This is a genomic window from Streptomyces sp. NPDC059875, assembly GCF_042731085.1.
GTDB lineage: Bacteria > Actinomycetota > Actinomycetes > Streptomycetales > Streptomycetaceae > Streptomyces.
Genome location: NZ_JBHWJZ010000017.1, coordinates 1 through 55727, shown reverse-complemented (window position 1 = coordinate 55727; position 55727 = coordinate 1). Strand labels below are relative to the sequence as shown.

Below are 55727 nucleotides of genomic sequence, written 5' to 3'. Positions count from 1 at the left end.
CGCAGCTCTTCCTCACCTGCGCCGATTCCCGCCTGGTGACCAGCATGATCACCTCGAGCGGGCCCGGTGACCTGTTCACCGTACGGAACGTGGGCAATCTGGTTCCGCTGCCCGGCGAGGAGAGCGGGGACGACTCGGTGGCCGCCGCGATCGAGTACGCGGTGGAGGTCCTGCGGGTGCAGTCGATCACCGTCTGCGGGCACTCGGGCTGCGGTGCGATGCAGGCGCTGCTCGGCAGCACCCCGGACGATCCGCCGACCCCGCTGCGGCGCTGGCTGCGGCACGGACTGCCCAGCCTGGAGCGGATGGCGAGCCGCAGACACGCCTGGGCCCGGATCTCCGGGAGGCTGCCGGCCGACGCGGTCGAGCAGCTCTGCCTGACCAACGTGGTCCAGCAGTTGGAGCATCTGCGGGCGCACGACGCGGTGGCGCGGCGGCTCGCCGACGGGACGCTGACGCTGCACGGGATGTACTTCCACGTGGGCGAGGCCCAGGCGTATCTGCTGGCCGGGCCGGACGAGCAGCACCGCTACGACGACGTCTTCGACAGCGTCCCACCGACCGAGGACCGCGTCCCGGCGGCCCAGGACCTCGTTCCCTCGACCGTGATCGACCGTCGGACCGCTGCCCGCGCGTCCTGAACCTTCCCTTTCCGACGTCCGTGAGACTGTGTGGCCCCTTCTTCCCACCGCTCGGGAGGGAGGGGCCACCGCACGCCCGCCACCTCATAGGTCTAAACCAATTTCCTGGAGACTCTTGTCACCCGGGCATCTGACTGATGAGCTATGACGCGGGACACATAGGCACATAGGACGCCCTGGGAAAGGGAGATGTCGTGAGCAACGAAAGCCTGGCCAACCTGCTCAAGGAAGAGCGGCGGTTCGCGCCGCCGACCGAGCTGGCCGCGCACGCCAACGTGACGGCGGAGGCGTACGAGCAGGCCGCGGCGGACAGGCTTGGCTTCTGGGCCGAGCAGGCGAAGCGGCTCACCTGGGCCACCGAGCCGACCGAGACCCTCGACTGGTCGAACCCGCCGTTCGCCAAGTGGTTCGCCGACGGCGAGCTCAACGTGGCGTACAACTGCGTCGACCGGCACGTCGAGGCCGGAAACGGCGACCGCGTCGCCATCCACTTCGAGGGCGAGCCGGGCGACAGCCGCGCCATCACCTACGCCGAACTCAAGGACGAGGTCTCCAAGGCCGCCAACGCCCTGACCGAGCTGGGCGTCACCAAGGGCGACCGGGTGGCGATCTACCTCCCGATGATCCCCGAGGCCGTCGTCTCGATGCTGGCCTGCGCCCGCATCGGCGCCGCGCACTCCGTGGTCTTCGGCGGCTTCTCCGCCGACGCGATCGCCACGCGCATCGAGGACGCCGACGCCAAGCTGGTCATCACCGCCGACGGCGGCTACCGCCGCGGCAAGCCGAGCGCCCTCAAGCCCGCCGTCGACGAGGCCCTCGGCCGCGTGGACCGCGTGAGCAACGTCCTCGTCGTCCGCCGTACGGGCCAGGACGTGGCGTGGACCGAGGGCCGGGACGTGTGGTGGGACGACATCGTCGCCCGCCAGTCCGCCGAGCACACGCCCGAGGCGTTCGGCGCCGAGCACCCGCTCTTCATCCTGTACACCTCCGGTACGACGGGTAAGCCGAAGGGCATCCTGCACACCTCCGGCGGCTACCTCACCCAGGCCGCGTACACCCACCACGCCGTCTTCGACCTCAAGCCGGAGACCGACGTCTACTGGTGCACGGCCGACATCGGCTGGGTGACCGGCCACTCGTACATCACGTACGGGCCGCTGGCCAACGGCGCGACGCAGGTCATGTACGAGGGCACCCCGGACACCCCGCACCAGGGCCGGTTCTGGGAGATCGTCCAGAAGTACGGCGTCACGATCCTCTACACCGCTCCCACCGCGATCCGTACGTTCATGAAGTGGGGCGACGACATCCCCGCGAAGTTCGACCTGTCGAGCCTGCGCGTGCTGGGCTCGGTCGGCGAGCCGATCAACCCCGAGGCGTGGGTCTGGTACCGCGAGCACATCGGCGCCGGCAAGACCCCGATCGTGGACACCTGGTGGCAGACCGAGACCGGCGCGATGATGATCTCGCCGCTGCCGGGCGTCACCGAGACCAAGCCGGGCTCGGCCCAGCGCCCGCTCCCCGGCATCTCCGCCACCGTCGTCGACGACGAGGCGAACGAGGTCCCGAACGGAGGCGGCGGCTACCTGGTCCTCACCGAGCCGTGGCCGTCGATGCTCCGCACCATCTGGGGCGACGACCAGCGGTTCCTCGACACGTACTGGTCGCGCTTCGAGGGCAAGTACTTCGCCGGCGACGGCGCGAAGAAGGACGAGGACGGCGACATCTGGCTGCTGGGCCGGGTCGACGACGTCATGCTCGTCTCCGGGCACAACATCTCCACCACCGAGGTCGAGTCCGCGCTCGTCTCGCACCCGTCCGTCGCCGAGGCGGCGGTGGTCGGCGCGGCCGACGAGACGACCGGTCAGGCGATCGTCGCCTTCGTCATCCTGCGGGGTACGGCCAGCGAGGACGACGGTCTCGTCGCGGAGCTGCGCAACCACGTCGGCACGACGCTCGGGCCGATCGCGAAGCCGAAGCGGGTGCTGCCGGTGGCGGAGCTGCCGAAGACGCGTTCCGGCAAGATCATGCGGCGGCTCCTCCGGGACGTCGCGGAGAACCGGGAGCTGGGTGACGTGACGACGCTGACGGACTCGTCGGTCATGGACCTCATCCAGACCAAGTTGCCGAGCGCGTCCGCGGAGGACTGAGCCTCGGGCTCTTGTGGGCGCCCACTCCAGGTCACCTGGGGTGGGCGCCCTTTTATCCGCAACAGGCAGGTCTGTCCACAACGGGCCGGAGCGCGGTTCTGTCCTTAAAGTGAAGATCACCGGACACAACCCTCGCTCGTTAGGTAAAGTAAAGATCGCGTCAGAGACGCGACAGAAATACCTAGGTGCGCCGGGAAGTCTGGTCGGCATGTGCTTCGTGCTGCCCAACCGACCGGAGGTCGCCCACCGTGCCCGCGCCCACGCCCGCACCCAGCCGTCCCACCGACCGTAAGTTCCTCGGCCGTCTGTCGCTGCCCGAGCGACGCTTCGTCGCCGACGCGCTGCGCGCCGAGACCGTCGGTGGCGTGCTCCTGCTCGTGGCCGCCGTCGCCGCTCTCGTCTGGGCCAACACGCCCCTCAACGACAGCTACGAGACGGTACAGAACTTCCACATAGGCCCCGCCGCCTTGGGCCTGGACCTCTCCATCCAGCACTGGGCGGCCGACGGCCTCCTCGCGATCTTCTTCTTCGTCGCCGGCATCGAGCTCAAGCGTGAGCTCGTCGCGGGCGAGCTGCGCGACCCCAAGGCCGCCGCGCTGCCCGTCATCGCCGCCATCTGCGGCATGGCCGCACCGGCCCTCGTCTACGCCCTGACCAACATCATCGGCGGCGGCTCCATGGACGGCTGGGCCGTGCCCACCGCCACCGACATCGCCTTCGCGCTCGCGGTCCTCGCTGTCATCGGCACCTCACTGCCGTCCGCGCTCCGCGCGTTCCTGCTCACGCTCGCCGTCGTCGACGACCTCTTCGCGATCCTGATCATCGCGGTCTTCTTCACCAACGACATCAACTTCGCCGCGCTCGGCGGCGCCTTCGCCGGCCTGGCGGTCTTCTGGCTGCTCCTGCGCAAGAACGTCCGCGGCTGGTACATCTACGTTCCGCTCGCCCTGGTGATCTGGGGCCTGATGTACAACAGCGGCGTCCACGCCACCATCGCGGGCGTCGCGATGGGCCTGATGCTGCGCTGCACCAGGAACGAGGGCGAGGAGCACTCCCCCGGCGAGCACATCGAGCACCTGGTCCGCCCGGTCTCGGCCGGTCTGGCCGTGCCGCTGTTCGCCCTGTTCTCGGCCGGTGTCAGCGTCACGGGGAAGACCATCGCCGACATCTCCACCAACCCGGTCACCCTCGGTGTGATCCTCGGTCTCGTCGTCGGCAAGACCATCGGCATCTTCGGCGGCACATGGCTGGCGGCCCGCTTCACCCGGGCGGAGCTCAACAGCGACCTGGCCTGGCCGGACGTCTTCGCCGTCGCCTCCCTCGCCGGAATCGGCTTCACCGTCTCCCTCCTCATCGGCGAGCTCGCCTTCGAGGGCGACGCCGCGCTGACCGAGGAGGTCAAGGCGGCCGTCCTGATCGGCTCGCTCACCGCCGCGGTGCTCGCGACGATCCTGCTCAAGCTGCGGGTCCGCAAGTACGAGGCACTGCTGGCGGACGAGGAGCGCGACGAGGACGAGGACGGCATCCCCGACATGTACGAGGAGGACAATCCGGAGTACCACCTCCGGATGGCCGCGATCTACGAGAGGAAGGCCGCCGAGCACCGCGAGCGCGCCCAACTGGCGGGGGCATCGCGCGACGACGGCGACAGTCCGGCATGATCTGAGGTCGGACCTGAGAAGAGAAGAGGGAGCAGCGATGAGCGACCCGGTCAACGGAACCGAGCGCAGCCTCGGTCAGCTGGTCGCCTCGGCGACCGCCGAGATGTCCGCGCTGGTGCACGACGAGATCGCCCTGGCCAAGGCCGAGATCCGACAGGACGTCAAGCGCGGCGTGATCGGCGGAGCGGCCGGCGTGGCGGCAGCCACGGTGCTCCTCTTCTCGCTGCCGATGCTGAGCTTCGCGCTCGCGTACGGCATCAACGGCTGGACCGGCGGCCACAACGGCGAGGGCGGCTGGAACCTGGCCTGGTGCTTCCTGCTCTCCTTCACGGCGAACGTGCTCCTCGCGGGGCTGCTGGGGCTGCTCGCCTACGCCAAGTTCAAGAAGGTCAAGCCGCCGGAGAAGTCCATCGCCTCGGCCAAGCAGACCGCCGCGGTCCTGCAGAACGCCAAGCCGCACCCCCGCCCCGAACGGGCGGCGCTGCCCGGCGCGGTCCAGGAGAAGGCCGCTGTTGTGGGACGCTCGTCTGCATGACCGTCCCTGAGAGCAGCAACGGCAGCGGCAGCCCCGTACGGATCGACGGCCCCTGGACCCACCGCGACGTGGCCGCCAATGGTGCGCGCTTCCACATCGCCGAGATGGGCGACGGGCCGCTCGTGCTGCTGCTGCACGGCTTCCCGCAGTTCTGGTGGACCTGGCGCCACCAGCTGCCTGCTCTCGCCGAGGCGGGCTTCCGGGCCGTGGCCATGGACCTGAGGGGCGTGGGCGGCAGCGACCGTACGCCCCGGGGTTACGACCCCGCCAACCTGGCGCTCGACATCACCGGTGTCGTCCGCTCCCTCGGCGAGCCGGACGCGGCGCTGGTCGGCCACGACCTGGGCGGCTATCTCGCCTGGACCGCGGCCGTCATGCGGCCCAAGCTGGTCCGCCGGCTCGCGGTCTCCTCGATGCCGCACCCGCGCCGCTGGCGCTCGGCGATGCTGTCCGACTTCTCGCAGTCGCGCGCCGGTTCGTACGTCTGGGGCTTCCAGCGCCCGTGGCTGCCGGAGCGTCAGCTCGTCGCGGACGAGGCGGCGCTGGTGGGCAGGCTGATCGAGGACTGGTCGGGCCCCGGGCTGCCGGACGAGGAGGCGATCGCGGTCTACCGGCGGGCGATGTGCATCCCGTCGACCGCGCACTGCTCGATCGAGCCGTACCGGTGGATGGTGCGGTCCATGGCACGGCCGGACGGAATCCAGTTCAACCGGCGTATGAAGCGCCCGGTGCGGGTACCCACCCTGCACCTGCACGGCTCGATGGACCCGGCGATGCGCACGCGCAGCGCGGCGGGCTCGGGCGAGTACGTGGAGGCGCCGTACCGCTGGCGGCTCTTCGACGGCCTGGGGCACTTCCCGCACGAGGAGGACCCGGTGGCCTTCTCCACGGAGCTCATCAACTGGCTGAAGGATCCCGAGCCCGACCGCTGATCCGTCTCACCGGAGTCAGCGGACTCACCCGGACCCACCCGGACTCCCGTTCTACGAACGGCCATGTGCCCGGCGCATACTCCAATTGGCGGGCCCCTGGGCGGTTACCGACCTTGGGCCACGGGCAGACGTCGGGGTATGGGCTGGACGCACGACTACGGTGACACAGCACGCAACCGCCGCTCGACCGCTGGGCCGGGCTCGCACGAGAGGAGTGGCCCGCAGGAGCAGGGCCGCTCGCATCCCGTGCAGGAGATCGGGATCCCGCGCATCCTGCGCCGCCGGGCCCGCTGGGTATCGGCCAGGCTCAGGCACTCTCGCGACTGAGCGAACCTCTCTCGTCCGTACGCCCGCTCACAGCGCGCACCCCTGACTGTCGACCTGCTGGTTGGCCGCGCGGCCCTGGATGATGTCGTCGCGGATCTCGTCGACGGTCAGCGCGTAGCCGGTGTTCTTGTCGTCGAGCGAGCGGGCGAAGATGACGCCGGACACCTTGCCGTCCGCGGTGAGGAGCGGGCCGCCGGAGTTGCCCTGACGGACCGTCGCGTACAGGGAGTACACATCCCTGCGCACCTCGCCGCGGTGGTAGATGTCCGGGCCGTTGGCGTTGATACGGCCCCGGACGCGCGCCGAGCGGACGTCGTACGAGCCGTTCTCGGGGAAGCCCGCGACGATCGCGCTGTCGCCGCTGCGGGCGTCCTCTTCGGTGAACTTCAGCGGCTCGACGTTCAGGTTCGGCACGTCCAGGACGGCGATGTCGCGCTGCCAGTCGTAGAGGACGACCTTGGCGTCGTACAGCTTGCCCTCACCGCCGATCTGGACGGTCGGCTCGTCGACGCCGCCGACGACATGGGCGTTGGTCATGACCCGGCGGTCGTCGAAGACGAAGCCGGTGCCCTCGAGGACCTTGCCGCAGCTCGGCGCCGTGCCGACGACCTTCACGATGGCGCGCTTGGCCTCGGCGGCGACCGGGCTGCCGGCGAGCGCCGGGTCCGGGGGACGGACCTCCGTGATGGGCTCGTTGGCGAACGGGCTGAAGACCTGGGGGAAGCCGTTCTGGGCGAGGGACGAGGTGAAGTTCGTGAACCAGGTGGACGCCTGATCGGGCATCACCCGCTCGACGCCCAGGAGCACCTTGGAGCTGCGCACCTCCTTGCCCAGCGTGGGCAGGGACGTTCCGGCGAGGGCGGAGCCGAGCAGCCAGGCGACGAGCAGCATCGCGACGACGTTGACCAGCGCGCCGCCGGTGGCGTCCAGGGCGCGCGCCGGTGACCAGGTGATGTGCCGGCGCAGCTTGTTCCCGAGGTGGGTGGTGAAGGCCTGTCCGACCGAGGCGCAGACGATCACCACGATCACGAAGACGACCGTCGCCGTGGTGGAGACCTGCGAGTTGTTCGTCAGCCAGTCCCAGACGACCGGGAGCAGAAGAATGGCGACGAGGCCGCCGCCGAGGAAGCCGATGACCGACAGGATGCCGACCACGAATCCCTGGCGGTAACCGATGATCGCGAACCACACGGCGGCGAGCAGCAACAGGATGTCCAGCACGTTCACCGTCAATAGCCTCGCAGATTCGTCTTCGGTCGCCCGGGCCCGGAGGTCAGCCTGTCATGAGCGCCAGTCCAGCGGGACCTGCTTGGCCCGGTCCCAGGGTCTCTCCCAGCCCGCGTAGTGGAGCAGCCGGTCGATCACTCCGGCCGTAAAACCCCAGACCAGAGCGGATGCGACGAGGAATGCGGGGCCCTGGTGGCCGCTGGGGTGGGCGGCCGTCGCGCGGTTCGCCGGGTCCGTGAGATCCGCCACGGGGACCGTGAAGACGCGGGCGGTCTCGGCGGGGTCGACCACTCCGACCGGGGTGGGGGTGCGCCACCAGCCGAGGACGGGGGTGACGACGAAGCCGCTGACCGGGATGTAGAGCTGGGGGAGCACGCCGAAGAGCTGGACGCCGGAGGGGTCGAGGCCGGTCTCCTCCTCGGCCTCGCGCAGCGCGGCCCGCAGCAGGCCGCCGTCGGCCGGGTCGCCGTCCTCGGGGTCGAGGGCGCCGCCGGGGAAGGAGGGCTGCCCGGCGTGCGAGCGCAGGGAGCCGGAGCGCTCCATGAGCAGCAGCTCGGGTCCGCGCTCGCCCTCGCCGAAGAGGATGAGGACGGCGGACTGGCGGCCGGCGCCGCTCGCGGGCGGCAGGAAGCGGCTGAGCTGCTCGGGCGCGACGCTGCGGGCGGCCCGGTCGACGGGGGCGAGCCAGTCCGGCAGGCCGTCCCGGCTCAGCAGGCCGCCGGTCCCGACGCCGTGGGTCGTGTCCTCGGTGTGTGCTTCGGTCTCTTCAGTGCGCGTCATAGGCACCCCCGTGGTTCACAACGCGATGGGTGTGTGGGTTCGTTCCCTCATGCGGCTCATTCGGCTCCGGGGGCGACGCCGGGGGCGGGTGGGGCCGGGCGGCCCGGGTAGTTCGGCGGCGGATTGAGGCGCTGGCCGGGAAAGCCGCCCTTCTCGTACTTCAGGAGCTTCGCCGCCTTCTCCGGGTCGGTCTCGCCCTCCCCGTACGCCGGGCAGAGCGGGGCGATCGGACAGGCGCCGCAGGCGGGCTTGCGGGCGTGGCAGATCCGGCGGCCGTGGAAGATCACCCGGTGCGAGAGCATCGTCCACTCGCTCTTGGGGAAGATCTCGGCGACCTCTGCCTCGATCTTGACCGGGTCGTCGCTCTCGGTCCACTTCCAGCGGCGGGCCAGGCGCATGAAGTGGGTGTCGACGGTGATGCCCGGCACGCCGAATGCGTTGCCGAGGACGACGAAGGCGGTCTTGCGGCCCACTCCGGGCAGTTTCACCAGGTCGTCGAGGCGGCCGGGGACCTCGCCCCCGAAGTCGTCGCGGAGGGCCGCGGCGAGGCCCATGATCGACTTGGTCTTGGCGCGGAAGAAGCCGGTGGGCCGGATCACCTCCTCGACCTCCTCGGGGACGGCGGCGGCCAGGTCCTCGGGGGTCGGGTACTTCGCGAAGAGCGCGGGGGTGGTCTGGTTGACCCGCAGGTCGGTGGTCTGGGCGGAGAGGACCGTGGCGACGAGCAGCTCGAAGGGGTTCCGGAAGTCCAGTTCGGGGTGGGCGTACGGATAGACGTCGGCCAGCTCCCGGTTGATCTTCCGGGCCCTGCGGACCATCGCGAGCCGGGATTCCGGTTTCGCGGGTTTCGGAGCGGGCTTCGCAGCTTTCGAAGCACCCTTCGTCGTGGTCTTCGCGGACTTCGCAGCAGCCTTCGTGGGGGCCTTCGCGGGCTTCGCAGCCGCCTTCGGAGCGGCCTTCTCAGTGGCCTTCGTCGGGCGTTTTGCCACATTCGCCCGTTTCGGCGCACCCTGTTCGCCCACAGCGGAATTGCCCTTGGTCGACACTCTCCCAGCCCCCTTGGCCTGCGCTCTCACCGGCGAGTTGGACACCCGGCCAGCCTAAGGGCCACCACCGACATCCGCCCCGGGCACGGCCGATCACGACCCAATCGGGCCCCTGACGTACGGAGAGGTGGTTCGGTACGTCAAACTTGTTGTGATTGATCGCACTGTTTTGTGCGTCCGGCATCATGGGATCAAGGTCCCCTGAGCAGGTCGACATAGGAGAGAACTCGTGGACGACGTTCTGCGGCGCGCCCCGCTCTTCGCGGCGCTCGATGACGAGCAGGCCGCGGAGCTGCGCGCCTCGATGAGTGAAGCGACGCTCGCCCGTGGCGACGCTCTCTTCCACGAGGGCGACCCCGGCGACCGCCTGTACGTGGTGACCGAGGGCAAGGTGAAGCTCCACCGCACCTCCCCCGACGGCCGGGAGAACATGCTGGCCGTCCTCGGCCCCGGCGAGCTGATCGGTGAGCTGTCCCTCTTCGACCCGGGCCCGCGCACCGCCACCGCGACCGCGCTGACCGAGGTCAAGCTGCTGGGCCTGGGCCACGGCGACCTCCAGCCCTGGCTGAACGCCCGCCCCGAGGTGGCCACCGCCCTGCTGCGCGCGGTCGCGCGCCGGCTCCGCAAGACCAACGACCAGATGTCCGACCTGGTCTTCTCCGACGTTCCGGGCCGTGTCGCCCGCGCGCTCCTCGACCTGTCGCGCCGCTTCGGCGTGCAGTCCGAGGAGGGCATCCACGTCGTCCACGACCTGACCCAGGAGGAGCTCGCCCAGCTGGTCGGCGCCTCCCGCGAGACGGTCAACAAGGCCCTGGCCGACTTCGCGCAGCGCGGCTGGCTGCGCCTGGAGGCCCGCGCCGTGATCCTGCTGGACGTGGAGCGCCTCGCGAAGCGCTCGCGGTAGGCACTGCCGTACCTACGCGTACGAAGAAGGCCGCCCGGTCATGGACCGGGCGGCCTTTCTCGTACGGACGTGACTACCGCTTCGTACCGTCCACGATCAGCGGGTTCCCGCTCCCGCCGCCGCACGGAACCGCGTACACCGGGTTCTTCGCCGCGGCCTCCTTGTACGCGTCGATGCACTGGTTCATCAGGACCTTGTCGGTCAGCGAGTCGTTGAGGATCTTGTTGGCGCGGGCGATGCCCTCGGCCTCGATGCGGCGCCGGTCGGCCTCGGCCTTGGCCGTGCGGGACGCCTCGGTGGCGCGCTCGGTCGCCTGCTGCTGCTGGATCTTGCGGTCGATCTGGTCCTGCAGAGCCTTCGAGGGCTTCACATTGCGCAGGTTGACGGTCGTGACGTCGATCCCGCGCGGGGCCAGGCGCTCCTTGATGAGCGTGCCGATCTCGGCGTTGATCTTCTCGCGGTCGGTGGCGTAGCCCTGCTCGCTCGTGTAGCGCGCGAAGACGTTGCGGACGATCTCCCGGCTGTCCGGGTAGACCAGGCGCTGCTGGATGGCCTCCTCGCTGCCCGCGAGCCGGTAGAGCTCGACCGCCTTGGTCGGCGTGACCGCCCACTTCACGGTCACCTCGACCTCCATCACGCCGCCCTGCGAGGAACGGACCTCGACCACGTCCTTGTCGGAGAGGTTCAGGTCGACCGGGCGGGTCGAGAAGGTCGTGACGTCGGTGAACGGCGTCTTGAAGTGCATGCCCGACGTCATCGGCGTGCCCACCTTGCCGAACGCGACCGGGACGCCGACCTCGTACGCGCTGACGACGTAGAGGGTGGAGCCGAGCAGCGAGAAGACACCCGCGATGAGGGCGCCGAGGGCGCCCAGCTTCAGCCCGCGCGTGTCGTTGCTGCGGGCGACGAAGTACAGCACTGCTGCGGCGATGAGCAGCAGGACGGCTATGAAGAACATGCGCATTCCCCCGAGAGCTACGGTCACAAGTAAGCGGAGCGTAAAGCACAGCCCAAAAGATCGAATTCTCGGGGGTGACCGGGGGAGCCGAACGGCCTGAGCCGGGCGGACTGAGCCGAACGGCCGGAGCCGAACAGCCGGGCGGCCGGGGTCAGATCAGTCCGTGCTCCCGCAGGTACTCCAACTGCGCCCGTACGGACAGCTCGGCGGCCGGCCAGAGCGAGCGGTCCACGTCCGCGTACACATGGGCGACGACCTCCGCGGCGGTCCGGTGGCCGCTCTCGACGGCCGTCTCCACCTGGGCGAGCCGGTGCGCGCGGTGCGCGAGGTAGAACTCCACCGCGCCCTGCGCGTCCTCCAGGACCGGCCCGTGGCCCGGCAGCACCGTGTGGACCCCGTCGTCGACCGTGAGCGAGCGCAGCCGGCGCAGCGAGTCCAGATAGTCGCCGAGCCGCCCGTCGGGGTGGGCGACGATCGTCGTGCCCCGTCCGAGGATCGTGTCGCCCGTCAGGACGGCCCGGTCGGCGGGGAGATGGAAGGAGAGCGAGTCCGAGGTGTGGCCGGGCGTCGGCACCACCCGCAGCTCCAGACCGCCGACGGTGATGACGTCTCCGGCGGTGAGTCCCTCGTCGCCGAGCCGCAGTGCCGGGTCCAGGGCCCGTACGTGCGTCCCCGTCAGCTCGGCGAACCGGCCCGCGCCCTCGGCGTGGTCGGGGTGGCCGTGCGTCAGCAGGGTGAGTGCGACCCGCTTGCCGAGCTTCGCCGCGGTCTCGACGACGTGCGTCAGGTGGCCGTCGTCGAGGGGGCCCGGGTCGATGACGACGGCGAGGTCGGAGTCCGGCTCGGAGACGATCCAGGTGTTGGTGCCGTCGAGGGTCATCGCGGACGGATTCGGCGCGAGGACGTTGACGGCGCGGGCGGTCGCGGGGCCCGAGAGCACCCCGCCCCGGGGCTGCCCGGGCAGCGCGGCTGCGTCGCTCATCACGCACCTCCGTCATGCGGAACGGGGCCGGCCGCCGGGCCGACACCCGGGTCTGCACCCGGGCCTGTACCCGGATCTGCTCCCTGGACCCGTCCCGGCCCCGCCTCAGGGGTCTCGGTCCCGGTCGCGCCCGACCGCCCGCCCGTCGGGATGTGCTTGGTGAACTCGTCGTGGCCCGGCCAGCTCAGGATCAGCTCGTCCCCGTCCAGCCGCGCCTGCGCGAGTACGGGAGTCAGGTCCTGGTCCCCGGCCGCGGCCAGCGCCTCGGCGGCCGTGCCGAAGCGTTCGAGGCCCCGCAGGGTCGAGATCGTCGGCGGCATCATCGTCAACTCGCCCCGGTCGTAACCGGCCGCCGCCTCCGCCGGGCGGATCCAGACCGTGCGGTCCGCCTCGGTCGAGGCGTTACGGGTGCGCTGGCCGGCGGGAAGGGCGGCCACGAAGAACCAGGTGTCGTACCGCCGGGGCTCGAACTCCGGCGTGATCCACCGCGCCCACGCACCGAGCAGGTCGGAGCGCAGCACCAGCCCGCGCCGATCGATGAAGTCGGCGAAGGACAGCTCGCGGGCGACCAGCGCCTCACGGTCCTTCTCCCAGTCGTCGCCCGTGGTGTCGCCCACCACGGAGTCGGCGGTCTCCCCGGCGAGCAGCACGCCCGCCTCCTCGTACGTCTCGCGCACGGCCGCGCAGACGATCGCCTGCGCCTCCTCCGTACCCGTGACGCCGAGGCGCTCCGCCCAGCTCTCCAGGGAAGGCCCGGCCCAGCGCACGGGGTGCACGTCGCGCGGATCGACGCCGCCGCCGGGATACGCGTACGCCCCGCCCGCGAAGGCCATGGAGGCGCGACGGCGCAGCATGTGGACGCTCGGCCCCTCGGCGGCGTCGCGCAGCAGCAGGACGGTGGCCGCCCGCTTGGGTGTCGCGGGGGCGAGCTCGCCCGCGGCCAGGGCGCGGATGCGGTCGGGCCATTCCGGTGGGTACCACTGACCATTCGACATGGCCGGATGGTATGCGCAACTACTCGTATGCACGAGAGCCGATTCCCCCTGGGCGGGAGAACCGGCTCTTGACGAACGTACGAACGCAGAGGCGTCAGTCCTGGACGAGCTCCACCTGGACCTCGACCTCGACCGGGGCGTCCAGCGGAAGCACCGCGACACCCACCGCGCTGCGCGCGTGCACGCCCTTGTCGCCGAGGACCGCGCCCAGCAGCTCACTGGCGCCGTTGATGACGCCCGGCTGCCCGGTGAAGTCGGAGGCCGAGGCGACGAAGCCGACGACCTTCACGACCCGCTTGATCCGGTCCAGGTCACCGGCGACCGACTTCACGGCCGCGAGCGCGTTCAGCGCGCAGGTGGCCGCGAGCTCCTTGGCCTCCTCGGCGGTGACCTCGCCGCCGACCTTGCCGGTCAGCTGGAGCTTGCCCGCCACGATCGGGAGCTGGCCCGAGGTGTAGACGTAGACGCCGGACTGCACGGCCGGCTGGTAGGCGGCCAGCGGCGGCACGACCTCCGGCAGGGTCAGGCCCAGCTCGGCGAGCTTCGCCTCGACGGTCCCGTTCGCGGCGCCGCTCATCAGGACTTCTCCCGCTTCAGGTAGGCCACGAGCTGCTCGGGGTTGTTCGGGCCGGGAACGACCTGGACGAGCTCCCACCCGTCCTCGCCCCAGGTGTCCAGAATCTGCTTCGTCGCGTGCACGAGAAGGGGCACGGTCGCGTATTCCCACTTGGTCATGGAGCCGACTGTATCCGCTGCCACAGGCAGCCTCCTGCTTAGCCCGGCGCACCAGTGGTTAGGCTCGAAGGCGTGAGCAGGCTCCAGGTCGTCAGCGGCAAGGGCGGTACCGGTAAGACGACGGTCGCCGCCGCCCTCGCGCTCGCCCTCGCGACGGAGGGCAAGCGGACCCTCCTCGTCGAGGTCGAAGGCAGACAGGGCATCGCACAACTCTTCGAGACGGAGGCCCTTCCGTACGAGGAGCGCAAGATCGCCGTCGCGCCGGGCGGCGGGGAGGTGTTCGCGCTGGCCATCGACGCCGAGCGCGCGCTCCTCGACTACCTCCAGATGTTCTACAAGCTGGGCAGCGCCGGCCGGGCCCTGAAGAAGCTCGGCGCGATCGACTTCGCGACGACCATAGCTCCGGGCGTACGGGACGTCCTGCTGACCGGCAAGGCGTGCGAGGCGGTCCGCCGGCGCGAGAAGCACGGCGGCTACACCTACGACCACGTGGTCATGGACGCGCCCCCGACCGGCCGCATCACCCGCTTCCTCAACGTCAACGACGAGGTGGCGGGGCTGGCCCGGATCGGCCCGATACACAATCAGGCACAGGCCGTGATGCGGGTGCTCAAGTCGCCGGAGACGGCGGTGCACCTGGTCACCCTGCTGGAGGAGATGCCGGTCCAGGAGACCGCGGACGGCATCGCCGAGCTGCGCGCTGCCGAACTTCCGGTGGGCGAGGTCATCGTGAACATGGTCCGTCCGCACGTCCTCGACGAGGCGGCGGTACGGGCCGCCTCCGGCGACCACCGGGACGCGGTCGCCCGGACGCTGGCGTCCGCTGGGATCGCCGGCGGCACGAAGCTGGTCGAGCCGCTCCTTGAGCAGGCGGCCGAGCACGCGCAGCGGGTGGAGCTGGAGCGCGAGCAGCGGGCGGTGCTCGCGGGGCTCGCCGTACCGACGTACGAACTCCCGTTCCTCGGGGACGGGGCGGACATCGCGGGCCTGTACCGGCTGGCGAAGGACCTGCGGAAGCAAGGGGTGGGCGCGTGACGGGTTCGGTGAACGCCTCGGCGAACGGTCTGGACTCCGTACCCGTCCTGCACCTGGACCCGCTCATCGACGACCGGGGCACCCGGATCATCGTCTGCTGCGGCGCGGGTGGCGTCGGCAAGACGACGACGGCGGCGGCGCTGGGCGTACGGGCGGCGGAGCGGGGCAGGAAGGTCGTCGTCCTGACGATCGACCCGGCGCGGCGGCTCGCGCAGTCGATGGGGATCGACTCGCTGGACAACATCCCGCGCAAGGTCGACGGGATCAAGGGCTGGAATTCAGAAGAGGCATCGCGCAGCGATTCGAGCAAGGGTGGTGGTGGGCGACGGGCGGGCGGTGGCGAGCTGCACGCCATGATGCTCGACATGAAGCGGACCTTCGACGAGATCGTCGAGGCGCACGCGGACGCCGAGCGGGCGCGGGCGATCCTGGAGAACCCGTTCTACCAGTCCCTGTCGGCCGGTTTCGCCGGTACGCAGGAGTACATGGCGATGGAGAAGCTCGGGCAGCTGCGGGCGCGCGACGAGTGGGACCTGATCGTCGTCGACACTCCCCCGTCCCGTTCGGCGCTCGACTTCCTGGACGCGCCGAAGCGGCTCGGGTCCTTCCTGGACGGGAAGTTCATCAAGCTGCTGATGGCCCCGGCGAAGATGGGCGGCCGGGCGGGGATGAAGTTCCTCAACGTCGGCATGTCGATGATGACGGGAACCCTGGGGAAGCTGCTGGGGGGTCAGTTCCTGAAGGACGTACAGACCTTCGTGGCCGCGATGGACACGATGTTCGGCGGCTTCCGGACCCGGGCGGACGCGACGTACAAGCTGCTCCAGGCCCCGGGCACGGCGTTCCTCGTGGTGGCCACGCCGGAGCGGGACGCGCTGCGCGAGGCCGCGTACTTCGTGGAGCGGCTGGCCGCCGAGGAGATGCCGCTGGCCGGCCTCGTCCTCAACCGGGTCCATGGCAGCGGCGCCGCCCGGCTGTCGGCCGAGCGGGCGCGGGCCGCCGCGGAAAATCTTGACGAGGGGCGCATTGTGGATCAGGGGGGCGGGAAGACTGGTGTTCGTGGCTCCCTGGCCACGCCCCCCGAGCCGTCAGACACCGCCACCGCCGCCGCACGTTCTTCGCAGGACTCCGCACGACCGTCGCACGACGAGGCTGCCCCCACAGCCGACACCGACCCGCAGGACATTCAGCAGCTGACCGCAGGACTGCTCCGTCTCCATGCCGAGCGGATGCAGGTGCTCGCGCGCGAACAGCACACGCGTGACCGCTTCACGGCGCTCCACCCCGAGGTGGCTGTGGCCGAGGTGGCGGCCCTGCCCGGCGACGTACACGATCTCGCAGGACTGCGGGCCATCGGTGACCGGCTCACGGCCGGACGGATGCCGTCGGCCTGAGCTGCACGAACGCCGGCGGTGGGCTGACCACTGCCGGGTACGTCTGTCTCGAACGCGAGCAGGGACCGGCCCCACTGCCACGTACGTGTGTCTCGAACGCCGGCGGGGCTACCCCACTGCCGCGTACGCCTCGTACGTCGCGTCGTCCTCGATCGCCACGGGCAGCAGGCCCGCTCCCCGCTCGTACTCCGTGCGCGCGGTCTCGAGCAGTCGCCGCCACGAGGTGACGGTCGGCCGCCGACGCAGCAGGGCACGGCGCTCGCGCTCCGTCATACCGCCCCACACACCGAACTCCACGCGGTTGTCCAGGGCGTCGGCCAGGCACTCGGTCCGCACCGGACACCCGGTGCACACCGCCTTCGCCCTGTTCTGTGCCGCTCCCTGTACGAAAAGTTCATCCGGATCGGTAGTGCGGCAGGCCGCCTGCGCACTCCAGTCAGCTACCCAGCCCATACCGGCGCCGTCCTCTCCCGAATCGAGGCTCCCCCACGGCGGTAGCGGCATATTCACCGCTGCCAGTTGGTGACGTTACGGAAGGTGGGCACAGCGCAACACCCCCTTCGGGCCCAATCTTGAATGGCCCGAACGGACTATGCGTACGCGGCAGATCACCCAGGGGAGTGACCGGTGGACATGCGTGTCGAATCCGGCGAACCGGTACAGTTCGCCCGACTGTGACGGAGTCACTTGGGGCGTCGAGTGACGCATGGGGCGGAATCGGGCATGGCTTCCCAGGCTTCGGGGTCAAGGGAATTCATGCCGACGTCACGCCTGGCCTTGATGCAGAACCACACTGCTGTGACAGTTGAGAGCAGCTTAGGCCAAGGCATATACGCCTGTCCGGCGAATCAGAACGTAGCCGCCTCACCGATCGGTCGGCCCCTGGCGGCGAGCGAGGCGCTCCATCGGATGTCACGGTCTGGTACGCGAACGCTCCGAGAAGCCCCCGCTCCTACGGAACGCTCATCACTACGGATTAGGCTGCCCCCCATGGCAAAGAAGCGCTCGGGCGGAGGTCTGACCGGGACCCAGCAGGCCGCCAAGTTCCTCGGTGTCAGTGTGCTCTCCGGAGCCGTGCTGGCGGGCATCGCCCTGCCCGCGGCCGGAGCACTGGGGCTGGCCGCCAAGGGGACGGTCGAGGGATTCGACGAAATCCCGTCCAACCTGAAGACTCCGCCGCTGAGTCAGCGGACCACCATCCTCGACTCCGAGGGCGGCCACCTCGCCACCGTGTACTCGCGCGACCGGAAGGTCGTGCCGCTGGAGAAGATCTCCCCGTACATGCAGAAGGCGATCGTCGCGATCGAGGACTCCCGCTTCTACGAGCACGGGGCGATCGACCTCAAGGGCGTGCTCCGCGCGATCAACCGCAACGCCCAGTCGGGCGGCGTGGCCCAGGGCGCGTCGACGCTCACGCAGCAGTACGTGAAGAACGTCTTCGTCGAGGAGGCCGGTGACGACCCCGAGAAGGTCGCCCAGGCCACCCAGCAGACCATCGGCCGCAAGGTGCGCGAACTGAAGTACGCGATCCAGGTCGAGGAGGAGCTGGGGAAGAAGAAGATCCTCGAGAACTACCTGAACATCACGTTCTTCGGCCAGCAGGCCTACGGCATCGAGGCGGCGTCCCAGCGCTACTTCTCCAAGCGCGCCGCCGACCTGAAGCTGGAGGAGGCCGCCATGATGGCCGGCCTCGTCCAGTCGCCGAGCCGCTACGACCCGGTCAACGACATCGAGGAAGCCACCAAGCGCCGCAACGTGGTCCTCCAGCGCATGGCCGACGTGAAGGACATCAGCCAGGCGGAGGCGGACCGGGCGAAGGCGGCCCCGATCAAGCTGAGGGTGAAGACCCCGAAGAACGGCTGCATCACCGCCGTCGACGGCGCCGGCTTCTTCTGCGACTACGTCCGCAAGACGATCCTCACCGACCCGGTCTTCGGCAAGACGGTCGAGGAGCGGCAGAAGCTGTGGAACCTGGGCGGCCTCACCATCCGGACCACGCTCGACCCGCGCGCCCAGGAGGCCGCCAACGAGGCGGCCGTCGCGAAGATCAGCGAGGACGACAAGGTCGCCGCCTCGGTGGTCCAGGTCCAGCCGGGCAGCGGCAAGATCCTCTCGATGGGCCAGTCCCGCCCGTACGGCCTGGACCAGAAGCAGCACCAGACCACGCTCAACCTGGCCGTCGGCAGCAAGATGGGCGGCACGACCTACGGCTTCCAGGTCGGTTCGACGTTCAAGCCGATCACGGCCGCGGCGGCCCTGGAGAAGGGGCTGAGCCCGGCGCAGAGCTTCTCCTCCGGGTACGAGATCACGGTGCCGGAGAACTCGTACACGCGCTGCGACGGCAAGCCGGCGGGGTACGCCGACTGGAAGGTCGGCAACGAGCTCAAGTCCGAGACCGGCACCTGGGACATGACGAGCGCGCTCGGCAAGTCCATCAACACCTACTTTGCCAAGCTGGAGCAGATGGCCGGTCTGTGCGAGACGGTGCAGATGGCGAAGAAGGTCGGGTACGAGCGGGAGCTGGGCAGGAAGGTCAAGGAGAGCCCGTCGATCACGCTCGGCTCGATCGAGGCCACCCCGCTCGACATGGCGGCGGTGTACGCGACCTTCGCCAACCGCGGCACGTACTGCACCCCGATCGCCATCGAGTCGATCAAGACGGCGAACGGTGAGCGCCTGAACGTGCCCCAGACGGAGTGCTCGCGTGCGATGACCGAGCGCACGGCGGACACCATCAACCAGATGCTGAAGGGCGTCGTCGAGGACGGCACCGGTACGAAGGCGGGTCTGAGCGATCGCGACAACGCCGGCAAGACGGGTACGACGAACGACCGCAAGGACGCCTGGTTCGTCGGGTACACCCCGAACCTCTCCACGGCGGTGTGGGTCGGTGACGACGTCGGCGAGAAGCAGTCGATGTACGACATCACCATCGGCGGCCAGTACTACGACAAGGTCTGCGGTGGCTGCCTCCCGGGCCCGATCTGGAAGATCGCGATGACCGGGGCGCTGAACGCATCCGAGACGCCGTCCTTCGCCCCCATCTCCGTACCGCGCGGCGAGAAGCCGGAGGACAAGGAGAAGGACAAGGGCAAGCCCCGCGACGGCAACAAGCCGGGCGACGGGGACGAGGGCGACAGCCCCTTCCCCGGCGGGATCACGATCCCGCCGGACCTGATCGGCGGCGGTCAGGGCCGCGGAGGGAACGGCGGCGGCAACGGCCGCTAGCACCGCGGTGACGACATGACTGAGGGCGCCTCCCGTACGGCGGGAGGCGCCCTCAGTCGTCCGTACGGGAACTCAGCCCGCGAGCAGCTTCTTCACGACGGCCGCCACGCGCCCGCCCTCCGCCTGGCCCGCGACCTTGGGGTTCACGATCTTCATGACGGCGCCCATGGCGCGCGGGCCCTCGGCGCCGGCGCCCTTGGCCTCGGCGACGGCGGCCGCGACGATCTGCTCCAGCTCGTCGTCGCCGAGCTGCTTCGGCAGGTACGCGTCGAGGAGCACGCCCTCGGCCTTCTCCCGCTCGGCCGACTCGGCGCGACCTCCCTGGGCGAAGGCCTCCGCGGCCTCGCGGCGCTTCTTCGCCTCCTTGGCGATCACCTTCTGCACCTCGTCGTCGGAGAGCTCGCGCTTGGTCGTGCCCGAGACCTCCTCCTTGGTGATCGCGGTGAGGGTGAGCCGCAGCGTCGAGGAGCGCAGCTCGTCGCGCTCCCTGATGGCGGCGTTGAGGTCGTCCTGAAGCTTGGCCTTGAGCGTGGTCATGCCCCAAGTGTGTCAGGTGCCCCGCCCTACCCGCCCGCGCATTTCCCTCCATCGGGTCTGCGACGATGGGGGGATGCGCGCACGGTACGGGATCCCCCTGAAGATCACGGCAGGTCTTACGGCGACGGCGGCGGCCGGGCTGGTCTACGCGGCGGGCTTCGAGGCCCGCTCGTTCCGGCTGCGCCGGGTGACCATTCCCGTACTCCCGCGCGGGATGCAGGATCTGCGGGTCCTTCAGGTCTCCGACATCCACATGGTGTGCGGCCAGCGCAAGAAGCGGGCGTGGCTGCAGTCGCTGGCGGGGCTGCGCCCTGACTTCGTCGTCAACACCGGCGACAACCTCTCGGACACGGACGCGGTCCCGGAGGTCCTGGACGCGCTCGGCCCGCTGATGGAGTTCCCCGGCGTGTACGTCTTCGGCTCCAACGACTACTACGGGCCGCGGCTGCGCAACCCCGCCCGTTATCTGAAGGAGAAGGCCCATGGCCGCCACGGCCTCAACGGCAACCCGCCGGTGGTGGGCGCGGTGCACAACCCGTGGGAGGGGATGCGGGACGCCTTCGACGAGGCGGGCTGGCTGAACCTGACCAACACCCGTGGCCGGCTGAAGCTGCCCGGCCTGGAGCTGGCCTTCACCGGCCTGGACGACCCGCACATCAAGCGGGACCGGTACGAGCGGGTGGCGGGTGGCCCGGACCTGTCGGCGGACTTCTCGATGGCCGTGGTGCACGCCCCGTATCTGCGGACGCTCGACGCCTTCACGGCGGACGGCTACGGGCTCATCCTGGCGGGCCACACGCACGGCGGTCAGCTGTGCGTCCCCTTCTACGGCGCGCTGGTGACCAACTGCGACCTGGACACGGACCGGGTGAAGGGCCTCTCCACGCACACCGTGGAGGGCCGGACCTCCTTCCTGCACGTCTCGGCGGGCTGCGGCACGAACCGGTTCACCCCGGTACGGTTCGCCTGCCCGCCGGAGGCCACGCTGCTGACGCTGACCGCGCGCGACTGAGGCATTCGGCCCTTCGGGGTGGGCGCATGCCCTCGGTCCGGCGATCGTGGTCCTGGACCGCATCCGACCTGCGGCGCGGGGCCGCGAAAACCGGATTTCGTCTCCGGGCGCGGGTGGGCTAAAGTAATCGATGTCGCCGCGACGTGAAGCACAGAGCAGCGACATCGGGGTGTAGCGCAGCTTGGCAGCGCGCTTCGTTCGGGACGAAGAGGTCGTGGGTTCAAATCCCGCCACCCCGACAGCTGAAACACCAGGTCAGGGGCCTGATCCGCGAGAGCGGGTCGGGCCCCTGAGTGGTTTCCGGGGATCCGCTGGGCAGCCGGGGTGTGTGCGGGAAGTCGATCAAGCGGCTCTACCCTGATACGGCATCGGTGCCGGACGGCGGAGTACGGCGACGCGTGCTTCCCGTCAGGTTGTCGACCGTCGAAAGGCTGGGTCTCAGGTGCTGGTCGCGGACCGATATCGGCTCCACTCGTGTGTCGGGCGTGGCGGTATGGGCGAGGTGTGGCAGGCCACCGACGAGGTGCTCGGGCGGTCCGTGGCCGTGAAGCTGATGCTCGGGCACGGGACCGATCCCTCGGCGGCCGATCGGTTCCGGCTGGAGGCGCAGACGGCGGCGCGGCTGAGTCATCCGCACGTCGTGGGGGTCTTCGACTTCGGTACGTGGGACGGAAAGCTGTACCTCGTCATGGAGTTGGTGGACGGGGAGAGCCTCGCCGGGGACACCCGGGCACCGCGCGTGCTGCCCGCGGAGCGGGTGGCCGTCGTCGCCGCCCATGCCGCCGCCGGGCTGGCCGCCGCGCACCGGGAGGGGGTCGTGCACCGGGACATCAAGCCCGGGAACCTGCTGGTCGACGGGGACGGGACGGTGAAGCTCGCGGACTTCGGCATCGCCCGCTTCGTCGACGATCCGTCCGCCGGGCTCACCACCACGGGGCAGATCGTCGGCACCGGCCTCTACCTCGCCCCCGAGCGGGCTCTCGGCCGGCCCGCGTCGCCGGCCTCGGACGTGTACTCGCTCGGCTGCGTGCTCTACCAACTCCTCACCGGGCGGCCTCCGTTCCAGGGCGACACGGCGACCGCCCTGCTGTACCAGCACATCGATACGCCGCCCGCTCCGCCCCGGCAGCTCGGGGTGGGGCTGCCGGCCGCGTTCGAGGCGTACCTCCTGACGCTGCTGGCCAAGGAGCCGGAGCAGAGACCGCCCGCCCAGGCGATCGCGGACTGGTTCGCCTCGGGTGCCTGGCGGGGTCACCCCCAGCCGCAGCCGCAGCCGCACCCGCACCCGCACCATCACGCGCAGGCCCGCCACACGCCGCCGTCGCCGCGTCCGCAGCCCCGGCCGGTACCCCGCGCGGCGCCCCGGTCTCAGCCCCGGCCTCAGACCCGGTCCCAGGCCCGGTCCCAGGCCGCGCGCCGGAGCGAAGGCGGTCTCGCCGCCCTCTCCCGGCGCCGTCCCAGGAAGACCGCCGCCGTGGCCGGCGGCATAGCCTTCGTGGTCTTTCTGCTCATCGGCATGGCCTGGCTGTCCTAGGCCTCAGCGAGGCCCGGCTCCGCGACCTCGCCCGCCGTACCGCCTGAGCCCCCGGCTCACTGCCCGCGGCCCCGAACGGGGCCCGCCAGGTGGCCCGGCGCGCCCCGGTCCGTTCCCCTGGGGACATGCACCCCCTTCAGACAGCCGCCGAAGCGGCGGCCACCGTTCCCGCCGACGTCGTCTCCGACTCCGGCCCGTCCGCCCTCGCTCTCGGCCTCGGCGCCGCCGCGCTCGCCGGCGCCATCGGCACCGCCGTCGTCCGCAACCGTCTGTCGAAGACGATCAACGGACCAGCCAGGCAAGCACCCCCAACAGGATCAGCGTCAGACAGATCCCGAGGTTGACCACCTTGTACTGGAGGAAGACCGCGACGAACTCGCGGATGGTCGCGCTCGGCCAGAAGTAGGCCGCGGTCGGAGAGCCGACCACCTGGCCGTTCACCCCCACCCGACGGGCCGTCAACGCCGCCCGGAAGGCGTGGAAGTTGTTGGTCACGATCACGCACTCCGCGCCCGGGGCGGCCTCCTCCATCAGCTCCCTGCTGAACAGCATGTTCTCCTCGGTCGTCCGCGAGCGGTCCTCGCGCACGATCCGGTCCTCCGGGAAACCGCGCTCCACGAGGTACTGCGCCATCGCGTGCGACTCGGGCAGCTCCTCGTCCGGGCCCTGGCCCCCGGACGTGATCAGGACCGGCGGCCGCTCGCCACGCGCGGCGAGCGACTCGTACACCTCACGCCCGCGCTCCAGCCTGCTCGCGAGCAGCGGCGGCACGCGCCGCCCGCCGATGAGCCCCGAGCCGAGGACGACCACGAAGTCCGCGTCACGGCGCAGCCGCATCCGCCCGTAGAGGAACGCGTACCCGATGAAGCAGAGGAAGAGGAAGGAGACATAGCCGAGGACCAGCAGCGTCGTGCCGACGATCAGGCCCAGGGTCCACGAGTGGGTGACCACCGCCGCCACCATCAGAGCCATCACACCGAACATGCCGAGCCCGGCGAGGAGCGAGAGCAGATTGGCGGGGCGTCTGCCCTCCTTGCGGACCATCTTCACGCCGTTCGCGCAGAGCAGGCCCGCCAGGACGACCGGGCCGAGGCCGAGCACGAGCAGCCCGACGATCATCACCGACTCGGCCACACCCGGCGGCGCCTCGTCGATCTCCGCGAGCAGCCCGAGGCCGAGGAAGGTGACGGCGAGCCCCAGGTACACGGCGTTGCCGAAGCGCCGGCGATCGCGCAGCACGCCGGCACCGAAGAACGTCAGAAAGACGGCGGCCACGCCGAAAGCGATCATTTGGTCATCGTAGACAGACCCACCGACAGCGCCCCGCGCAGCGCCCGGTCGCTGCGCTGCCGGCCCGGGGCGCAGAACTGCGCTGTGCGGTACGACTCGTCGAAGGCGGAGGCCCGCAACAGGTCGACGGCCCCGAGCAGATGGGCCGCGGCCAGGGGCCGACCGTTCAGGATCCGTAGCTGGGCGAGGAGTTCGGCGGCGCAGGACGCGCCCACGACGCAGCCGAGCCGGAGGTGGGTGCGCAGGGCGCGCGTGGCATGCCGCGCCGCGCGGGCCAGATCGCCTTCCCAGCCCTGGACCGGGCGGCCGGCCGGCGCTGCGCGTCACGGGGACGGCCCTGTCCCTGCGCGTCCGCAAGCTGGGCGCGCAGGTCCTGGGCTCCGACGGCCGCCGCATCCACCACGTACGGCCGAACGTCCGCGGGACGCCTTGAGCGCGTGCATCAGCGGGATGCGCGGCCGGCCCGGGAGGTTATCCACAGGTTGAGGACGATGCGAACGGATTGTCGGCGGATCGGAGCATCATGGGGGCCATGACTGAGACCAACGAGATCACAGACAGCCCGACCGGTTCGTCCGGCCCGAGCGGCACGGGCGGCCCGTCGCCGGAGATCCCGGCCTGGGAGCAGCGGTTCCGGGCGCCGCGCGTGTCCCTGCCCGAGTGGGCCGAGGAGGCACCGGACCGTTCGCTGTTCGTGTCCAACGCGACGGGGACGTACGAGCTGTACGCCTGGGACCGGGCGACCGGCGCGCAGCGGCAGGTCACGGACCGGCCGAACGGGACGACGGACGGCACGCTGTCCCCGGACGGGCAGTGGATCTGGTGGTTCTCGGACAAGGACGGGGACGAGTTCGGGGTGTGGATGCGCCAGCCCTTCGGCGGCGGCGCGGACGAGCCCGCGGTGCCCGGGCTCGCGCCCTCGTACCCGGCGGGGCTTGCGATCGGCCGTGACGGCACGGTGGTCGTCGGCCGCTCGACGGACGAGGAGGGGTCGACGGTCCATCTCGTACGCTCCGGTGCGGAGCCGGTGGAGGTCTACCGGCACCGGGAGTCGGCCGGGGTGGGCGATCTGTCCCACGACGGCTCCCTGATCGCGATCGAGCACACCGAGCACGGCGACGCCATGCACTCGGCGCTGCGGGTGCTGCGCGCCAAGGACTCCTCGGTGGTGGCCGAGCTGGACGATTCCAAGGGCGGTACGGAGGAGCTGGGCCTGGCGGTGCTGGGCTTCGCACCGGTGGACGGCGACACCCGGCTGCTCGTCGGCCACCAGCGGCGGGGCCGCTGGGAGCCGCTGCTGTGGGACGTGGCGACGGGCAAGGAGACCGACCTCCGGCTGGACCTGCCGGGCGATGTGTCGGCGGAGTGGTACGCGGACGGCACCGGCCTGCTGATCGTGCACAGCTTCGAGGCGCGCAGCGAGCTGTGGCGGTACGACATCGCGACCGGCGCGCTGGTGCGGGTGGAGACCCCGGCCGGTTCGGTGTCGGAGGCCACGACCCGCCCGGACGGCAGCGTGGAGTATCTGTGGTCCTCGGCCGCGCAGCCGCCGGTGGTGCGCTCGACGGGCGGCGCGGTCGTGCTCGACCCTCCGGGCGCGAAGGCGCCCGGCTCGGTGCCGGTGGAGGACGTGTGGGTGGAGGGGCCCGGCGGCCGGATCCACGCCCTCGTGCAGCGCCCCGCCGAGGGCGAGGGACCGTTCCCGACGATCTTCGAGGTGCACGGCGGCCCGGCCTGGCACGACAGCGACGCCTTCGCCTCGGGCCCGGCGGCCTGGCTCGACCACGGCTACGCGGTGGTCCGGGTCAACTACCGGGGCTCGACGGGCTACGGCCGGGAGTGGACGGACGCGCTCAAGCACCGGGTCGGCCTGATCGAGCTGGAGGACGTCGCCGCGGTCCGTGAGTGGGCGGTCGCCTCGGGTCTCGCCGACCCGGCGAAGCTGGTCCTGTCCGGCGGCTCGTGGGGCGGGTATCTGACGCTGCTCGGGCTCGGCACACAGCCGGGCGCCTGGTCGGTGGGGCTCGCCGCCGTCCCGGTCGCGGACTATGTGACGGCGTACGAGGACGAGATGGAGGCCCTGAAGGCGCTGGACCGGACGCTGTTCGGCGGCTCGCCCGAGGAGGTGCCGGACCGGTTCGAGGTCTCGTCCCCGCTGACGTACGTGGACGAGGTCACGGCTCCGGTCTACATCTCGGCGGGCGTGAACGACCCGCGCTGCCCGATCCGGCAGATCGACAACTACGTGGACCGGCTGGCGGCCCGGGGCGCGGTGCACGAGGTGTACCGGTACGACGCGGGGCACGGCTCCCTGGTGGTGGAGGAGCGGATCAAGCAGGTCCGCCTGGAGCTCGCCTTCGCCGCGCGTCACCTGGGGACCCGGCCGGTCGGGGGGTGAGGCGGCTGCGTACCGTGGAGGGGTGTACCGGTTCCTGAAAACGCCCCGCTGGTGGGGGATCAACGTCTTCGTCCTGCTGGCGATCCCGTTCTGTCTGTTCATGGGGACCTGGCAGATGGGCAAGTTCGAGGACCGCGTCGACTCCCATCGGGAGGCGGAGCGGGCCCCGGACCCGGGCACCCTGAGGACCGAGCCGCTGGACGAGCTGCTGCCGGTGGACAAGGAGACCTCGGGTCGGCACGCGGAGGCGAGCGGCCGGTACGGGGAGCAGTTCCTGGTGCCGGACCGTGAGCTGGACGGCCGCCGCGGCAGCTATGTGCTGACGATGCTGAAGACGGACGGCGGCAAGTCGCTGCCGGTGGTACGGGGCTGGCTGCCGGCCGGCGCGCAGGCGCCGGCCCCGCCGTCCGGCGAGGTCACCGTGGTGGGCGCCCTCCAGGCGTCCGAGAACGCGGGGACGAAGGGCGTCCACGCGGCGGGCGGGCTCCCGGAGGGCCAGCTCGGCATGATCAGCGCGGGCTCCCTGATCAACCTGGTGTCCGACGAGGTCTACGACGCGTGGGTCACGGTCGTGGACTCCCCCGCCGGACTGACACCGGTCCCGGCGGCGGCCGCGGCGGGCACGTCGCTGGACCTGAAGGCGTTCCAGAACCTCGGCTACACGGCGGAGTGGTTCGTCTTCGCCGGCTTCGTGGTCTTCATGTGGTTCCGCCTCCTGCGCCGCGAGGTGGAGGCCCGGCAGGACGAGGCGCTGGGCCTCACGTCCTAGGGCCCGTCCGGCGGATCAGGGTCGGGCAGGCCCTAGGACGCGTCGAGCACGCCGGTGCGGTAGATCGTGCCCGCGCAGGCGTTCGGGATGGTCGTCGCCGCCTGCGGGGCGCCCGGCTCCGCGGTGTGGCTGACCGCGACGCTGCCGTCCGCCGGCGTCCCGTCGGTGCCGAGCTGCGGAGTCGCGCCCTCCGCGGTGGTGGTGCCGTCGCCGGTCGACCCCGTGGCCCCCGCCGACGTACCGCCGGCGCCGTCCGTCGAGGTGCTCGGGTCCGGCGAGGGGGGCGTGGTCGGGCAGGTCTCCGTGGGGACCCAGGCGAACTTCACCTCGTAGGCGTTGTCCGGCTTCAGGACCAGCGTGGGCGACTCCTGCGAGGGGTCGGGAAGGCCGCTCGCCGCGTCGCCGGGCGTGTGCGCCACGACCGTGATCTTGGAGCTGTCGGCCGCTCCCTGGGCCTGGAAGCCGACGCTGCCGCCACCGCTCACCACGCAGTCCTTGCCGGAGACGTTGGCGATGCGGAACGTGCCGTAGACCTTGCCCTCGGCGTCGGGTCCGCCCGCCTGTACCGAGCTGACGCCCAGCTGTCCGGCCTCACACACCGGCGAGGAGTCCGGCTGGGAGTCCGTCGGCGGCTTCGAACCGGTGCCTTCGCCGCCCGTTTCTCCGGTCGCGGACTGCGCGGGCTTGCCCGCCCCCTCGGCCGCGCCCTGGCTCGGGCTCGCGGCTCCGGTCGGGGTGCCCATGCCCTGCTGGCCGCCCTCGACACCGGTCTCGGATCCGGTGCCGGTGCCGCCCTGGGCCTGCTCGCCGTGCCCGGCGTTCACGGCTTTGTCGGCGCTGATGCCGCCGGAGCTCGCGACGTGGACGAAGGCGGGGACGGCCGTGCCGATCAGCACCGCGGCCGCCGCGAAGCCGACGATCGCCTGGCGCTTGCGGGTGCGCCGCACGGGCACCGCACGGCGCAGGTGGTCCAGGGCGCCCTCGGAGGGCTGGAGGTCCGCCACGGCGCCGTGGAGCAGTCGCCGCAGCGCCAGTTCGTCGCCCGCGAAGGGATCGTCCCCCGAGAAGAGGTCGTCGCCCCCGAGGCTCCCACCAGCGGCCCGGCCGTCGCCGCCCCGCCCGTTGTCAGGCGCGGGCGCATCGGCACGCGCTCCGAAGTCACGCGGTCCGTCGTTGTCCGGCCCGTTCACAATCCTGTGTCCCATGTCGTCGCGACCCTTGTCGGGCAGCCCGCTCGTCGCGTCGGAGCCCTCACGATCGTGGCCCTTGCCGTCGGAGCTCATGCCGTCGCCTCCATCGCGACGCGCAGCGCCGCGATGCCACGCGAGCCGTACGCCTTCACCGAGCCCAGGGATATGCCGAGCGTCTCGGCGACCTGCGCCTCCGTCATGTCCGCGAAGTATCGCAGTACCAGCACCTCGCGCTGCCGCCGTTGCAGCCCGCGCATCGCCTTGATGAGCGCGTCCCGCTCCAGCTGGTCGTAGGCGCCCTCCTCCGCGCTCGCCATGTCCGGCATCGGCTTGGACAGCAGCTTGAGCCCGAGGATGCGGCGGCGCAGCGCGGAACGGGACAGGTTGACGACCGTCTGCCGCAGGTAGGCCAGCGTCTTCTCGGGGTCCCGGACGCGGTTGCGGGCGGAGTGGACGCGGATGAACGCCTCCTGGACCACGTCCTCGCAGGAGGCCGTGTCGTCGAGGAGCAGCGCGGCGAGGCCGAGGAGCGAGCGGTAGTGCGCCCGGTAGGTCTCGGTCAGGTGATCGACGGTGGTGCCCGCGGCCACGATGCCTTCAGCGCTCTCGCGCGGTGCGGGGATGCCGGTCACACCGGATGTCCGGGTCCTGGTGGACGCGGAAGTCGACACGGGAGCGGGCACGGGGGTGATCACCGGCATGCCGCCGGCCGGACGCGGACGCCTGAGCGGGCGCACCGCGGTGCCGCGTACGGGGATCGCGATCGCGCCCCGCACGGGGACGACTGCCGCGCCACGGAGCGGGACGACCGCTGCGATGTCGAGTACCTCTGCCACGCCTGTTGGACACGCTTCCCCCCGTCAGGGTTGTACGAGCACGCCACCGTTCTTGACGATGAGTCAATTGCCATCATGCGTACCCGATCATCCCCAATGCCCCGTTTTCACAGCACCTCACGCGACACGCCACCAGGGCGCACGCAGAGACGCCCCCCACCCAACTACCGGTTGCAGCAAGAGGGAAGAGCATCGTCGAACATGGCGTCACCCCAGTTCAAGGGGCATCTCACGCCGACTTGCTCACAAGGCGTTCACAGATCCTACAAAGCTGACCGGTCGGCCGTCGCCGATTTCCGGACGCTCGTGGACACTCAGGGGCGCTCGCGATCATCCAGATGGTCTGGACCAACCGGACGGTCCGGGCGAATGATCGACTCCGCGATCTGTACGGCGTTCAGCGCCGCGCCCTTGCGCAGGTTGTCGCCGCAGACGAAGAACTCGAGCGTTCGCTCGTCGTCCATCGAGCGACGCACCCGCCCCACCCAGACCGGATCCGTCCCCACGACGTCGGCGGGCGTGGGGAAGTCGCCCGCGGCCGGATCGTCGTAGAGCACCACACCCGGAGAGGTCGCCAGGATCTCGTGCGCCCGCGCGACGCTGACCGGCTGCTCGAAGCGCGCGTGGACGGAGACGGAGTGCGCGGTCACCACCGGGACGCGCACGCACGTGGCGGCGACCGGAAGCCCGGGAAGGTCGAGGATCTTGCGCGTCTCCTCGCGGATCCGCAGCTCCTCGGAGGACCAGCCGTCCGCCCCCAGGGACCCGGACCAGGGCACCACATTGAGCGCGACCGGCCCGGGGAAGGGCCCGGTGTCGTCGCCGACGGCCCGTCGTACGTCGCCGGGATGGTTGCCCAGCTCGGTCCCGGCCACCAGCGACAGCTGCTCGCGCAGGGCGGCGACACCCGCCTGCCCGCCTCCGCTCGCGGCCTGCTGGGCGGTCACCACCAGCTCACCGAGGCCGAACTCCGCGTGCAGGGCGCCCACGGCGACGATCAGCGCCAGCGTGGAGCAGCCCGGGCTCGCGACGATGCCCCGCGGCCGTACCCGTACGGCGTGCGGGTTGATCTCCGGGACCACCAGCGGCACGTCCGGATCCGCCCGGAACGCGACGGAGGTGTCGACGACCACCGCGCCCTTGGCGGCGGCGATCGGCGCCCACCGCGCCGCGATGTCCTCGGGCGCGAGGAAGAGGGCGAGGTCGACGCCCTCCAGAACGTCCTCGCTCAGCGCGAGGACCTCGACCTCCTCCCCGCGCACGGCCAGCTTGCGGCCGGCCGAACGCGGGGAGGCGACGAGTCGGATCTCGCCCCAGACATCTGCGTGCTGCGACAGGAGCTGGAGCATGACCGCGCCGACGGCCCCGGTCGCTCCCACGACCGCGAGCGTCGGTTTGCGGGTCATCGGTTCGTCACCGGCCGGTGCCGCCGTAGACGACGGCCTCGTCCGAGTCGCTGTCGAGACCGAAGGCGGTGTGGACGGCCGTCACGGCCTCGTTCACATCGTCCGCGCGGGTGACCACCGAGATGCGGATCTCGGAGGTCGAGATCAGCTCGATGTTCACACCGGCGTCGGACAGCGCCTGGAAGAAGGAGGCGGTGACGCCCGGGTTCGTCTTCATACCCGCGCCGACCAGGGAGATCTTGCCGATCTGGTCGTCGTAGCGCAGCGAGTCGAAGCCGATCGCGCCCTTCGCCTTGTCCAGGGCGTCCATGGCCTTGCGGCCCTCGGCCTTGGGGAGGGTGAAGGAGATGTCCGTCAGGCCGGTGGAGGCGGCGGACACGTTCTGCACGATCATGTCGATGTTGATCTCGGCGTCCGCGACGGCCCGGAAGATGGCCGCGGCCTCGCCCGGCTTGTCCGGCACGCCGACGACGGTGATCTTCGCCTCGGAGGTGTCGTGGGCGACACCGGAGATGATGGCCTGCTCCACCTTGCGGTCCCCTTGTGGTTCGTTGCTGACCCACGTGCCCTGCAGCCCCGAGAAGGACGAGCGGACGTGGATCGGGATGTTGTAACGGCGTGCGTACTCGACGCACCGGTGCAGCAGCACCTTGGAGCCGGAGGCGGCGAGCTCCAGCATGTCCTCGAAGGAGATCCAGTCGATCTTCTTCGCCTTCTTCACCACACGCGGGTCGGCCGTGAACACACCGTCGACGTCGGTGTAGATCTCGCAGACCTCGGCGTCCAGCGCGGCGGCCAGCGCCACGGCCGTGGTGTCGGACCCACCACGACCCAGCGTGGTGATGTCCTTCTTGTCCTGGGACACGCCCTGGAAGCCGGCCACGATCGCGATGTTGCCCTCGTCGAGGGCGGTACGGATCCGGCCCGGCGTGACATCGATGATGCGCGCTTTGTTGTGGACCGAGTCGGTGATGACACCGGCCTGGCTGCCCGTGAACGACTGGGCCTCGTGGCCCAGGTTTTTGATCGCCATGGCCAGCAGGGCCATGGAGATCCGCTCTCCGGCGGTCAGCAGCATGTCGAACTCACGCCCGGCAGGGATCGGGGATACCTGCTCGGCGAGATCGATCAACTCGTCCGTCGTGTCGCCCATCGCGGAAACCACGACGACCACCTGGTGGCCGTTCTTCTTGGCGTCCACGATCCGCTTGGCGACGCGCTTGATGCCTTCGGCATCCGCAACGGAGGAGCCTCCGTACTTCTGCACGACAAGGCCCACGTGCGCTCCTCGCTCAGTCTCTGCCGCAGTCATTACTGCGGTCGGCTCAGTTTAACGAGCGGCCCGGAATCGCCGACCGTATATCACATCCTGAGATGTCCCGCTCAGTAAGTGATCTCGGCCGGGCGGCCGGGCCGCCCGCGGGAGTCCCCCTGCCCGGACGGGGCGGGGGTACGCGGAGGTGTGCGCGGGCTCACACGCGACGGGCCCACTGCTCCGGTGCACCGCCCCGGGCGCGTCGGGGGTCACCAGGGGCTCCCCGGGGGCCGGACGTGCAGCAGGTGCGCGGTGAAGGGGTGCTCCTCCCCCAGCGCCCGTACGGTGTCGGCGACCACCGCGTCGAACTCGGCCGCCGCCCGCTCGACCTCCCCCACCGCCTCGTAGAGCCGGACCAGGTTCAGCCGCGAGGTCAGCGTCTCCGGGTGGTCGGGACCGAGCAGCCGACTGCGCTCGCCGAGCGTCTGCTCGTGCAGCGCGATGGCCTGCTCCAGGCGCAGGTCGTCCTGGTAGGCGACGGCCAGGTTGTTCCGGACCCGCAGGGTGTCCCGGTGGGCGGGGCCCCGCAGGCGTTCGAGCCCGGCAAGTGCCTTCTCGAGCAGGGTGACCGCACTCGTCGTGTCTCCCTGTTTGCGCCAGGTGACCGCGAGCCGACCCCGGGCCAGATGCGTCTCGGCCCGGTCCTCGCCGAGGACCCGCTCCAGATCGGCGACGACCCGCTCCTGGAGGTCGGCCGACGCCCACAGCTCCCCTTCGATGGCCCAGCACTCGGCGACGCCCTCGCGGCTGCCGACGGTCTCCGGGTGGTCCTCGCCGAGCACGCGCTCCCGGCATGCGACGGCCCGGTCGAACCAGTGCGCGGCCCGCAGCGTGTCGCTGTGCTGCAGGAAGAACCAGGCCGCCCGGTCCACCAGCGCGGCCGTGCGCGCGGTGTCGGCCGCCGGGTCGACGTGCTCGACGTACGTCTCGACGTGCGGGAACAGCTCGCGCCACGCGCCCCACTCCGCCGCGCCCGCGACACCCTGCGGCACGGCCGACGTCAGCGTCTCCTCCGCGAGAGCGCGGGCCGCGTCGATGTCCTCGGCGCGCCGGTGCGGATCGCTCCCGTCCGCCGTGCGCGCGACGGCCTGCACGAGCCGGTGTACGGAGACGGCGCCGTCCTCGTGCAACGTCACCATGCTGTGCGCGGCGAGCCGGCCGACCGCGCGCCGCACGACGTGCGCGGGGCCGAGCCGATCGAGCAGGTGCCGGGGGATCCGGTCGGGGCCCCACCAGGCGAGGACCCGCAGGATGGTCCCGGTGAGCGGATCGGCGGCCACGAGCCGGTCCAGGGTCAGCCGCCAGGTCCGGGCGACTGCCTGCCGCCCGTCGCCCGGCATCTCGTACAACTCGCTCGGGTACTGCCGTAGTTGATCGAGGTACTCGCCGGGCGTCGTACGGGTCTCGGCGCAGTAGGCCGCAGCCTGGGCGACCGCGAGCGGCAGGTGGCCCAGCATGGCGCAGAGCGTCTCCACGGCGCAGGCGTCCCGGGGGCCGAGACCGGTGACGACCTGCGTGAACATCTCGTACGACTCGTCCACGTCCGGCACCGTGAGGGCCAGGACCTCGGCGAGGCCGTGCCAGCCGCCCGCCTGGCGGGTGGTGATCAGGATCCGGCCGCGCCGGGCGACGCGCGAGAGGAGGGACTCGACGTCGGCGGCCTCGGTGACGTTGTCGAGCACGAGCAGCCACCCGTCGTGCGTGGACAGCCACTGCAACGCCCGCTCGCGCAGGGCCTCCTGCGGCAGTACGTCGATCAGCGCGGGCTGCATGGCGCCGGCGAGGTCGGCCAGCCCGGCGTCGAGCTCCGCGCGGCTCTCGGCGGTGATCCACCAGGTGGGCCGGTGGCACTCGGCGCGCAGGGCCGCCCAGTGGGCCGCGAGCGTCGACTTCCCGATGCCGCCGAGCCCTCGGACGGCCACGACGCGGCGGTCCGGGGTGTCGAAGTGCGTGTCCAGCCACCCCAGTTCCCGCTCACGGCCGACGAACCGCACGGCCGTGCGCGGGATCTTGACCAGCCCGTCCGGGCACTCCGCCGGGGCCAGGGCCTCCGGCGGCAGCAGGATCGCCCGCTCGACCTGGGTGACGTAGTCCCCGGTCGCGACCCGCCCGATGTTCCCGCCGGCCGCGACGGACCGATCTCCGGCGGCTTCGATGCCGTTCACGCGTCGCCCGTCGACACGCTCCCGATGTCACCACCGGCGGCGACGGACCGGTCCCCGGAGGCGGTGACGGACCCGGTGGACGGCACAGACGGCATCGCGGGCGCGGGCGGGGTGGGTGTCGGCGTAGTGGGTGCGGGCGGCGCGGGCGGTGTCGGCACCTGCGCGCCGTTCCCCGTGGTCACGGAGCCGATGTTCCCTCCTGCGGCGACGGACCGCTCGCCGGAGGCGGTCACCGCGCAGGAGGACCCGACAGCGGAAGCCCCCGCGGACCGCGACCACAGCGACAGCCCCAGACCCGCGGCGGCCAGCACGACCCCCACCACGCTCGCGATCTGGTCGGCCTTCCCGAGGTCGACGACGGCCACGACGACCAGCGCCACGATCCCGGCGAGCCCGGCGCCAACGCCGGTCCACAACAACGTTCTTGACCGTCCCCCACCTGTCATGGACCCATGATGGCAGGCGGACGGCGCGTGACCGCGGCTACTTCTTCAGCGTGCCCAGGCCCAGCGGTCCGGCGATCTCCTCCGCCATGACCCGGCCCGCCTCCTCCGCGAGGTCTTCCTCCGTCAGGTCCTCGTCCGTGTCGAGACCGTCCAGCGCCGCCAGCGGCTGGTCGAGACGGACGTGGGCGACGAGGGACTGCAGCGCCCGCAGGGTCGCCGATGCCGTCGGACCCCAGTTGGAGAAGTAGGAGAACTGCCACCACCACAGCGCCTCGCTCGTGCGCCCGGCCCGGTAGTGGGCGAGGCCGTGCCGCAGGTCGGTGACGATGTCGGCGAGGTTGTCGGAGATCCGGGCCGGAACCGGCGCCTTGCGCGGCTCGTACGGGTCGAAGACCTCCGAGAAGACGTCCACCGGGTCCAGCATCACCGCGAAGCGCTCGCGCAGGTCGTCGACGTCCGGCTCCGGACCCGTGTCGGGCTCGTACCGCTCGTCCGGGACGATGTCCTCGTGCGCGCCCAGCCGGCCGCCGGCGAGCAGCAGCTGGGAGATCTCCAGGAGCAGGAAGGGCACCGCGCTGTCGGGCTCGTCGCCCTTGGCCACTTCCGTGGTGGCCACGATGAAGGACTCGATCGAGTCGGCGATCTGGACCGCGAAGTCGTCCGGATCCTGCGTGATCGCGTGCAGTGTGGCGTCAGACATCGCGGGTGCCTCCTTCGGGCGCGGCCGGCGCGCGGACCCTGTCGTCATACATCTAGCAGTCGCCGCCCCTCGAAGGCACGCCCCAGGGTGACCTCGTCGGCGTACTCCAGATCGCCGCCGACCGGCAGACCGCTCGCCAGCCTCGTGACCTTGAGCCCCATGGGCTTGATCATCCGCGCCAGGTACGTCGCGGTGGCCTCGCCCTCCAGGTTCGGGTCGGTCGCCAGGATCAGCTCGGTGACCGTCCCGTCCGCGAGCCGCGCGAGCAGCTCACGGATGCGCAGGTCGTCCGGGCCGACGCCCTCGATCGGGCTGATCGCGCCGCCGAGTACGTGGTAGCGCCCGCGGAACTCACGCGTCCGCTCGATCGCCACGACGTCCTTCGGCTCCTCGACCACACAGATGACCGACAGGTCCCGGCGCGGGTCGCGGCAGATGTTGCACTGCTCCTGCTGCGCCACGTTCCCGCAGACCGCGCAGAACCGGACCTTCTCCTTGACCTCCAGGAGCGCGTGCGCGAGACGACGGACGTCGGTCGGCTCGGCCTGGAGGATGTGGAAGGCGATCCGCTGCGCGCTCTTGGGACCGACGCCGGGCAGCCTGCCCAGCTCGTCGATGAGGTCCTGAACCACGCCTTCGTACAACGGAACGCCCTTCTCAGAAGTGCTTGATTCTTACGGTAGTGGCTGCCGGGGCGCCTTAGAAGCCCAGGCACGGGAACGGCTCGGAAGCAGGGCCCGGAAGGGGGGCTCGGAAGCGCAGCTCAGAAGCCCAGGCCCGGCATGCCGCCCAGGCCCTGCGCCAGCGGGCCCAGCTTGTCCTGCTGGAGCTGCTGGGCGTTGTCGTTGGCGGCCTTGACCGCCGCCACGACCAGGTCGGCCAGCGTCTCGGTGTCCTCGGGGTCGACGGCCTTGGGGTCGATCACCAGGCCGCGCAGCTCGCCGGAGCCGGTGACCGTCGCCGTCACCAGGCCGCCGCCCGCCTGGCCCTCGACCTCGGTCGCGGCGAGCTCCTCCTGGGCACGCGCGAGATCCTGCTGCATCTTCTGGGCCTGCTGGAGGAGCTGCTGCATGTTGGGCTGGCCACCACCGGGAATCACGGTCACTCCTGATGTTCGGTATGTCGGTATGCCGAGCCTACGTGGTCCATGCCCGGCCTGCCGCCACAACTCTTTCGAGTGAGAAACTGCGGGCTCCTCTACCTGATCAAGACCCCCTTGTGGGCGGAAATCCCGGGATTCCGGGCCCACAGCCCACCATTCGGCGGTAGGAAGGGCAGGCACCACGTGCACCGCACGTCACAGAAGGACACGAGCGCTGAGCTGAACAGAGGAGTGCCCCGGTGAGCCAGCAGCCGGAGATGCAGCCGCCGCAGCCGCCGCCCGGGCAGCCGGGACAGCCCGGGGGACCCGCCGCGAGCCGCGATCTGACCGGGACGCCGTTCCCGCTCGGCGACTGGGGCGAGCCCGCGGAGCGTCTGGACGAGCTCTACCGCTGGGTCGAGTCCAACGCGTTGCGCACGGCGGAGTGGTACCTGTCCGACCGGGTCTGGAAGCGCCGCTGCGCGCGGGCCCTGCGGGTCGGTACGGCGCTGGGCGTCATCGCCGGCGCCGCGCTGCCGCTGCTCGACCTCACCGGAGTGGCGGCGGACGGGGCGGCGGGCTGGGGGTATCTGTCACTGCTGCTCGGCGCCGCCTGTATGGCCTGCGACCGGTACTTCGGGCTGACCTCGGGCTGGATAAGGGACGTGGCGACGGCCCAGGCGGTACAGCGCAGACTCCAGGCCCTCCAGTTCGACTGGGCGTCGGAGAGCGTACGGGAGGTCCTCGGCCCCACGGAGGGCACCGCGAGCGAGGCGGCGGAACGGTGCCTCGGGGTGCTGCGGCGGTTCTCGGAGGACGTGACGGAGCTCGTACGGGCGGAGACGGCGGACTGGATGGTCGAGTTCCGCTCGGGCCCCGCGCCGCTGGCCCTCCAGTCGGTGGGCGTCGGAACGCCCCGCCCGGAGGGCACGCAGCCCTCGGCCCGCTTCCCGCTCCCCCCGGGCACCCGCCCGAACATGCCGCGGCAGCGGCCGCCGGAGCCGCGCTGAGACGGGCGCCCCTCGCCGGAGGGGCGCCCGCCGCACAAGCGGAGGATCGGCTCAGTGCAGGATCAGCTCAGGATGATCATCGAGCCCTGACCGAGGCTCCGTGTCGCCGCCGCGTGCAGCCCCAGCCACACATGGCGCTCACGCGCGAACGGATTGTCGTCGTACGCGATCGCTCCCGCCGGCTCCTCCAGCGAGGTCGGCCGCTCCGGCGGGAGCGGAGCGGCCGGCGGGTTGGCCGGGTCGATCCCGATCGCGGGGGCGACGAACTCCAGCTCCCGCAGCAGCCCGTGCGAGGACCCCAGCGGACCGCCGCCCTCCAGGAGCTCGTCGCTGGAGAGCGGGGCCGGGAAGTCCACGGGGACGTACGCGCCCGCGTGGTCGTAGTGCCAGACGAGGTGGGACTGCTGTGCGGTCGCCTCGAACATCTCGAGGAGCTGCTCGTAGTCCCCGCCGAGCTCGTCGACCGGTTCGACGGCGAGTCCGCACATCAGCAGCAGATAGGCGCGGCGCAGGAAGTGCAGGGCCTCGTAGTCGAATCCGGCGACGGGCGCCACGTCGCCGGAGAGCCCCGGCATGTAGGCGTAGACGGGGATGGTCGGCAGACCGGACGCGGTCAGGGCCTTGTCGTAGGCGGCGATCTCTTCGGCGAAGGGATTGTCGGGGCTGTGGCACAGCACGTCGACAAGAGGGACCAGCCACAGGTCACAGGCCAAGGGAGGCTCTCTCTCCGTCAGTTGCAGGGACGGCCAGGGTAGTCGGCGCGGTCCGCGCCGCACACCCGCTGGGGACCTGCCCCTCGACACGCCCGCCGACACCCGCACGGGGCCCCGGGTCAACCCGCCCGCTGCTCCAGGCGGTCCGCCCACGCCAGGGACTGGGTGTTGTACGCCTGGACGACCGCGACCGCCGCCTCCGCGTCGCCGAGGGTGAGCGCGTCGACGAGATCCACGTGCCCGCTCCACAGCCAGCCGAGCAGATCGCGGTCGGAGCGCAGATACGGCACGGAGAACACCCACGCCTGGACCCGCAGTCGGTGCAGGAAGTCGGCGATGTAGTCGTTGTCGGACACCAGGCGAGCCAGCTCGCGCCAGTAGCGGATGTCGTACCCGATGAGGATGTCCAGGTCACCGGCGCGCGCCGCCCGGGCCGCGGCCTCGCCCCGGCGCCGTACGGAAACGAGCGCGACCCCGCGCGAGACGTCGGGACCGGGCGGATGGACGACGGGATCGTGGCGGCGGAAGATGCCGTCCACGACGAGCATCCGGGCCTCGACCATCCCGCGGTAGTCGTCGATCGTGAACTGGTGCACGCGGAAGCCGCGGTGCTGGTCGGAGTCGAGGAGCCCCTGCGCGGAGAGGTCGACGAGGGCTTCGCGTACGGGCGTCGCCGACACCCCGTACTGCTCGGCGATCTGCTTGACGGTGAATTCCTCGCCGGGCTGCAAACGCCCAGCGAGCACTTCGTCACGGAGCGCGTCCGCGATCTGCCGCCGCAGGGTGTTGCGGGTGACAGCTCCGCTCGCGGGCATGTTGGTCGGCCCCCTCCGTCCGGCTTCGGACACCCTAGACCAGACGGAGGGTTCGGCTCCGTGACGCTTCTTACCCTTACGCGAAGCTTGCGCGGTACACGTGCCTGTCGCGCCGTTACGCGTGCCTGTTACGCGGTGTGCTCGTCGGCCACGGAGAGCGCCGCGTCGAGGGCGGCGAGACCCTCCTTGGCCTCGGCCTCGGAGACGTTGCAGGCGGGGACGGCGTGGGTGCGGTTCATGTTGATGAAGGGCCACAGACCGTGCTTCTTGGCCGCCGCGCCGAAGGCCGCCATCGGGGCGTTGGCCTCGCCCGCCGCGTTGTACGGGACGAGCGGCTCGCGCGTCTCCTTGTTCTTGACGAGGTCGAGCGCCCAGAACGTACCCATGCCGCGCACCTCGCCGACGGACGGGTGGCGCTCGGCGAGCTCGCGCAGGCCGGGGCCGAGGACGGTCTCGCCGATGTGGGCGGAGTGCTCGACGACCTTCTCGTCCTCCATGACCTGGATGGTGGCCACGGCGGCGGCGCAGGCGAGCGGGTGACCGGAGTAGGTCAGGCCGCCCGGGTAGGGCCGCTTGTCGAAGGTCGCGGCGATCTCGGCGGAGATGGCGACACCACCGAGAGGCACGTAGCCCGAGTTCACGCCCTTGGCGAAGGTCATCAGGTCGGGCACGACGTCGAAGTGCTCGGCGGCGAACCACTTGCCGGTGCGGCCGAAGCCCGCCATGACCTCGTCGAGGACGAAGACGATGCCGTACTTGTCGCAGATCTCGCGGACGCCCGCGAGGTAGCCCGGCGGCGGGGTCATGATGCCGGCGGTGCCGGGGACGGTCTCCAGGATGATCGCGGCGATGGTGGCCGGACCCTCGAAGGCGATGGTGTCCTCCAGGTGCGCGAGGGCGCGCTCGCACTCCTGCTGCTCGTTCTCGGCGTAGAAGGGCGAGCGGTAGAGGAACGGCGCCCAGAAGCGCACGACGCCCGCGGAGCCGGTGTCGGAGGCCCAGCGGCGCGGGTCGCCGGTCAGGTTGATCGCGGTGGAGGTGGCGCCGTGGTACGAGCGGAAGGCGGAGAGCACCTTGTGGCGGCCGGTGTGCAGCCGGGCCATCCGTACGGCGTTCTCGACGGCCTCGGCGCCGCCGTTGGTGAAGAAGATCTTGTCCAGGTCGCCGGGGGTGCGCTCGGCGATGAGGCGTGCGGCCTCGGAGCGTACGTCGATGGCGAAGGCGGGCGCGAAGGTGGTGAGCTTCGCGGCCTGCTCCTGGATGGCGGCGACCACGCGCGGGTGCTGGTAGCCGATGTTGGTGTAGACGAGGCCGCTGGTGAAGTCGAGGTAGCGGTTGCCGTCGTAGTCCCAGAAGTACGAACCCTCGGCACCGGCGACGGCGAGCGGGTCGATCAGGCCTTGGGCGGACCAGGAATGGAACACATGCGCGCGGTCGGCGGCCTTCACGGCCGCGCCGGCCTGGGGATCGGGTACGACATGAGGGGTCATGCGCCCAGGGTAAGTACCCGCAGGTCGGAGCGGCCATGACCATCTTGTCCACCGAGACCGGGAGGGACCCGACAGGTTGCCGCGCGCACGGGACGGCGCTCCGGCGAGCGCGACCTCGACCTTGACCCCGACCATTGACAGCATCCTGTCGACATGACAGCCTTCTGTCATAGAAGGAACGGCACCGACAACCGCAGGAGGCCCCGAAAGGCCCCGCACCGTCCACCTCGCCGTCTACGACACCCTCGCCGACTGGGAGGCGGGCCACGCCACCGCCTGGCTCGCCAGGACCGGCCACGAGATCCGTACGGTCGGACCCACCACCGACGCCGTCACGTCCATCGGCGGCCTCCGCATCACCCCCGACCTCGCCCTCGAGGACCTCCGCCCGGAGGACAGCGCGCTCCTGATCCTCCCGGGCGCCGACCTCTGGGACACCAGCGCCGACCTCGCCCCCTTCGCGGCCGCGGCCCGCCGCTTCCTCGACGCCGGCGTCCCCGTCGCCGCCATCTGCGGCGCCACGGCGGGACTGGCCCGCGAGGGCCTCCTCGACGACCGTCCGCACACCAGCGCCGTCTCGTTCTACCTGGCCGCGACCGGCTACAAGGGCGGCGAGCACTACGTCGACACGGACGCGGTCACCGACGGCGACCTGATCACCGCCGGACCCACCGAGCCGGTCGCGTTCGCCCGCGAGGTGCTCGGGAAGATGGGCGCCTTCGAGGGCGCCAAGCTGGACGCCTGGTACCGCCTCTTCCACGACTCGGACCCGGCGGCGTACGAAGAGCTCAACGCGTGAGCCGCGATCAGCAGGACGCCCTCTCCCGTACGGCCCTCGGCGTCTTCCGCCTCAACGGTCAGTTCCTCGCCGTGTCCGAGAAACTGGCCGAGCCGGCCGGCCTCACCGCCGCCTGGTGGCAGGTCCTGGGCGCCGTCCTGCCCGAACCGCTCCCGGTCGCCGGCATCGCCCGGGTCATGGGCATCACCCGCCAGAGCGTCCAGCGAATCGCGGACCTGCTGGTGGAGCGGGGCCTCGCCGCGTACGAACCGAATCCCGCCCACCGCCGCGCCAAGCTCCTCACCCCCACCCCCGAGGGCCGCGCCGCGATCCAGCGCATCGACCCGGGCCACGCGGACCTCGCGGCCCGGCTCGCGGCCGCCCTCGGCGGCCAGGCGGAGTTCGACGAGACCGTACGGGTCCTGGAGCGGCTCTCCCGGGCACTGGAGGCAGTGGGGACCGAGGAGCCCCTGCCGGAACCCTGAGACCGCGGAACCCTGAGACCGCTGACCCGCCGGCCCCGGCGGGCGGGTTCCGTTGGGTTCACACCCCGTCGGCCAGGGCCCCCGTCACGTACGCCATCGCCCGGGTGAACTCGGGGTCCGTCATCCGGCGGCCCATCTCCGCCTCGTCGACGTCCTCGATGTGGGTCTGGATCCACCACAGGTTCCCGAACGGATCGCGGACCCGGCCGACCTTGTCGCCGAAGAAGAGGTGCGTCACCTCCGTGACCGACGTACCGCCCGCCTCGACGGCCTGCCGGTGCACGGCCTCCGCGTCCTCCACGTACAGCCGGATGAACGCGGGCGTCGCCTCCCAGCCCGGCGGACTGTCGAAGGCCATCAGCCGCCCGTTCCCGATCCGCAGCTCGGTATGGCCGATCTTCCCGTCGTCCATGACGACACGGCCCAGATCCTCGGCCCCGAAAGCGCGCTCCAGATAATCGATGAGCCCGGCGGTGTCGTGGCCGATGATCCAGGGGGTGACGGTGGTGTACCCCTCGGGAATCGGCTGGACCTGACTCCGCGGCTGCGTGTTCTCGCTCTCGCTCATGCCTCGAAGGTAGAGGCCAAAGAGGTCAGATCCTGTCCTATTGCGAGCAGTTCCGTGGCCGCGCTGCGCAGGAGCAGCGGATGGACGAACCGCCCCGGCCCGGTCGGCGGACACCGCCAGGCCAGCGGCCAGGTCCGACCCGTCAACGCCGGTACCGGTACGTAGCTCACATGGGCAGGTCCGGCATTGAGGCGGGTCACGCCGCGCGGCCAGGAACGGTGGGCGGTCGTACCGGCCGGGACGAGGAAGTAGACGCCTTGGCGCCCGTTCGCCTCCGTGACGACGGGACCGGGATCGCCGGCCGTCAGCTGCTCCATCCAGTCGGCGAGCCGTCGGCCGTCGACGCCGTCGACGCGGACGGCGTCGAATTGCACGCCGGCCTTGCGGAGTTGGAATCCGGAAACTGGAATCCAATCCAGGTTTACCTGTCGATTCTCTGCATTCACAAGGACATGTTCCCGCGTCGCAGCTAGCGTTTTCCACGACTGAGGAGGGCGCGTCGGCAACCCCTTGACCTGCGCCAACGCCCTCTGCAGGCAGTCGAATTCGGCGGGGAGCAGTTGAGACCGGTTGAGATCGGTTGAGTCCGAATGGGGATCGCGATGGCGCGAGCGGAGAACAAGGAAACGGCGGGTCCCGCGGCACGGATGGCTGCCGTGGTGGCGAAGAGATTGCGAGTGAAGAAAGGCCTGACGCAGGACCAACTGGGGGCGCAGATGGGATACACCGGCGCGGCGATCAGCGCCATGGAGACCCTCGCGCAGCCGGTGAGCGACGAGATGCTGGTGCAGCTGGAGAGGGTGCTGGGAGAGGGCACGGGCATCTTCGAGGAGATGCGGGAGCTCGTACGGCTGGAGAAGCTGCCGTCGCAGTTCCGGGGTTACGCGCCGATCGAGCAGAAGGCGGTGAGCCTGAGCCTGTACGCGAACCACGTGGTGCACGGGCTCTTCCAGACGGAGGCGTACGCGCGGGCGCTGATCGCGGGTGGCTATCCGGAGCCGACCCCGGAACGGGTGGAGGAGCTGGTCGAGGCGCGGATGGCGCGCAAGGTGCTGATCGAGCGGACACCGCCGTGCCTGATCGAGCTGGTGCTGGACGAGTCGGTGCTGGAGAGGCCGTTCGGGAGCGAGGAGGTCATGAGGGAGCAGTTGTTGCACCTGGCGGAGTGCGCCCGGCGCCGCAATGTCCACCTCCAGATCCTGCCGAAGAACGCCGGACTCAGCGGCGAGTACGCCGGCGCACGTGGCACTCTGGAGATGGCCGAAACTCCGGACCACGACCGTCTGACCTTCCTGGAGATCCAGGGCGAGAGCCTGCTGATCAGCGACCGGGCAAAGGTCAGTACGCACGCCCAGCGGTATGCGAAGATCCGGGCACAGGCCCTGGACCCGCGCGAGTCACTGGGCCTCATCGAACGGTTGGCGGGAGCACAGAGATGAGCGAGACCCTTCGCTGGTTCAAGTCGAGCTACAGCGACGACGGTGGCGGCAGCTGCGTCGAAGTGGCCTTCGACGCGGGCGGCGACACCACCGTCCGCCTCCGTGACTCCAAGGTCACCGACGGCCCCACCTTCGCCGTCGCCCCCACGACCTGGACCGCGTTCCTCGCCTGGCAGGACTGACGACGAAGGGGCCGGCTCGCGGTCGTTCCGCGGGCCGGCCCCCTGAGTCACGCATCAGCAGTACAGGTTCGCACCCGTCGGCACGCCGAGAATCTGCGTGAACTGCTGGTACTTGCTCACGCGGCTCTGGACCTGCGCCGGGTTCTTGCCGTCGCACTCCAGCGCGCCGTTGATCGAGCGGATCGTCTGGCCGAAGCCCGCGCCGTTGACCATGGCGTTGTGGCCGGTCATCGTGCCGGGGCCGTTCTGGGTGTTCCAGTACCAGAGGCCGGTCTTCCAGGCGACGGGCGCCTCGCGCTCGACGCGGTACGGGTTGTTGAGCAGGTCGATGCCGAGGGCGTCACCCGCGGCCTTGTAGTTGAAGTTCCAGGAGAGCTGGATGGGGCCTCGGCCGTAGTAGGCGGCCTGGCCTGCGGGGCAGCCGTAGGGCTGGCTGCTGTCGCAGTAGTGCGGGTAGTTGGCGGTGTTCTGCTCCACGATGTGGACCAGGCCGCCGGTCTCGTGGCTGACGTTGGCGAGGAAGGCCGCGGCCTCCTGGCGCTTCACTGTGTCGCTGCCCGTGTTGGCGAACCCGGGATAGGCGCTGAGGGCCGCCGTGAGACCGCTGTACGTGTAGAAGGAGTTCCGGCTCGGGAACATCTGGTTGAACTGGGCCTCGGAGACGACGAATCCGGACGACGGCGGCGGGGTCGTGCCGCCGCCGCAGGCGCCCTCGTCGCGCCAGACGTCGGAGGAGCCGGGGCGTTCGTTCTGGGTCCACCACTTGGCGTACCAGTTGTGGCCGTTGTACGAGGCGGTCATGCCGCCGGTGTACACGCTGCCGGAGTTCCAGGCGGTCACGCAGGCGGGCGCCGCGCCGGCCGTGGCGGCGGGGAGGAACACGGCCAGCCCGACGGCCGTACAGAGTGCGGACACGAGAATGAGCAGACGTCGCAACATGCGCTCGTCCTTCCGTGGGGGAAGGCAAGCGAAGCGTCTTTGGTCTGGACCTGTCAAGGTCTAGACCAACACTTGTGACAGACGGCGGTCACTCTCGGGCAGAGCCCCCATGGGCGCTCCGTCAGCGCTTGAGTACGCGCTCCAACAGGCTTGTGAGCAGCTCGCGTTCGAGCTTCGACAGGGGCTCCATCAGCTCGTCCTGAGCTCCGGCGAGCACCTCGTCGAGGCGCTCCAGATGCCTGCCGCCCTGCTCGGTCAGGGTGATGACGTTGCGTCGGCGGTCCTCGGGGTCGGGGGTGCGCTCGACGTGTCCGCGTTCGGCGAGTTCGTTGATGACGGCGACGAGGTCGCTGCGGTAGATGCCGGTGCGACGGCTCAGGCCGGCCTGGCTGGTCGATCCGTACTCGTCGAGCGAGGCGAGCACCGCGTAGTGCCACTTGCGGGCGTCCTCTTCCGCGAGGCCCGCGGTGACCAGACGGTCCGCACGGGCGGCGGTCAGGGCCAGGAGGCGGCTGGGCATGCCGCGGAGGCGGGCCGGGGTCTGACCCTCGCTCATCTCGGAGGCGTCGCCTCCGCTGTCCGTCGTCATGCCCGCAGATTACCCCTTGCGTTAGTGGTCCGAACGATGTAGCTTCGTTAGCACCACAAACGTTAGAGTGACGAACGTTGGATGGGCGAACGAATCACGTCCAGAACTCAGGGGGCAACACCATGACCACCACCGCATCCACCACCACCGCACCCCTCGCCGACGCGCGCGCCGCCGACGCCCGCGCCGTCGGCCTGGCCCACTACGCCGCCCGCGGCGTCCTGGAGCACGTCCTGGCCCGGCACGGCATCACGTTCCAGCAGCAGGTCGCCCTGCGCGCCGCCGTCATTGCCGACGCCCCGCAGACACCGGACGATCTCGTCACCCAGGTCCGGGACTCCCTCAAGGCCGATCCGGCCGACATCCACGCCACTCTCGACGAGCTGCTGGCCAAGCAGCTGCTCGTCGCGGACGGCGCACACCTTCGCCCCACGGACGCGGGGCGCGAGCTGATCCCCGCCGTCGGCGCGGAGACCGCCCCCATCAGCGCCCGCATCTGGGGCGGGATACCCACCGAGGATCTGGTCACCGCCGGCCGCGTCCTCGCGCTGGTCACCGAGCGCGCCAACGCAGAACTTGCGGCACTAGGCGCCTGACCGCCCGACCGCCGAGCGGACGGGTCCAGGACCGGCCGGGCCCCAGATCTCAGAAGATCAGCACGATGCGGCCCGGCCGGTGGCCCGCCTCCGCCCTGCGGTGGGCCTCCGCGACCTCCGCCAGCGGCATGACGTCGGCCACCCGGGTGATCAGCTTCCCGGCCTCCACCTTCTCCAGGATCCCCTTCAGCTGGGCGGCGTCCGGCCTGCCGAAGACGGTCTCGACGCGGATGTCCCGTTCGGCCGTCGGCGTCAGGTCGACGGCGAGGGCGACGAAGGCGCCGCCGTCCTTCACAACCGTGAGAGCGAGGGGACCGAGGAGGGCCCCGTCGAAGACCCCGTCCACCCGCTCCGGGAAGAGCTCCAGCAGCCTGTCGAACACCTCCCGCGGTTCGCCGCGCGGGATCGTGTGCTCGGCACCGAGGCCCTTCAGCTCGCGCTCGTCACCCTCGTGCGCGACAGCCACCACCCGAAGTCCGGCAGCGGCCGCGAACTGGACCGCGAACCGGCCCACCACGCCGCTGGCGCCGGTGACGAGCACCGTCGCCCCCTCCGGGAGCGCCAGCCGGTCGAGGGCCTGCTGGGCGGTGATCGCGGCCAGGGGGACGGAGGCGGCCACGGTGAACTCCACGTCGTCCGGAATGGGCGCCAGCCACGCCGGGTCGACCTGGATGACCTCCGCGTAGGTGCCGTGTCCCGACAGTTCCTCGAACCAGGGCACGAAACCGGCCACGCGGGTCCCGGCCGCCATTCCGGGCACGGGATCGAGAAGCTTGCCGGCGAAGTCCGTCCCGAGGACGAAGGGGGGTTTGAGAGCGCCGACCGCATGGGCGTACTTGCCGGCGCGGATCCGCAGGTCCGCCTGCGTCACACCAGCGGCCTTCAGCCGCACCCGCACCCGTCCCGGAACGTCTCCGGCCTCGGGCTCGGGCCGGCGGGCCATGCTCAGGACCTCAGGGCCGCCGTAGGCGGTCACTTCGACGACACGCATGGGGTTCCTTTCCTGCGGGCCCCCTCGTGGCCATTACACCCACGGTCCTCACCCGGGGCAACAGATGCTCCGCCAACCCGTGCCGTCCCACGACCGCCGCTGAACGAAGGGAGAACTCCAGGTGGCGGGATGCGACCTCCCCCACAGAACCGCACACCCGTCCGTACCGTCTCGTGCGTGGACTGGGTTACCGCTGAGAACGTCATCGCCGTGGTCACCGCGCTCCTCGGTGTCCTCGTCTCCGCCGGTGTGGTCGCCTACGAACGCTTCCTGCAGCGGGGCAGGAGGCTCGGCTACCGCGTGCAGCTCAACACGCCGCTCCGCGACGCGGGCGCGACCGCCGGCGACCTGACCCTGTGGGACGGCGACATCGGCGATTCCAACAGCTCCACCCTCGTGCTCATCCGGATCGAGAACGACGGCCTGCGCGAGATCAACCACGGCGACTACACCTCGTCGAACGGTCAGTCGAACGAACACGAGGGGCTGAAGGTCAGCTTCAACGGCAAGACGGTGCAGGCCGTCGTCGCCACCATTCCGCAGGCCTTCGGGGAGGTGCGGACCGAGATGTCGGAGGGGTTGGGGCTGCGCAAGCGCGAGAGCTCCGTCCTCATGCCCAAGGTGTCGCTGGAGCGGAAGCAGTACTTCAAGCTGCTCGTGCTGCTCAACGGCAGCGTGACCGAGGGCGCGATCCAGATCACCGGCCTGAATCGCGACGCGGTCGACGTCCACCACAACAAGAGCATGAGCGTCGACGACCGCAGGCCGACGTTCAGCCCCGCCGCCCGGAACATCACCCTCGTCCTCGCCGCCTGTGTGGTCGCCCTCGCCACGATCATCGTCCGCAGCGAGAAGCCACCGCCCATCGGATGCGCCCAGGGCACGCTCACGGTCACCGGCTCCACCGCGTTCGCCCCGGCCGTGCGGGAGCTGGCGAAGAAGTACGAGAAGGACTGCGAGGGATCCACCATCGTGGTGGACGCGCACGGCTCGACCGCGGGCATACGGGCACTGGCGGCGGCCGGCGCCGCGAGCGGCAAGGGCTCCCCCGCCGTCGTGGCGCTCTCCGACGGGCGCAAGCCCGGCGGCTATCCGCAGCTGCGCGAGAGCATGGTCGCCGTCTCCCTCTTCACCCTCGTCCTCAACGACCGGATACCGGTCACGAACCTCACCCTCGACCAGGTCCGCCGCCTGTACGAGGGGAAGATCACCAACTGGAACCAGATCCCCGGCGGGCCGAACCGTCCGGTCCTGCTGGTCAGCCGGGACGCCAACTCCGGCACCCGCGAGGTCTTCCAGCGCCGGGTCCTCGGCCGCAACGAGCCCGCCAACTCCTCACTCGACTGCGTGACGAAGGACGATGTGCACGCCCCGGTCGTGCGCTGCGAACTCGACAGCACCGACCAGGTGTTGTCGACCGTCGCCAAGCTGCCCGGCGCCATCGGGTACACCGAACTGCGCTCCGGGAGCGGGCTGAAGGGCCTGCACCGGGTGGCCATCGACGGCCGGGTGCCGAACGTGGACGAGATCGGCGAGTCGACGTACCCGTACCGGGAGATCGAGTACGCGTACACCTGGGGCGAGCCCCCAGCCGACTCGCTGACCTCCAGTTTCCTCACCTATCTGAGCCGGGGCAGCGGTCAGGACGTCATCCGCACCCACGGACACCTGCCGTGCGCGACGCCCAAGGGCCTGCGGATCTGCGGCGACGGCTGAACGCACGTCTGGCATCCTCTTTCGACGTGGAGGCATTGAACCCGCAAGACCCGGCCACTATCGGCCCGTTCCGTCTGCTCGGCCGGCTGGGAGTCGGCGGGATGGGCCGGGTGTTCCTGGCACGCTCGGCGGGCGGCCGGACGGTCGCGGTGAAGGTCGTGCACGCGGAGCTGGCGGCGCAGGACGAGTTCCGGCGGCGGTTCGCCCGCGAGGTGGCCGCCCTGGAGCGCGTCGGCGGCACGGGCACGACCCCGGTGCTCGGTTCGGACACGGCGGCCGAGGCCCCCTGGGTGGCGATCGGCTACGTACCGGGGCCGTCGCTGCGCACCGTGGTGGGCGACGAGTTCGGGCCGCTGCCGCCGGCGACCGTACGCGCGCTCGCGGCCGGGCTCGCGCGGGCGCTCACCCATGTGCACGCCGCCGGGCTCGTCCACCGCGATCTGAAGCCGTCCAACGTCCTGCTCACCGTGGACGGTCCGCAGATCATCGACTTCGGCATCGCCCGCGCCGTCGACACGATCACCGACGGCGGCCTGACCAGCACCGGCGCGGTGGTCGGCTCTCCCGGCTTCATGTCCCCGGAGCAGGTGCGCGGCGAGAAGCTGACCCCGGCCTCCGACGTGTTCTGCCTCGGCTCGGTCCTCGTGTACGCGGCGACCGGCCGCTCCCCGTTCGGTACGGCGGACAGCGGCGTCCACGCCACGATGTTCCGCATCGCGCACGACGAGCCCGACCTGACGGACCTCGCGCCCGAGCTCGCCGGCCTGGTGCGGGCCTGCCTCGGCAAGGACCCGGCCGGCCGGCCCTCGGCCGCCGAACTCGCCGAGACGATCACGGTCGACGACCCCTGGCTCCCGGCGGACGTGCTGGCCCGCCTCGGCCGCCACGCGGCCCGTCTCCTCGAGGCGGAGGCCGCGACGACGGCCACGGGCACGGGCACGGCGAGCGCCTCCGGGGGCGCTGCCGCCGGCGACACCTCGGGCGACCCCACGCCGCAGCCGGCACCGAAGCCGCCGCGCCGGCGCCGTACGGGACTGGTCGCCGCGGCGACCGCGCTCGTGGTGGCGGCCGCGGCCTCCCTCACGTACGTCTTCTGGCCGGACCCGAACAAGGGCCGCGACGAGCAGAAGAACCGCCCGCAGGGAGAGACCGGCAGCGTGTCCGCCCGCCCGGCGGGGATCGTGCCGGCGGCCTTCCTCGGTGCCTGGGAGGGTTTCCAGCGCGGCTCGGCCGACCACCCCCGGGAGACCACCCGGATCGAGATCGGCCAGGGAGCCGCGGGCGCCAAGGCCGCCGTCTACGTCCAGGTGAACGAGGAGCGGCTGTGCATGGGCCGTTCCCGGCTCGTCTCCGCCGACGAGGACAAGGTGGTCCTCGGTGAGTCCGACGTGACCACCAGCGTCCCCGCCCAGCGCTGCACACCCGCCGCCCACCAGACCCTCACCCTGCGCTCCCCGGACGTCCTGGAGTGGACCTCGGGAGCCGTGAAGGCCACCTTCCGCAAGGCCCGGACCGGCACGAGCATCGTGCCGGCGCAGTTCGTCGGCACGTGGAAGATGGAGAACGACCGGCTGATCTACGGCGACAACGCCGACCGCTACTTCGACCAGGTGACCATCACCCAGGGCCCGGTCGGCGCCACCGTCTTCCGCCATGTGCACGGCTACCCGCGCCTCGACGACGAGGGCAACACGACGCCCGACTCGGTCAGCTGCAGCTCCACGGCGATCCTCGCCGGCTCCGGCACGCCCCTGGTCATCGGCCCGGGGACGCCGGACCCGGACTCCTCGGACCCCGAGTGCGAGCGGGGCGGGACGGCCGGCTATCTGGTGATCGACCGTTTCAAGGGCCGGGAGCGCCTGCTGGTCTTCCCGATGCTGGACGGGGAGCCGGGCGAGTTCTACCGCGACTAGGGCCTGTCCGGCGGCTGGAGAGTTGCGGAACGCGACCCGGTCAGAGCGGCGTAGACGATCAGGTTGTTCACGGGGTGGCCCTGCGCGTCGAATGCCCCGTCGCAGGTGATCAGGCGGAGGACGCTCCGGGTGGACTCGCCGTACACCCTCGCGGTGGGGAAGGCGGCCTTCCCCACCGATTCGCTCCCGGTCACGACGAAGCGGACCGTGCGTCCGTCCTGACTGTCTATCAGGATCTCCGCACCCTTGGTGATCTTCTTCAGGTCGTGGAAGACCGCTCTGCCGAAGCGCGTGTCGTTGTGACCGATGATCACGCCGCTTCCTCGTCGACCGGGCACGGCGCCGCCCGTGTACCACCCTGCGGTCATGCCCTCCTCGGCCGGCGGGACCTCGACCGTGCCGTCGCCGTTCAGTCCCAACGGCAGCAGTGAACTGTTCACCCCGATCGAAGGGATCGTCACCCGAACGGGAACGGATGCCGTCGGCGGGTTCGGTGCGGCAGGCTGTGTGCCCCCGTCGGCGGCGGCGTGGGAGGGCCCGGGCCGGGAGGCGGTCGCCGGGCCCGCGGACCCGCAGGCGGCAAGGGCCGTTGCGAGCACGCAGGAGAGCAGCGGCAGCACGCTGCGGCGTACGGCTTCGCGTAGAGGCGGCACGGTGACTCCCGGATGGCGTGGAGGCTGAAGGAGGGATGACGCCGCCCGAGCACGGGCGACGTCATCGCATGGGGTCGGCCGGTGCGGTCAGCGGGTGGACCGGCGGCGCAGAACGATGGTTCCCGCGCCCGCGAGGAGGGCGGCGCCGACGGCCGAACCGTAGACGAGGGACGACGTGTCCTCACCGGCCGCCGGCTTCTCACCGGCGGCGACTCCGCCGCGAGGGGCCGGCGTCGCTTCGCCGACCTGCGCGGGCGCCGGGGTGGTGCGGGTGTCCACGGTCGGCCGCGCGGACCGGTCCGGGGTGGACGCCACGGGCGCGGGAGTACCACCGTCCGCGAACGCCACGGCCGAGGGGGTGAGCACCGCGCCGGCGGCGACGGCGGCGAGCAGGGTGACGCGAAGGGTCGAACGGACAGACATGCAGAACTCCGTTTTCGGTCTGGATGGATCGCGGGGGAAGCGCCGGCTCGGATCGGCCACCGGGCTCCCGCCAGACTGAAGGGGAGTTATGGGGAACGTGTCAGGGCGACGTCATGAGCCGATCAGCGTCTGACGCGCTCACGTCCCCTGCCCGTCCGTGGTGCTCGTCGGCTCACCCGGAAGCCGCAGGATGAACACCGACCCTTCGCCGATCGCGCTGACCGCGTGCACCGTGCCTCCGTGGGCCTCGACCAGCTTGCGGACGATGGCCAGGCCGAGACCGCTGCCGCCCGTCCGCCGACTGCGCGACTTCTCGGCTCGCCAGAAGCGCTCGAAGACGTGCCGCAGGTCTTCGGGCGCGATGCCGGTTCCGGTGTCCGCGACGTCCACGGCCACCTGGCGCCGATCGTCGTCGACGGGGTACGCCCGGAGGGTGACACGGCCTCCCGCCGGTGTGTGGCGCACCGCGTTGGCCACGAGGTTGCCGACGGCCTGGCGCAGCCGTACCGGGTCCGCGGTGACGGTGAGGGCGGGTGATCCGGGCTTCGCGGGACGCACCGACAGAGTGACCTTCGCGGCCTCCGCCCGGGCCTGGTGTGCGGCGGAGACCTGGATGAGCAGTTCCTCGATACGAACTCCGGGCCGCGTGTGCAGGCGGAGGGCGCCCGCGTCGGCCGCCGCCAGGTCCTGGAGGTCGTCGATGATGTGCTGCAGTTGCAGGGCCTCCTCCAGGAGCGAGGAGACGAACGCCGTGTCCGGGTCGGCCAGCCCGTCCTGTGCGGCCTCGAGCCAGCCGCGGATGTTGCTCAGCGGGGTGCGCAGTTCGTGGGCGATGTCGCTGGTGAGGGCCTTCCGCTGTTCTTCCAGGCGTGCGCGGTGCGCGGTCATGTCGTTGAAGGCCGCGGCGAGTCGCCCGATCTCGTTGTCCGCCGTGACGCGTACGGCTTCGGTGTTCTCGCCGTCCCGCATGCGCTGCGCCGCGCCGGTGAGTGCGTGCAACGGTCTGACGAATCGCACACCGGCGAACACGGAGACGCCGACGGTGAGGGCGAGGACGATCGTCGCGGCGCCCACGATGCGTGCGGTGTTCGCGGGCGACAGGTCGATGCCGGGCACGGTGCCGTCGGCCGTGTCACCGATGAAGAGGAGCGCGGGGGCGGCGACGTAGGTGCTGAGCTGTTCTCGTCGCGCCGTCTCCAGGCAGGAGGCGACGGCCCGGTCGTCGCCACCGGCCCGCGGTGTCCCGGGGGCCGCCGGGGCCGGAGTCGCGACAGCGGCGCGATCGCGTCCGGGGACGGGGACGGGGACGAGGACGGGGACGGGGAGGGCTGAACCGGTTCGCCGGCTCAGATCCAGAGTGATGGGCACACTCTTCTTGCCCTGCCGTGCGAGACAGGCGTCGACGAGCTTGCTGAGGGCGCTCAGTGCCGTCTTCTCGGTGGGTGTCGGCTCGTCCAGTGCGGATGTGGCGCACCCGGTGTCGTGGATCTGGTCGGGCTCGTTGCCGATCACGTGAAGGCGAGGACGTCCACTGGGGCCGAGAACGATGTCCGACGCGATCCCGTACCGGTGGAGACATCCCGCCGCGTCGTCGGCCGCCCGCTTCAGCCTCGCGCGTTCCGCGGGAGGCAGCCTGAACGGTCCGACGGCCCGCGGATCGATACGGTCCCCGGCGCTGTCCCCGGCCGTACCGCCCACCAGGGTGCTCGGGCCGGTCGGGTTCGGCGAGACGGTGGTGTCCACGGACAGCGGGTCGACGACGGCCGAAGCCCGGACCGGAAGTTCCGGAGCGGGCCCGTGGGCGGCCGAGTCGGCGATGATCTGCCGGTGCGGGGTGGTCAGAACGACCCGGCGCCCGGATTCCGCGGCGAGGTCGCGCAGGGGCGCGGCCACACCGTCCCACTCCGGGTGGCTTGCCGCGTAGGCGAGCAGCGTCTGGTAGATCCGGGTGTCGGCGGCGAGGTTCTGCCCCTGCTCCTGTTTGATCGCGCCGGATGTCGTCTGGGCGGCCAGCCAGGCGGTCGCCGCGACCGAGCAGGCCGCGACGAGCACCGATACGGCCAGGAGTCGGCCGAGCAGGCTCTTGCGGAGCGGCAGTCGCCGAGGTCGACTGCGCCGGTCGTCGCGGAGTGCCGGGGTGCGGAACCACGGCGGCCGGAGCCCCGTGTCCCCCCGGCTACCGGGTCGCCGCACGGGTGGAGGCCTTCGCGGGGTCGGTGAGCTTGTAGCCCACTCCGAAAACGGTGAGCAGGCGCACCGGATGGCGCGGGAGGGGCTCGATCTTCTTCCGCAGGTTCACGATGTGCGTGTCCACGGTCCGGTCGCTGATGTACTGGTCGATCCCGTGGATGTGTGCCAGCAACTGCTTGCGGCTGAAGACGCGTTCGGGCTCGGTGGCCAGGGCGACAAGGATCCGGAACTCCCCCGGCGTGCAGTCGATCGTGCTTCCGTCGACCGACACCTCGTGTCGCACCAGGTCGACGACGAGCGTCCCCACCGTCAGTCGCCGACCGTCCTGCGGGACGGGCTCGGACGCTCGCGCGGTCCGGTCGGCGCGGCGGAGGAGCGTACGCACCCGCGCCACGAGTTCGCGCGGGCTGTACGGCTTGGTCATGTAGTCGTCGGCGCCGAGATCCAGCCCCAGGAGCAGGTCGTCCTCGCTGGTACGGGCCGTCAGCATGAGCACCGGCAGCTCACGTCGCTCGGACCGGACGACCCTGACCACGTCGAGTCCGTCCGCTCGCGGCATCATCACGTCGAGCACCAGCAGATCGGGCGCGGTGTGCCTGACCTCCTCGAGCGCGGCCATCCCGTCCCCCACGACGGTGACGAGATGGCCTTCGCGTTCCAGGTATCGGCGCACGAGTTCGGCCTGCTTGGCGTCGTCCTCGGCGACCACCACGTGTGTCCGCGCCGGATCGCGGAGGTGTGGAGCGAGGTTGCTCATGTCGTCCCTGCCGATCGGAGCCTTGTCGCCTCCATAGAGGGCGTGGACGCCGGGTTGGTTCATGTCCGGCGCCGCGCGCTTGAAAGACAGGGGCCCGGGGCGCGCCCCGGGCGCCGGCTCCTACTGGGCCCCGATGAGCGCCAGCACCCGCTGGACCGCCTCGGCGACGGGCGCACCGACGGCCCCCACCGTCGCGGCGATCCCGGCGACCGCCATCAGCGCCCGGTGCCGCTCCTGCGGCTCGGCCTCCGGCCCGGCGGCGAGGGCGGGCAGGGAGTCGTCGATCGACTGCGCGGTCATGGGGTCGTTCACCTGCCCCCGCAGCTCCTGGAGCAGCTGACGCAACTCTCGTACGGCCGCGTCGAGTTCGGGAGAGGAAGCCTGGGCGCCGACGGTCCCGTGCTGGTGGTTGACCATGCCGGTGTTGTGCGTTCCGCCGTGCATGTTGACGGTGTTGCCGTAGTAGTAGTTGCTGTCGCCGCTCATCCGTTGCTCATTCCCACGTTGCCGTTGCCGCCGTACATGTTGACGGTGTCGCCGAAGTAGTAGTTGCTGGGATTGCTGATGGTCAGCCGCTCCACCCGGACCTGGAGTTCCGTCTCCGGGTTCTCTATGGCGTACGCGATCGAGTCGACGAGCTGGTTGAGGTGATCGGGGCGCCCGGTGACCAGGGCGGTCGACTGCCCGTTGGACTCGACGGCCAGCACGAAGTGGGAGGACGCGGACACCACCATGAGCATGTCCACCAGGAAGTAGATCAGGCCGCCCACACTCACCGTCCAGATGAACTGGATGATCCCGCCGAACGTCCCTTCCTCCCTCGAGAGGAACGACGCAATGCCGCCGAACAGGGTGAACGCCATCGCCACCAGGAGCGTGAGAGCCGAGCGCTTCAGAAAGCGCAGCACGGCTTCCTTGCGTCGCGGGTGGAGGACGAAGGTGTACACGCGAGCGACGTTCTGGAGCGGATAGACGGCACGACCCACCCACAACAGCCGTCGGGTGACGCTCAGTTCGATCGAGCTCGGCAGGCCTGCAGCAGTGGCCGGAGGCGGTCCCGGCGGACGCTGCGGCTGTGGTGGCGTCGCCGGCTTGGGTGGCTGCTCCGGCGTCGATGCCCCTGTTGTTTCCACGCTTCCCCCTGAGACGGAACCACATCGGAGTGACTCATTAGGCACCTGGCACAGAAGCAGCACAAGGCCACTTCTGGCCTCGAGGAGCCTGGTTTTCCGACAGGCCACGCGAGAGGGCCCGCACCCCGGAAACCGGGG

The 55727-nt window shown here is 71.0% G+C and carries 57 protein-coding genes and 1 tRNA gene (1 of these 58 running past the window's edge); 23 read left to right on the top strand and 35 right to left on the bottom strand.

Annotation, left to right across the window (positions count from 1 at the left end):
• The 6 genes from ACFV9D_RS21470 to ACFV9D_RS21445 all read left to right on the top strand — a co-directional run.
• Window positions 1–641: the 3' portion of a SulP family inorganic anion transporter gene (locus tag ACFV9D_RS21470; protein ID WP_385148342.1), read on the top strand. It extends 1732 nt beyond the left edge of the window; 641 of the gene's 2373 nt are visible here — the last part of the coding sequence; its start codon lies beyond the left edge, outside the window; the stop codon is at window positions 639–641.
• 194 nt (window positions 642–835) lie between these two features.
• The gene (gene acs / locus ACFV9D_RS21465; RefSeq protein ID WP_385148339.1) at window positions 836–2791 is read left to right on the top strand and encodes an acetate--CoA ligase; all 1956 of its coding nucleotides are present in this window, start codon (window positions 836–838) and stop codon (window positions 2789–2791) included.
• 248 nt (window positions 2792–3039) lie between these two features.
• Entirely contained in the window at window positions 3040–4452 is a 1413-nt protein-coding gene (gene nhaA / locus ACFV9D_RS21460; RefSeq protein ID WP_385148336.1) for a Na+/H+ antiporter NhaA, read from the top strand.
• A 37-nt stretch (window positions 4453–4489) separates the two neighbouring features.
• Window positions 4490–4987, top strand: coding sequence for a phage holin family protein (locus tag ACFV9D_RS21455; protein ID WP_385148333.1), 498 nt, complete (start codon window positions 4490–4492; stop codon window positions 4985–4987).
• Window positions 4984–5919: an alpha/beta fold hydrolase gene (locus ACFV9D_RS21450; RefSeq protein ID WP_385148330.1), complete on the top strand. Its 936-nt coding sequence runs from the start codon at window positions 4984–4986 to the stop codon at window positions 5917–5919. The genes ACFV9D_RS21455 and ACFV9D_RS21450 overlap by 4 nt, the downstream gene beginning before the upstream one ends.
• Window positions 5920–6057: 138 nt before the next feature.
• Window positions 6058–6246, top strand: coding sequence for a hypothetical protein (locus ACFV9D_RS21445; protein WP_385148327.1), 189 nt, complete (start codon window positions 6058–6060; stop codon window positions 6244–6246).
• 27 nt (window positions 6247–6273) lie between these two features.
• Here ACFV9D_RS21445 and ACFV9D_RS21440 read toward each other — a convergent pair whose 3' ends face one another.
• The 3 genes from ACFV9D_RS21440 to nth are packed head-to-tail and all read right to left on the bottom strand — an operon-like array spanning window position 6274 to window position 9344.
• On the bottom strand, window positions 6274–7473 hold the full coding sequence (locus tag ACFV9D_RS21440) for a MarP family serine protease (RefSeq protein WP_385148324.1): 1200 nt from the start codon (window positions 7471–7473) through the stop codon (window positions 6274–6276).
• Window positions 7474–7527: 54 nt separating this feature from the next.
• Window positions 7528–8253: an NUDIX hydrolase gene (locus tag ACFV9D_RS21435; RefSeq protein WP_385148321.1), complete on the bottom strand. Its 726-nt coding sequence runs from the start codon at window positions 8251–8253 to the stop codon at window positions 7528–7530.
• A gap of 56 nt (window positions 8254–8309) precedes the next feature.
• Window positions 8310–9344 (bottom strand): endonuclease III, encoded by a 1035-nt coding sequence (gene nth, locus ACFV9D_RS21430; RefSeq protein WP_385148318.1) that lies wholly within the window; start codon window positions 9342–9344, stop codon window positions 8310–8312.
• A 184-nt stretch (window positions 9345–9528) separates the two neighbouring features.
• Between nth and ACFV9D_RS21425 the strand changes: the two genes are divergently transcribed.
• The gene (locus ACFV9D_RS21425; protein WP_015034542.1) at window positions 9529–10203 is read left to right on the top strand and encodes a Crp/Fnr family transcriptional regulator; all 675 of its coding nucleotides are present in this window, start codon (window positions 9529–9531) and stop codon (window positions 10201–10203) included.
• 73 nt (window positions 10204–10276) lie between these two features.
• Here the strand turns inward: ACFV9D_RS21425 and ACFV9D_RS21420 are convergent, their stop codons facing one another.
• From ACFV9D_RS21420 to ACFV9D_RS21400, 5 genes are all read right to left on the bottom strand, one after another.
• Window positions 10277–11161, bottom strand: a complete 885-nt coding sequence (locus ACFV9D_RS21420; RefSeq protein ID WP_385148315.1) for an SPFH domain-containing protein — start codon at window positions 11159–11161, stop codon at window positions 10277–10279.
• A 151-nt stretch (window positions 11162–11312) separates the two neighbouring features.
• The gene (locus ACFV9D_RS21415) at window positions 11313–12143 is read right to left on the bottom strand and encodes an MBL fold metallo-hydrolase (protein ID WP_385148312.1); all 831 of its coding nucleotides are present in this window, start codon (window positions 12141–12143) and stop codon (window positions 11313–11315) included.
• Window positions 12143–13138: an NUDIX hydrolase gene (locus ACFV9D_RS21410; RefSeq protein WP_385148309.1), complete on the bottom strand. Its 996-nt coding sequence runs from the start codon at window positions 13136–13138 to the stop codon at window positions 12143–12145. The genes ACFV9D_RS21415 and ACFV9D_RS21410 overlap by 1 nt, the downstream gene beginning before the upstream one ends.
• Before the next feature lie 94 nt (window positions 13139–13232).
• A complete protein-coding gene (locus tag ACFV9D_RS21405) occupies window positions 13233–13715 on the bottom strand; it encodes a RidA family protein (protein WP_385148306.1) in 483 nt (160 codons plus the stop codon).
• Window positions 13715–13873: a DUF4177 domain-containing protein gene (locus ACFV9D_RS21400; protein ID WP_017947820.1), complete on the bottom strand. Its 159-nt coding sequence runs from the start codon at window positions 13871–13873 to the stop codon at window positions 13715–13717. Before ACFV9D_RS21400 ends, ACFV9D_RS21405 begins: the two co-directional genes overlap by 1 nt.
• 72 nt (window positions 13874–13945) lie before the next feature.
• Here ACFV9D_RS21400 and ACFV9D_RS21395 point away from each other — a divergent pair, with 72 nt between their 5' ends.
• Together ACFV9D_RS21395 and ACFV9D_RS21390 are read left to right on the top strand one after the other, a co-directional pair.
• The gene (locus tag ACFV9D_RS21395; protein ID WP_385148303.1) at window positions 13946–14908 is read left to right on the top strand and encodes an ArsA family ATPase; all 963 of its coding nucleotides are present in this window, start codon (window positions 13946–13948) and stop codon (window positions 14906–14908) included.
• On the top strand, window positions 14905–16302 hold the full coding sequence (locus ACFV9D_RS21390; protein WP_385148300.1) for an ArsA family ATPase: 1398 nt from the start codon (window positions 14905–14907) through the stop codon (window positions 16300–16302). Before ACFV9D_RS21395 ends, ACFV9D_RS21390 begins: the two co-directional genes overlap by 4 nt.
• A 108-nt stretch (window positions 16303–16410) precedes the next feature.
• Here the strand turns inward: ACFV9D_RS21390 and ACFV9D_RS21385 are convergent, their stop codons facing one another.
• Complete coding sequence (locus tag ACFV9D_RS21385; RefSeq protein ID WP_015034550.1) at window positions 16411–16755, bottom strand: WhiB family transcriptional regulator; 345 nt, start codon at window positions 16753–16755, stop codon at window positions 16411–16413.
• A 537-nt stretch (window positions 16756–17292) separates the two neighbouring features.
• Between ACFV9D_RS21385 and ACFV9D_RS21380 the strand changes: the two genes are divergently transcribed.
• Entirely contained in the window at window positions 17293–19530 is a 2238-nt protein-coding gene (locus tag ACFV9D_RS21380) for a transglycosylase domain-containing protein (RefSeq protein ID WP_385148297.1), read from the top strand.
• Between the two features lie 72 nt (window positions 19531–19602).
• On the opposite strand, the gene ACFV9D_RS21375 is transcribed toward ACFV9D_RS21380, so the two are convergent.
• Complete coding sequence (locus ACFV9D_RS21375) at window positions 19603–20067, bottom strand: GatB/YqeY domain-containing protein (RefSeq protein WP_385148294.1); 465 nt, start codon at window positions 20065–20067, stop codon at window positions 19603–19605.
• A gap of 73 nt (window positions 20068–20140) precedes the next feature.
• Here ACFV9D_RS21375 and ACFV9D_RS21370 point away from each other — a divergent pair, with 73 nt between their 5' ends.
• From ACFV9D_RS21370 to ACFV9D_RS21360, 3 genes are all read left to right on the top strand, one after another.
• On the top strand, window positions 20141–21079 hold the full coding sequence (locus ACFV9D_RS21370) for a metallophosphoesterase (RefSeq protein ID WP_385148291.1): 939 nt from the start codon (window positions 20141–20143) through the stop codon (window positions 21077–21079).
• 165 nt (window positions 21080–21244) lie between these two features.
• Window positions 21245–21318, top strand: a tRNA-Pro gene (locus ACFV9D_RS21365).
• Between the two features lie 203 nt (window positions 21319–21521).
• Entirely contained in the window at window positions 21522–22613 is a 1092-nt protein-coding gene (locus tag ACFV9D_RS21360) for a serine/threonine-protein kinase (protein ID WP_385148288.1), read from the top strand.
• Between the two features lie 282 nt (window positions 22614–22895).
• On the opposite strand, the gene ACFV9D_RS21355 is transcribed toward ACFV9D_RS21360, so the two are convergent.
• Window positions 22896–23903 (bottom strand): YdcF family protein, encoded by a 1008-nt coding sequence (locus ACFV9D_RS21355; RefSeq protein WP_385148285.1) that lies wholly within the window; start codon window positions 23901–23903, stop codon window positions 22896–22898.
• Entirely contained in the window at window positions 23900–24118 is a 219-nt protein-coding gene (locus ACFV9D_RS21350; protein WP_385148282.1) for a hypothetical protein, read from the bottom strand. The genes ACFV9D_RS21355 and ACFV9D_RS21350 overlap by 4 nt, the downstream gene beginning before the upstream one ends.
• Before the next feature lie 308 nt (window positions 24119–24426).
• On the opposite strand from ACFV9D_RS21350, the gene ACFV9D_RS21345 reads away from it, so the two are divergent.
• Together ACFV9D_RS21345 and ACFV9D_RS21340 are read left to right on the top strand one after the other, a co-directional pair.
• Window positions 24427–26301, top strand: coding sequence for a prolyl oligopeptidase family serine peptidase (locus ACFV9D_RS21345; protein WP_385148279.1), 1875 nt, complete (start codon window positions 24427–24429; stop codon window positions 26299–26301).
• Window positions 26302–26323: 22 nt separating this feature from the next.
• Complete coding sequence (locus ACFV9D_RS21340; protein ID WP_385148276.1) at window positions 26324–27070, top strand: SURF1 family protein; 747 nt, start codon at window positions 26324–26326, stop codon at window positions 27068–27070.
• Between the two features lie 32 nt (window positions 27071–27102).
• On the opposite strand, the gene ACFV9D_RS21335 is transcribed toward ACFV9D_RS21340, so the two are convergent.
• The 9 genes from ACFV9D_RS21335 to ACFV9D_RS21295 form a co-directional block, all read right to left on the bottom strand.
• On the bottom strand, window positions 27103–28353 hold the full coding sequence (locus ACFV9D_RS21335; protein WP_385148273.1) for a hypothetical protein: 1251 nt from the start codon (window positions 28351–28353) through the stop codon (window positions 27103–27105).
• Window positions 28350–28961 carry a SigE family RNA polymerase sigma factor gene (locus ACFV9D_RS21330; protein ID WP_385148652.1) on the bottom strand — a complete coding sequence of 204 codons (612 nt, stop codon included), beginning with the start codon at window positions 28959–28961 and terminating at the stop codon, window positions 28350–28352. The genes ACFV9D_RS21335 and ACFV9D_RS21330 overlap by 4 nt, the downstream gene beginning before the upstream one ends.
• Before the next feature lie 449 nt (window positions 28962–29410).
• Complete coding sequence (locus ACFV9D_RS21325) at window positions 29411–30502, bottom strand: aspartate-semialdehyde dehydrogenase (protein WP_385148270.1); 1092 nt, start codon at window positions 30500–30502, stop codon at window positions 29411–29413.
• A gap of 7 nt (window positions 30503–30509) precedes the next feature.
• Window positions 30510–31781, bottom strand: coding sequence for an aspartate kinase (locus ACFV9D_RS21320; protein WP_329118906.1), 1272 nt, complete (start codon window positions 31779–31781; stop codon window positions 30510–30512).
• 245 nt (window positions 31782–32026) lie between these two features.
• Window positions 32027–33982 (bottom strand): tetratricopeptide repeat protein, encoded by a 1956-nt coding sequence (locus tag ACFV9D_RS21315; protein WP_385148267.1) that lies wholly within the window; start codon window positions 33980–33982, stop codon window positions 32027–32029.
• Window positions 33979–34428, bottom strand: a complete 450-nt coding sequence (locus ACFV9D_RS21310) for a hypothetical protein (protein ID WP_385148265.1) — start codon at window positions 34426–34428, stop codon at window positions 33979–33981. The genes ACFV9D_RS21315 and ACFV9D_RS21310 overlap by 4 nt, the downstream gene beginning before the upstream one ends.
• Window positions 34429–34465: 37 nt before the next feature.
• On the bottom strand, window positions 34466–35128 hold the full coding sequence (locus tag ACFV9D_RS21305) for a DUF5063 domain-containing protein (RefSeq protein WP_385148262.1): 663 nt from the start codon (window positions 35126–35128) through the stop codon (window positions 34466–34468).
• Window positions 35129–35172: 44 nt separating this feature from the next.
• Window positions 35173–35772, bottom strand: coding sequence for a recombination mediator RecR (gene recR, locus ACFV9D_RS21300; RefSeq protein ID WP_356888252.1), 600 nt, complete (start codon window positions 35770–35772; stop codon window positions 35173–35175).
• A 119-nt stretch (window positions 35773–35891) separates the two neighbouring features.
• Window positions 35892–36227, bottom strand: coding sequence for a YbaB/EbfC family nucleoid-associated protein (locus ACFV9D_RS21295; RefSeq protein WP_385148259.1), 336 nt, complete (start codon window positions 36225–36227; stop codon window positions 35892–35894).
• 260 nt (window positions 36228–36487) lie between these two features.
• On the opposite strand from ACFV9D_RS21295, the gene ACFV9D_RS21290 reads away from it, so the two are divergent.
• Window positions 36488–37219: an SLATT domain-containing protein gene (locus ACFV9D_RS21290; protein WP_385148649.1), complete on the top strand. Its 732-nt coding sequence runs from the start codon at window positions 36488–36490 to the stop codon at window positions 37217–37219.
• A gap of 62 nt (window positions 37220–37281) precedes the next feature.
• On the opposite strand, the gene ACFV9D_RS21285 is transcribed toward ACFV9D_RS21290, so the two are convergent.
• The 3 genes from ACFV9D_RS21285 to ACFV9D_RS21275 form a co-directional block, all read right to left on the bottom strand.
• Window positions 37282–37932 carry a hypothetical protein gene (locus ACFV9D_RS21285; RefSeq protein ID WP_385148257.1) on the bottom strand — a complete coding sequence of 217 codons (651 nt, stop codon included), beginning with the start codon at window positions 37930–37932 and terminating at the stop codon, window positions 37282–37284.
• Between the two features lie 119 nt (window positions 37933–38051).
• Window positions 38052–38747, bottom strand: coding sequence for a GntR family transcriptional regulator (locus tag ACFV9D_RS21280; protein ID WP_385148254.1), 696 nt, complete (start codon window positions 38745–38747; stop codon window positions 38052–38054).
• Window positions 38748–38875: 128 nt separating this feature from the next.
• Window positions 38876–40237: an aspartate aminotransferase family protein gene (locus ACFV9D_RS21275; protein ID WP_385148252.1), complete on the bottom strand. Its 1362-nt coding sequence runs from the start codon at window positions 40235–40237 to the stop codon at window positions 38876–38878.
• 169 nt (window positions 40238–40406) lie between these two features.
• On the opposite strand from ACFV9D_RS21275, the gene ACFV9D_RS21270 reads away from it, so the two are divergent.
• Window positions 40407–41036 (top strand): DJ-1/PfpI family protein, encoded by a 630-nt coding sequence (locus ACFV9D_RS21270; protein ID WP_385148646.1) that lies wholly within the window; start codon window positions 40407–40409, stop codon window positions 41034–41036.
• Entirely contained in the window at window positions 41033–41500 is a 468-nt protein-coding gene (locus ACFV9D_RS21265) for a MarR family winged helix-turn-helix transcriptional regulator (protein ID WP_385148249.1), read from the top strand. Before ACFV9D_RS21270 ends, ACFV9D_RS21265 begins: the two co-directional genes overlap by 4 nt.
• A 58-nt stretch (window positions 41501–41558) precedes the next feature.
• On the opposite strand, the gene ACFV9D_RS21260 is transcribed toward ACFV9D_RS21265, so the two are convergent.
• Both ACFV9D_RS21260 and ACFV9D_RS21255 read right to left on the bottom strand, forming a co-directional pair.
• Window positions 41559–42068 (bottom strand): VOC family protein, encoded by a 510-nt coding sequence (locus ACFV9D_RS21260; protein WP_385148246.1) that lies wholly within the window; start codon window positions 42066–42068, stop codon window positions 41559–41561.
• Window positions 42065–42514, bottom strand: coding sequence for a hypothetical protein (locus ACFV9D_RS21255; protein WP_385148243.1), 450 nt, complete (start codon window positions 42512–42514; stop codon window positions 42065–42067). Before ACFV9D_RS21255 ends, ACFV9D_RS21260 begins: the two co-directional genes overlap by 4 nt.
• Before the next feature lie 156 nt (window positions 42515–42670).
• Here ACFV9D_RS21255 and ACFV9D_RS21250 point away from each other — a divergent pair, with 156 nt between their 5' ends.
• Window positions 42671–43507: a helix-turn-helix transcriptional regulator gene (locus ACFV9D_RS21250; RefSeq protein WP_385148240.1), complete on the top strand. Its 837-nt coding sequence runs from the start codon at window positions 42671–42673 to the stop codon at window positions 43505–43507.
• A complete protein-coding gene (locus ACFV9D_RS21245) occupies window positions 43504–43689 on the top strand; it encodes a DUF397 domain-containing protein (RefSeq protein ID WP_385148236.1) in 186 nt (61 codons plus the stop codon). Before ACFV9D_RS21250 ends, ACFV9D_RS21245 begins: the two co-directional genes overlap by 4 nt.
• 54 nt (window positions 43690–43743) lie before the next feature.
• Here ACFV9D_RS21245 and ACFV9D_RS21240 read toward each other — a convergent pair whose 3' ends face one another.
• Both ACFV9D_RS21240 and ACFV9D_RS21235 read right to left on the bottom strand, forming a co-directional pair.
• Window positions 43744–44628, bottom strand: coding sequence for a glycoside hydrolase family 19 protein (locus ACFV9D_RS21240; RefSeq protein ID WP_385148233.1), 885 nt, complete (start codon window positions 44626–44628; stop codon window positions 43744–43746).
• A 121-nt stretch (window positions 44629–44749) separates the two neighbouring features.
• Window positions 44750–45217 (bottom strand): MarR family winged helix-turn-helix transcriptional regulator, encoded by a 468-nt coding sequence (locus ACFV9D_RS21235; protein ID WP_385148230.1) that lies wholly within the window; start codon window positions 45215–45217, stop codon window positions 44750–44752.
• Window positions 45218–45339: 122 nt separating this feature from the next.
• Here ACFV9D_RS21235 and ACFV9D_RS21230 point away from each other — a divergent pair, with 122 nt between their 5' ends.
• Window positions 45340–45813 (top strand): MarR family transcriptional regulator, encoded by a 474-nt coding sequence (locus tag ACFV9D_RS21230; protein WP_385148228.1) that lies wholly within the window; start codon window positions 45340–45342, stop codon window positions 45811–45813.
• Window positions 45814–45862: 49 nt separating this feature from the next.
• Here the strand turns inward: ACFV9D_RS21230 and ACFV9D_RS21225 are convergent, their stop codons facing one another.
• On the bottom strand, window positions 45863–46804 hold the full coding sequence (locus ACFV9D_RS21225; RefSeq protein ID WP_385148225.1) for an NADP-dependent oxidoreductase: 942 nt from the start codon (window positions 46802–46804) through the stop codon (window positions 45863–45865).
• 177 nt (window positions 46805–46981) lie between these two features.
• Between ACFV9D_RS21225 and ACFV9D_RS21220 the strand changes: the two genes are divergently transcribed.
• Both ACFV9D_RS21220 and ACFV9D_RS21215 read left to right on the top strand, forming a co-directional pair.
• Window positions 46982–48520 (top strand): substrate-binding domain-containing protein, encoded by a 1539-nt coding sequence (locus tag ACFV9D_RS21220; protein ID WP_385148222.1) that lies wholly within the window; start codon window positions 46982–46984, stop codon window positions 48518–48520.
• Window positions 48521–48546: 26 nt separating this feature from the next.
• Entirely contained in the window at window positions 48547–50433 is a 1887-nt protein-coding gene (locus ACFV9D_RS21215) for a serine/threonine-protein kinase (protein WP_385148219.1), read from the top strand.
• Here the strand turns inward: ACFV9D_RS21215 and ACFV9D_RS21210 are convergent.
• The 6 genes from ACFV9D_RS21210 to ACFV9D_RS21185 form a co-directional block, all read right to left on the bottom strand.
• Window positions 50430–50873, bottom strand: coding sequence for a sortase domain-bontaining protein (locus ACFV9D_RS21210; protein WP_385148216.1), 444 nt, complete (start codon window positions 50871–50873; stop codon window positions 50430–50432). The genes ACFV9D_RS21215 and ACFV9D_RS21210 overlap by 4 nt on opposite strands.
• Window positions 50874–51173: 300 nt before the next feature.
• Window positions 51174–51509: a hypothetical protein gene (locus ACFV9D_RS21205; protein WP_385148214.1), complete on the bottom strand. Its 336-nt coding sequence runs from the start codon at window positions 51507–51509 to the stop codon at window positions 51174–51176.
• A 138-nt stretch (window positions 51510–51647) separates the two neighbouring features.
• Window positions 51648–53702, bottom strand: coding sequence for a sensor histidine kinase (locus ACFV9D_RS21200; RefSeq protein ID WP_385148211.1), 2055 nt, complete (start codon window positions 53700–53702; stop codon window positions 51648–51650).
• Window positions 53686–54456 carry a response regulator transcription factor gene (locus ACFV9D_RS21195; protein ID WP_385148644.1) on the bottom strand — a complete coding sequence of 257 codons (771 nt, stop codon included), beginning with the start codon at window positions 54454–54456 and terminating at the stop codon, window positions 53686–53688. Before ACFV9D_RS21195 ends, ACFV9D_RS21200 begins: the two co-directional genes overlap by 17 nt.
• A gap of 120 nt (window positions 54457–54576) precedes the next feature.
• Window positions 54577–54942: a DUF5955 family protein gene (locus ACFV9D_RS21190; RefSeq protein WP_385148209.1), complete on the bottom strand. Its 366-nt coding sequence runs from the start codon at window positions 54940–54942 to the stop codon at window positions 54577–54579.
• Window positions 54939–55469 (bottom strand): DUF6232 family protein, encoded by a 531-nt coding sequence (locus tag ACFV9D_RS21185; RefSeq protein ID WP_385148641.1) that lies wholly within the window; start codon window positions 55467–55469, stop codon window positions 54939–54941. Before ACFV9D_RS21185 ends, ACFV9D_RS21190 begins: the two co-directional genes overlap by 4 nt.
• Window positions 55470–55727: the final 258 nt, after the last annotated feature.

Bases quoted from the DNA above. Each gene is read 5' to 3' on its own strand.
- ACFV9D_RS21455 (WP_385148333.1), top strand. From the start codon at position 4,490: ATGAGCGACCCGGTCAACGGAACCGAGCGCAGCCTCGGTCAGCTGGTC.
- ACFV9D_RS21450 (WP_385148330.1), top strand. From the start codon at position 4,984: ATGACCGTCCCTGAGAGCAGCAACGGCAGCGGCAGCCCCGTACGGATC.
- ACFV9D_RS21445 (WP_385148327.1), top strand. From the start codon at position 6,058: ATGGGCTGGACGCACGACTACGGTGACACAGCACGCAACCGCCGCTCG.
- ACFV9D_RS21435 (WP_385148321.1), bottom strand. From the start codon at position 8,253: ATGACGCGCACTGAAGAGACCGAAGCACACACCGAGGACACGACCCAC.
- ACFV9D_RS21420 (WP_385148315.1), bottom strand. From the start codon at position 11,161: ATGTTCTTCATAGCCGTCCTGCTGCTCATCGCCGCAGCAGTGCTGTAC.
- ACFV9D_RS21415 (WP_385148312.1), bottom strand. From the start codon at position 12,143: ATGAGCGACGCAGCCGCGCTGCCCGGGCAGCCCCGGGGCGGGGTGCTC.
- ACFV9D_RS21410 (WP_385148309.1), bottom strand. From the start codon at position 13,138: ATGTCGAATGGTCAGTGGTACCCACCGGAATGGCCCGACCGCATCCGC.
- ACFV9D_RS21405 (WP_385148306.1), bottom strand. From the start codon at position 13,715: ATGAGCGGCGCCGCGAACGGGACCGTCGAGGCGAAGCTCGCCGAGCTG.
- ACFV9D_RS21400 (WP_017947820.1), bottom strand. From the start codon at position 13,873: ATGACCAAGTGGGAATACGCGACCGTGCCCCTTCTCGTGCACGCGACG.
- ACFV9D_RS21385 (WP_015034550.1), bottom strand. From the start codon at position 16,755: ATGGGCTGGGTAGCTGACTGGAGTGCGCAGGCGGCCTGCCGCACTACC.
- ACFV9D_RS21380 (WP_385148297.1), top strand. From the start codon at position 17,293: ATGGCAAAGAAGCGCTCGGGCGGAGGTCTGACCGGGACCCAGCAGGCC.
- ACFV9D_RS21375 (WP_385148294.1), bottom strand. From the start codon at position 20,067: ATGACCACGCTCAAGGCCAAGCTTCAGGACGACCTCAACGCCGCCATC.
- ACFV9D_RS21370 (WP_385148291.1), top strand. From the start codon at position 20,141: ATGCGCGCACGGTACGGGATCCCCCTGAAGATCACGGCAGGTCTTACG.
- ACFV9D_RS21355 (WP_385148285.1), bottom strand. From the start codon at position 23,903: ATGATCGCTTTCGGCGTGGCCGCCGTCTTTCTGACGTTCTTCGGTGCC.
- ACFV9D_RS21345 (WP_385148279.1), top strand. From the start codon at position 24,427: ATGGGGGCCATGACTGAGACCAACGAGATCACAGACAGCCCGACCGGT.
- ACFV9D_RS21335 (WP_385148273.1), bottom strand. From the start codon at position 28,353: ATGAGCTCCGACGGCAAGGGCCACGATCGTGAGGGCTCCGACGCGACG.
- ACFV9D_RS21330 (WP_385148652.1), bottom strand. From the start codon at position 28,961: ATGCCGGTGATCACCCCCGTGCCCGCTCCCGTGTCGACTTCCGCGTCC.
- ACFV9D_RS21325 (WP_385148270.1), bottom strand. From the start codon at position 30,502: ATGACCCGCAAACCGACGCTCGCGGTCGTGGGAGCGACCGGGGCCGTC.
- ACFV9D_RS21310 (WP_385148265.1), bottom strand. From the start codon at position 34,428: ATGACAGGTGGGGGACGGTCAAGAACGTTGTTGTGGACCGGCGTTGGC.
- ACFV9D_RS21305 (WP_385148262.1), bottom strand. From the start codon at position 35,128: ATGTCTGACGCCACACTGCACGCGATCACGCAGGATCCGGACGACTTC.
- ACFV9D_RS21290 (WP_385148649.1), top strand. From the start codon at position 36,488: ATGCAGCCGCCGCAGCCGCCGCCCGGGCAGCCGGGACAGCCCGGGGGA.
- ACFV9D_RS21280 (WP_385148254.1), bottom strand. From the start codon at position 38,747: ATGCCCGCGAGCGGAGCTGTCACCCGCAACACCCTGCGGCGGCAGATC.
- ACFV9D_RS21275 (WP_385148252.1), bottom strand. From the start codon at position 40,237: ATGACCCCTCATGTCGTACCCGATCCCCAGGCCGGCGCGGCCGTGAAG.
- ACFV9D_RS21260 (WP_385148246.1), bottom strand. From the start codon at position 42,068: ATGAGCGAGAGCGAGAACACGCAGCCGCGGAGTCAGGTCCAGCCGATT.
- ACFV9D_RS21250 (WP_385148240.1), top strand. From the start codon at position 42,671: ATGGCGCGAGCGGAGAACAAGGAAACGGCGGGTCCCGCGGCACGGATG.
- ACFV9D_RS21245 (WP_385148236.1), top strand. From the start codon at position 43,504: ATGAGCGAGACCCTTCGCTGGTTCAAGTCGAGCTACAGCGACGACGGT.
- ACFV9D_RS21240 (WP_385148233.1), bottom strand. From the start codon at position 44,628: ATGTTGCGACGTCTGCTCATTCTCGTGTCCGCACTCTGTACGGCCGTC.
- ACFV9D_RS21235 (WP_385148230.1), bottom strand. From the start codon at position 45,217: ATGACGACGGACAGCGGAGGCGACGCCTCCGAGATGAGCGAGGGTCAG.
- ACFV9D_RS21230 (WP_385148228.1), top strand. From the start codon at position 45,340: ATGACCACCACCGCATCCACCACCACCGCACCCCTCGCCGACGCGCGC.
- ACFV9D_RS21225 (WP_385148225.1), bottom strand. From the start codon at position 46,804: ATGCGTGTCGTCGAAGTGACCGCCTACGGCGGCCCTGAGGTCCTGAGC.
- ACFV9D_RS21205 (WP_385148214.1), bottom strand. From the start codon at position 51,509: ATGTCTGTCCGTTCGACCCTTCGCGTCACCCTGCTCGCCGCCGTCGCC.
- ACFV9D_RS21195 (WP_385148644.1), bottom strand. From the start codon at position 54,456: ATGAGCAACCTCGCTCCACACCTCCGCGATCCGGCGCGGACACACGTG.
- ACFV9D_RS21190 (WP_385148209.1), bottom strand. From the start codon at position 54,942: ATGAGCGGCGACAGCAACTACTACTACGGCAACACCGTCAACATGCAC.